Annotated in this window: 39 protein-coding genes and 2 tRNA genes (1 of these 41 only partly in view); 34 read left to right on the forward strand and 7 right to left on the reverse strand. The window is 43.2% G+C overall.

The genetic code is table 11. The annotated features are described in order from the left end of the window. On the reverse strand, positions 1-571 hold the 5' portion of the coding sequence (locus AB5213_RS04365) for an MATE family efflux transporter (protein WP_173685119.1). Its footprint begins 818 nt before the window's first position; the window shows 571 of its 1,389 coding nt (coding positions 1-571); the start codon lies at positions 569-571; its stop codon lies beyond the left edge, outside the window. 180 nt (positions 572-751) lie between these two features. Between AB5213_RS04365 and AB5213_RS04370 the strand changes: the two genes are divergently transcribed. The 3 genes from AB5213_RS04370 (at position 752) to AB5213_RS04380 (ending at position 2,753) form a co-directional block, all read left to right on the forward strand. Further along, positions 752-1,540: an SseB family protein gene (locus AB5213_RS04370; RefSeq protein WP_055158418.1), complete on the forward strand. Its 789-nt coding sequence runs from the start codon at positions 752-754 to the stop codon at positions 1,538-1,540. Between the two features lie 20 nt (positions 1,541-1,560). Further along, on the forward strand, positions 1,561-1,845 hold the full coding sequence (locus AB5213_RS04375) for an RpiB/LacA/LacB family sugar-phosphate isomerase (RefSeq protein WP_082421164.1): 285 nt from the start codon (positions 1,561-1,563) through the stop codon (positions 1,843-1,845). Positions 1,846-2,054: 209 nt separating this feature from the next. Beyond that, positions 2,055-2,753 carry a site-2 protease family protein gene (locus AB5213_RS04380; protein ID WP_243006388.1) on the forward strand — a complete coding sequence of 233 codons (699 nt, stop codon included), beginning with the start codon at positions 2,055-2,057 and terminating at the stop codon, positions 2,751-2,753. A 176-nt stretch (positions 2,754-2,929) separates the two neighbouring features. Here AB5213_RS04380 and AB5213_RS04385 read toward each other — a convergent pair whose 3' ends face one another. Further along, positions 2,930-4,144 (reverse strand): DUF4317 domain-containing protein, encoded by a 1,215-nt coding sequence (locus AB5213_RS04385; RefSeq protein ID WP_368276382.1) that lies wholly within the window; start codon positions 4,142-4,144, stop codon positions 2,930-2,932. Positions 4,145-4,304: 160 nt separating this feature from the next. Between AB5213_RS04385 and AB5213_RS04390 the strand changes: the two genes are divergently transcribed. Both AB5213_RS04390 and AB5213_RS04395 read left to right on the forward strand, forming a co-directional pair. Then, positions 4,305-4,547: an AbrB/MazE/SpoVT family DNA-binding domain-containing protein gene (locus AB5213_RS04390; RefSeq protein ID WP_044998617.1), complete on the forward strand. Its 243-nt coding sequence runs from the start codon at positions 4,305-4,307 to the stop codon at positions 4,545-4,547. 3 nt (positions 4,548-4,550) lie between these two features. After that, complete coding sequence (locus tag AB5213_RS04395; RefSeq protein ID WP_022221087.1) at positions 4,551-4,850, forward strand: type II toxin-antitoxin system PemK/MazF family toxin; 300 nt, start codon at positions 4,551-4,553, stop codon at positions 4,848-4,850. Positions 4,851-4,894: 44 nt separating this feature from the next. Here AB5213_RS04395 and AB5213_RS04400 read toward each other — a convergent pair whose 3' ends face one another. Then, complete coding sequence (locus tag AB5213_RS04400) at positions 4,895-5,341, reverse strand: GatB/YqeY domain-containing protein (RefSeq protein WP_008369771.1); 447 nt, start codon at positions 5,339-5,341, stop codon at positions 4,895-4,897. Between the two features lie 167 nt (positions 5,342-5,508). On the opposite strand from AB5213_RS04400, the gene AB5213_RS04405 reads away from it, so the two are divergent. Next, positions 5,509-6,402 carry a radical SAM protein gene (locus tag AB5213_RS04405; protein ID WP_368276383.1) on the forward strand — a complete coding sequence of 298 codons (894 nt, stop codon included), beginning with the start codon at positions 5,509-5,511 and terminating at the stop codon, positions 6,400-6,402. A gap of 14 nt (positions 6,403-6,416) precedes the next feature. Continuing rightward, on the forward strand, positions 6,417-7,070 hold the full coding sequence (locus AB5213_RS04410) for a YkgJ family cysteine cluster protein (RefSeq protein ID WP_368276384.1): 654 nt from the start codon (positions 6,417-6,419) through the stop codon (positions 7,068-7,070). 207 nt (positions 7,071-7,277) lie between these two features. On the opposite strand, the gene AB5213_RS04415 is transcribed toward AB5213_RS04410, so the two are convergent. The 3 genes from AB5213_RS04415 to AB5213_RS04425 all read right to left on the reverse strand — a co-directional run bounded on the left by AB5213_RS04415 (position 7,278) and on the right by AB5213_RS04425 (position 10,514). Beyond that, positions 7,278-8,348 carry a CdaR family transcriptional regulator gene (locus AB5213_RS04415; RefSeq protein WP_368276385.1) on the reverse strand — a complete coding sequence of 357 codons (1,071 nt, stop codon included), beginning with the start codon at positions 8,346-8,348 and terminating at the stop codon, positions 7,278-7,280. 665 nt (positions 8,349-9,013) lie between these two features. Beyond that, positions 9,014-9,295, reverse strand: a complete 282-nt coding sequence (locus AB5213_RS04420; RefSeq protein ID WP_330609686.1) for a DUF5300 family protein — start codon at positions 9,293-9,295, stop codon at positions 9,014-9,016. Positions 9,296-9,386: 91 nt separating this feature from the next. Continuing rightward, positions 9,387-10,514: a glycerate kinase gene (locus tag AB5213_RS04425; protein ID WP_195412639.1), complete on the reverse strand. Its 1,128-nt coding sequence runs from the start codon at positions 10,512-10,514 to the stop codon at positions 9,387-9,389. A gap of 353 nt (positions 10,515-10,867) precedes the next feature. On the opposite strand from AB5213_RS04425, the gene AB5213_RS04430 reads away from it, so the two are divergent. From AB5213_RS04430 to AB5213_RS04555, 26 genes are all read left to right on the forward strand, one after another. Further along, entirely contained in the window at positions 10,868-11,020 is a 153-nt protein-coding gene (locus AB5213_RS04430) for a hypothetical protein (RefSeq protein ID WP_215634103.1), read from the forward strand. A gap of 167 nt (positions 11,021-11,187) precedes the next feature. Further along, positions 11,188-13,167 (forward strand): sodium-translocating pyrophosphatase, encoded by a 1,980-nt coding sequence (locus AB5213_RS04435; RefSeq protein WP_055247759.1) that lies wholly within the window; start codon positions 11,188-11,190, stop codon positions 13,165-13,167. Positions 13,168-13,452: 285 nt separating this feature from the next. Next, positions 13,453-14,001, forward strand: a complete 549-nt coding sequence (gene spoVT / locus AB5213_RS04440; protein ID WP_022220492.1) for a stage V sporulation protein T — start codon at positions 13,453-13,455, stop codon at positions 13,999-14,001. Between the two features lie 52 nt (positions 14,002-14,053). Then, positions 14,054-14,425, forward strand: coding sequence for a TIGR04086 family membrane protein (locus tag AB5213_RS04445; RefSeq protein WP_008369690.1), 372 nt, complete (start codon positions 14,054-14,056; stop codon positions 14,423-14,425). Positions 14,426-14,547: 122 nt separating this feature from the next. Next, positions 14,548-16,212: a histidine kinase N-terminal 7TM domain-containing protein gene (locus AB5213_RS04450; protein ID WP_252198774.1), complete on the forward strand. Its 1,665-nt coding sequence runs from the start codon at positions 14,548-14,550 to the stop codon at positions 16,210-16,212. Further along, positions 16,205-17,149, forward strand: coding sequence for an ATP-binding protein (locus AB5213_RS04455; RefSeq protein WP_215634104.1), 945 nt, complete (start codon positions 16,205-16,207; stop codon positions 17,147-17,149). The genes AB5213_RS04450 and AB5213_RS04455 overlap by 8 nt, the downstream gene beginning before the upstream one ends. Positions 17,150-17,163: 14 nt before the next feature. Beyond that, positions 17,164-17,805: a response regulator transcription factor gene (locus tag AB5213_RS04460; protein ID WP_055156765.1), complete on the forward strand. Its 642-nt coding sequence runs from the start codon at positions 17,164-17,166 to the stop codon at positions 17,803-17,805. Between the two features lie 193 nt (positions 17,806-17,998). Next, a complete protein-coding gene (locus AB5213_RS04465; RefSeq protein WP_008369677.1) occupies positions 17,999-18,382 on the forward strand; it encodes a hypothetical protein in 384 nt (127 codons plus the stop codon). 66 nt (positions 18,383-18,448) lie between these two features. Continuing rightward, positions 18,449-19,582, forward strand: coding sequence for a hypothetical protein (locus tag AB5213_RS04470; RefSeq protein ID WP_173685111.1), 1,134 nt, complete (start codon positions 18,449-18,451; stop codon positions 19,580-19,582). A 69-nt stretch (positions 19,583-19,651) separates the two neighbouring features. Then, positions 19,652-21,100 (forward strand): SPFH domain-containing protein, encoded by a 1,449-nt coding sequence (locus tag AB5213_RS04475; RefSeq protein ID WP_215634105.1) that lies wholly within the window; start codon positions 19,652-19,654, stop codon positions 21,098-21,100. 23 nt (positions 21,101-21,123) lie between these two features. After that, entirely contained in the window at positions 21,124-21,606 is a 483-nt protein-coding gene (locus AB5213_RS04480) for a DUF3592 domain-containing protein (RefSeq protein ID WP_055156771.1), read from the forward strand. A 20-nt stretch (positions 21,607-21,626) separates the two neighbouring features. Continuing rightward, the gene (locus AB5213_RS04485; RefSeq protein ID WP_055156773.1) at positions 21,627-22,091 is read left to right on the forward strand and encodes a hypothetical protein; all 465 of its coding nucleotides are present in this window, start codon (positions 21,627-21,629) and stop codon (positions 22,089-22,091) included. 37 nt (positions 22,092-22,128) lie between these two features. Next, positions 22,129-23,436, forward strand: coding sequence for a hydrogenase maturation nickel metallochaperone HypA (locus AB5213_RS04490; RefSeq protein ID WP_215634106.1), 1,308 nt, complete (start codon positions 22,129-22,131; stop codon positions 23,434-23,436). A gap of 160 nt (positions 23,437-23,596) precedes the next feature. Beyond that, entirely contained in the window at positions 23,597-24,691 is a 1,095-nt protein-coding gene (locus AB5213_RS04495; RefSeq protein WP_173685106.1) for a hypothetical protein, read from the forward strand. Positions 24,692-24,702: 11 nt separating this feature from the next. Further along, positions 24,703-25,521, forward strand: a complete 819-nt coding sequence (locus AB5213_RS04500; protein ID WP_177999362.1) for a TPM domain-containing protein — start codon at positions 24,703-24,705, stop codon at positions 25,519-25,521. A gap of 107 nt (positions 25,522-25,628) precedes the next feature. Next, a complete protein-coding gene (gene scfA / locus AB5213_RS04505) occupies positions 25,629-25,772 on the forward strand; it encodes a six-cysteine ranthipeptide SCIFF (protein WP_008369659.1) in 144 nt (47 codons plus the stop codon). 115 nt (positions 25,773-25,887) lie between these two features. After that, positions 25,888-27,285 (forward strand): thioether cross-link-forming SCIFF peptide maturase, encoded by a 1,398-nt coding sequence (gene scfB / locus AB5213_RS04510; protein WP_117834288.1) that lies wholly within the window; start codon positions 25,888-25,890, stop codon positions 27,283-27,285. Positions 27,286-27,300: 15 nt separating this feature from the next. Further along, on the forward strand, positions 27,301-29,466 hold the full coding sequence (gene secD / locus AB5213_RS04515; RefSeq protein ID WP_215634107.1) for a protein translocase subunit SecD: 2,166 nt from the start codon (positions 27,301-27,303) through the stop codon (positions 29,464-29,466). Positions 29,467-29,545: 79 nt separating this feature from the next. Beyond that, positions 29,546-31,306, forward strand: coding sequence for a single-stranded-DNA-specific exonuclease RecJ (gene recJ, locus AB5213_RS04520; protein ID WP_215634108.1), 1,761 nt, complete (start codon positions 29,546-29,548; stop codon positions 31,304-31,306). A gap of 71 nt (positions 31,307-31,377) precedes the next feature. Further along, the gene (locus AB5213_RS04525) at positions 31,378-31,902 is read left to right on the forward strand and encodes an adenine phosphoribosyltransferase (RefSeq protein WP_022221132.1); all 525 of its coding nucleotides are present in this window, start codon (positions 31,378-31,380) and stop codon (positions 31,900-31,902) included. A 19-nt stretch (positions 31,903-31,921) separates the two neighbouring features. After that, entirely contained in the window at positions 31,922-34,246 is a 2,325-nt protein-coding gene (locus tag AB5213_RS04530) for a bifunctional (p)ppGpp synthetase/guanosine-3',5'-bis(diphosphate) 3'-pyrophosphohydrolase (RefSeq protein ID WP_173686666.1), read from the forward strand. A 6-nt stretch (positions 34,247-34,252) separates the two neighbouring features. Beyond that, positions 34,253-34,876: an MBL fold metallo-hydrolase gene (locus AB5213_RS04535; RefSeq protein WP_008369645.1), complete on the forward strand. Its 624-nt coding sequence runs from the start codon at positions 34,253-34,255 to the stop codon at positions 34,874-34,876. Positions 34,877-34,888: 12 nt separating this feature from the next. Next, positions 34,889-36,388, forward strand: coding sequence for a coproporphyrinogen dehydrogenase HemZ (gene hemZ, locus AB5213_RS04540; RefSeq protein WP_215634109.1), 1,500 nt, complete (start codon positions 34,889-34,891; stop codon positions 36,386-36,388). Next, positions 36,373-37,644, forward strand: coding sequence for a histidine--tRNA ligase (gene hisS / locus AB5213_RS04545; RefSeq protein WP_055156792.1), 1,272 nt, complete (start codon positions 36,373-36,375; stop codon positions 37,642-37,644). The genes hemZ and hisS overlap by 16 nt, the downstream gene beginning before the upstream one ends. 30 nt (positions 37,645-37,674) lie before the next feature. Continuing rightward, positions 37,675-39,474 (forward strand): aspartate--tRNA ligase, encoded by a 1,800-nt coding sequence (gene aspS, locus AB5213_RS04550; protein ID WP_022221136.1) that lies wholly within the window; start codon positions 37,675-37,677, stop codon positions 39,472-39,474. A gap of 139 nt (positions 39,475-39,613) precedes the next feature. Further along, on the forward strand, positions 39,614-40,783 hold the full coding sequence (locus tag AB5213_RS04555; protein ID WP_044998604.1) for a M20 family metallopeptidase: 1,170 nt from the start codon (positions 39,614-39,616) through the stop codon (positions 40,781-40,783). A gap of 190 nt (positions 40,784-40,973) precedes the next feature. Here the strand turns inward: AB5213_RS04555 and AB5213_RS04560 are convergent. Next, a tRNA-Gly gene (locus AB5213_RS04560) sits at positions 40,974-41,046 on the reverse strand. A 260-nt stretch (positions 41,047-41,306) separates the two neighbouring features. Between AB5213_RS04560 and AB5213_RS04565 the strand changes: the two genes are divergently transcribed. Beyond that, positions 41,307-41,379, forward strand: a tRNA-Gly gene (locus AB5213_RS04565). Positions 41,380-41,679 lie beyond the last annotated feature (300 nt).

The following is a 41,679-nucleotide window of genomic DNA, read 5'->3' on the forward strand; positions in this document are numbered from 1 at the left end:
TTGGATCAAGAATGATGTTAGTGATTGCCCCTGTCAGCTGGGAAGTCATACTGAAGATGGTTCTTCCGGTTGAAGTAAGAAGACGCTCAAAGAAGACCTGTGCAAGCAGCCCGAAAGAAAAAATCATGACGGTGCTTAAGTACTCAATTCCGAGTTCCATGATCTCCTGGTCAGCATTTCCAATCTGACTTGCGTAAAAAGGACGGACAATCGTAAAGCCAAGAATGAAAAATACGAGATAGCTGAAAAAATATAAAACGGCAGCGTTGCTTGCAGTTGCATTTGCTTTTTTGAAATTTTTCTCTCCAAGTGATTTGGAAAGGAGTGCATTCATGCCGACACCGGTTCCGGTTCCAACTGCAATAAGCAGTGTCTGGAGTGGAAAGGCAAGTGAAACGGCGGTCAGTGCATTTTCCGATAATTTAGCGACAAAAATACTGTCTACGATGTTGTACAAAGCCTGTACCAGCATAGAAATCATCATAGGCAGAGACATATTAAATAATAGTTTTCCGATGGGCATGGTACCCATTTTGTTTTCTGCGGGTGCAGATGTATTTTCTTGATTCATTTTCTCATTCCTTTCTGTTCTGGTAAAAGAGTAAAAATATTGCAAAAACAGCCACTAAACACATATGATATAGGAAAATACGAAGATAATCAAGTGGAATAAGGGAGTATAAATTGACTTCTTTCGGACAGACGGGTATAATTCTTGTTATATGGAGAAATAGGAAAGGGATATACTAGAATGAGTAATACAAATCAGAAAATCGAAACTTTAAATAAACTGCGTACTGTAGAGGCAATTTATGTACTGATGTCATCCTGTACAAGAATGCCATATGTGGTCTGCGATCCGGAGACATTTGATGATGAGATCCTTCTTTATTACACAGAAGCGGAAGCGAAAGAAGAGGCTATGAAGCTTCAGAAGGAGGGAAATCCAATGCAGCTTGTCAAGGTGGATGAAAATTCCCGCCTGTCATTTTTTACCGGGTTGTTTCCAATGGGAGTCAACTGTATTCTGGTGGACAAAGGGTTGGACGGACAGATTACTGTGCAGCTTGACGAATTGATCACGAGACCGAAGGATGAAGAACTGCCAGAAGGAAAAATACGTGTAGAGAATCCGGAACTGGTGCTGACTGCAGCGTATTTTATGCAACAGATGAGAAAGCCGGATAAACCGGAGATGACGGATGAGTTAAAAGAACTGAACGAAGAAATGCTTGCCCATTATCAGGAGGGGCGTTATATTGTGACTGTTCAGGAGGACAAAGGAATTCCGATTTTGAAACAGAAAGATGGAAAAGTGTATCAGCCAATCTTTACGGATGTGCAGGAAGTTAAGAAATTCCAGAACCTGAACAAGGGTGTAACATTGAAAACCGCTGTTGTAGAAGGAAGTAAGATTCCGGAAATTCTTTCACCGGAAGCATTTGGCGTTGCAGTCAATCCGTTTGGGGTGAACCTGCAGTTGCAGATAAAGAGAAAACCGGCGAAAACGAAAGAAAACGAAAACAAAACACAAGAATAATCGAAAATAAAAAAGAAAAAATGAAAATTGCAAGAGGAATCCTGATCTGCGGAACAGGTATCGGGGTAAGCATTGCTGCCAACAAAGTTCCGGGAGCTTATGCAGCACTGGTTAACAATGTATATCAGGCTCAGAGAGCACAGCTCAGTAATAATGCCAACATTATCACACTTGGTGCACAGGTTACAGGAATTGAGCTCGCAAAATGCCTCGTAAAAGAGTACTTAAGCGTAACTTTCGATCCGGAATCCCGTTCTATGCCAAAGGTGGCAAGAATTACAGAATACGAAAAAGAAGGTAAATAATCTGAGTTATTCAGGAATAAACAAAAGGCAGTCAAGTGGGGCTGCCTTTTATTTTTGGAGGGGAAAAGCAATTGAAGCATATAACAAGTCTTCATCAGTCTGTCGGTTACATTTCGTGTAGATCTTTAGAAAAAATTTACACAATCTTTCTTGAATCCCATTTCATCAGGTACTATAATGGACGTTATTAAGGAAATTTGGAGGATGTTATGCTGTTTCAGAATATAGGACTGACCAGGGCAATGTATCAGTTTTTCCAGACTTTAATCTACGTTGCGCCTGCTACATTACTTGCAGTTTCGTTGCATGAATTTGCACATGGATATGTGTCATATAAACTCGGGGATATGACACCAAAATATGACGGAAGACTGACCTTGAATCCATTTAAGCATCTGGATGTGTGGGGAACGTTATGTCTGCTTGTCTTTCATGTGGGATGGGCAAAGCCGGTAAGGATCAATACCAGGAATTATAAGAATAAAAAAAGAGATACAATTCTTGTGGCAGCAGCGGGGGTAGTCATGAATTTCCTGCTTGCGTTTGTCTGTATGATTCTGCACGGGCTTTTGTATAAGTACGGATCGAGCGGGTTGATTCTGAATTATCTTTATGTGCTTACTTATTATGGAGCAGTGCTGAATATTGGACTTGGTGTGTTCAATCTGATTCCGATTCCGCCCCTTGACGGATCGAATATTCTTGCTGAGATCTTTCCGAGGGTAGCAGAGTTTTACTGGAAGATCCGACCGTATAGTATGTGGATCCTGCTTCTGTTACTTGGAACAGGAATTCTGGATGTGCCGATCAGTCTGCTGAATTCTGCAGTAATCAATGGAATGTGGAGTTTTGTGAAAGCAATTCTGAGAGTTGGATTTGTGACGACCGGTGGAGGAACTGTGATTTAGGAAAAGATGAAAAACGGGAATTGTAGTAAATGAGAATGAAAAATGCGTATAGAATAATGCAGGTAGTCGAGAGGATTACCTGCATTTTTCGTATACATTGTAAAATTGAAAAGAAATAAGGAAATATTACGAAAGACATTCAATAAAAATGTCTTTCGTAATAATATGTAAGGCATTTAGAATGGAACATCCATTTCATTTTCGGATGTATCGCTTTTGGATTTATCAGACGCATCAGGGGTGGAAGACTTTGGAAGTCCTCCGGATACAGCAGTCTTTGCACTGATTCCGTTGATCTCAACGCGATCGTCAACGACAATGACCAGGCATTTCTGACCATCGATAATACGTGTTTCTACAAGATCTGCGCATTCCGGGTTTACCTGAATGGTGATGTCCGGAGTTTTGATCTCGAATTTTTTGAGGTTTGCAATATTGGAGGCAAGGAGTGTACTGTGCTCTCCGGCAGCGGAATCGTACTGCTCATCGAATGTTTCCAACTTTTCTTCTTCGACACCGCTTTTGGCAAGGAGGTATTTAACTTCTGCTTTGTCAAGGGCAAGTGGTTCCGGATTTTCAGAATTCTGTTCAATCATTTCATTTAAGTTTTCGTGGATATTTTTGACTGTATCGTAGTCGCAGTCATCACCGAGCGTTTCTTCGATCAGTGTACGGAAAGTATCCTTCTGATCTCCGGCGGTGAGTGGCGGAACACATCCAAGAAGCAGATCGGTCAGACCGTTTCCGAGATTCTCTGCATTTTTTGAATAATAAAGTAGATTGTGAATATCGGTGCTGCGGTCATTAAAAGCAGGGAAGAGGAAACCGGCATCCGGCATCTCTACGATCCAGTCACGGATACGCTCATGGAAACTGTTTTCTTCTGCATGATAACTGAGTCCTGGCTTGGAAAGCTTGACCGGACAGAAGGTACACATGATGTAATCATAGACTTCATCGGATGCATCGAACATTTCACTTCCGTCCGTTGATTTTCCCGGAATATCGTAGGCTGCATGGACCAGCAGGATCAGATAGTTCTCTGCATAATCATAGGAATCGATGACACGATTATAGAATTCTTCCAGAAGAGCGTCGTCAGTAAGCCGGCTGTTTCTTAATTTGAGAAGAAATTCCTGTGTACCACCTTCCGATTCGGTCTCCAGAGGAAATTCCATATTCAGAAGATTTTTTCCGATCGTACCGGACAAGGACTTTCTAAAAATGTCAAAATACTTGAACATTTCCTCTTCCGGAAGAGAAAGGAAAGCATCTTTCATCTCCGTTTTTTTCTCTTTTTCACCATCTACATAGCATCCGCAGATGCGGGTGATCGCACAGTTGGATGGGGTGAACTGTTTTTTGATTTCAGTAACTTCTTTTTTATTCATAGTAAGTAAATCCCCTTTTGGTAATTGTGATTTTGTAAAAGACTGATGCTTATGAATTATAACATATTTTGAGGAAGAGTGTGATTAGGAGAGAAAATTATTTGATTATTTTCAGAATAATGTATATACTAAGTATATACATTATATGGAGGTGAATTTTATGCAAACACAGGTAAAAGCATGGGGAAATAGTCAGGGAATCAGACTTCCAAAAGATATTTTACAAGAGGCCAATGTAGAAATAAATGATATGCTGGAAGTAAAAGTATCGGATGGTATGATTATGCTTGTTAAGACCTTCAGGCATCAAAAATTAGAAGAAAGAGCTGAAAAGTTTGGTGGTAAGTTAAATCTTGATGGAGAATATGAATGGGATAAGCCGGAAGGAAGAGAGGTGTGGTAGAAAATGGAGATACAGCAGGGGGCTGTTTTAAAAGTGGAAAAAATTAAGGATCCTGTATTTGTTGCAAGTAAAAATTTTTTTAATCAGTCGGGAGAAATAATTGGCTGTCCAATATTAGGAGAGAGTACAGAAAGCCCACTTCACATTTATGTTGAAATGGATGAAAATAAAGGTTATATCCAATGTGAACAAATGAAAATGTTAGACTTGAGAGTCAGGGGATATAAAATAATAGATCGTGTAAAAATGGCAGATGTAATTAATGTAACAGACGCAATACAGAGTATATTCGACTATATATAAATGCAGGGAACCAATCCGGAACCCTGCATTCATAATATCTGCTATTAAGCCATCATTCCTGTGAGAATATCATTCACAAGCTTTCCGTCAGCTTTTCCTTTTACTTTCGGCATCAGTTCTTTCATGATACGTCCTTTATCCTTTGGTGTCGGAGCATCAATTCCAAGACCGGAAAGGACACCTGCGATCACTTCTTTGATCTCAGCTTCGTCCATCATCTTCGGAGCATACTGCTCAAGAACAGCGATACGTTTCTCGCATTCTTCAATAATGTCTGTACGATCAGCAGGAGTCATCTCCAGAGTTTCTTTTGTCTGTTTGATCTCTTTTAAGATAACTTGAACTTCTTCTTCTTCGGTAAGATCGGCACGTTTGTCGATGGCTTTGTTCTTAAGGGCTGCAAGAAGAGCAGATAATGTCTCTTTTGTGTCCTTATCCTTTGCTTTCATGGCTGCGACCATAGCGCTTCTTACTTCATCAATTTTACTCATTGTATATTCCTCCAAACTTGAGGCAAAATGCCTGTCTGCACTTTATTGTAGCAGATGGGAAAAGAATTTTCAATCTCTGGAAGAGGAAAACTTGGGTGGCTATTTATCAAAAAGTGCGGTATACTGATAGGAATGAATCAGGGATAGATGAGAGGTTAAGCGATAGGATGAGTGGCTGTACATTATGTCCGCGGATGTGTGGGGCGGACAGGGAGAATGGGAAGACAGGTTTTTGCGGAGAGACAGGGGAGATCCGGGCGGCGAGAGCGGCGCTTCATATGTGGGAGGAACCCTGTATTTCCGGAAAGGAAGGATCAGGGACGGTCTTTTTTACGGGATGTACTTTAAGATGTGTGTTCTGTCAGAACCATGAGATTGCGGGAAGCAAGGTTGGCAAAGTGATCTCAGAAGAGCGGCTGGCGGAGATCTTTCTGGAACTGCAGGGGAAAGGTGCGAATAATATCAATCTTGTGACGCCGACGCATTTTGTGCCGCAGATCATCCGGGCGCTTCAGAGTGCAAAGAAGCAGGGGATGTATTTGCCGGTTGTATATAATACGGGCGGTTACGAGAGAGTGGAAACCTTGAAAATGCTGGATGGTCTGGTGGACATTTACCTGCCGGATTTCAAATATTTAAATACAGATCATGCGAAAAAATATTCGATGGCGGAGGATTATCCGGAGGTTGCGAAGGCGGCTCTTGCTGAGATGGTAAGACAGGAAGGGAAGCCGGTATTTGATGAGCGCGGAATGATGAAACGTGGCGTGATCGTGCGTCATCTGCTTTTGCCGGGATGTCTTGCGGATGGAAAAAGAGTGGTGAAATATTTGCATGAGACTTATGGAAATCGGATTTATATGAGCCTGATGAGCCAGTATACGCCACTGGAGAATCTGGATGCGGCAAAATATCCGGAGCTGAACCGGAAAGTGCCGGAGTATGCGTATGAGAAACTGGTGGACTATGCGATCTCGCTTGGCGTGATGCAGGCGTTTATACAGGAAGGGGATACGGCAAAGGAGAGTTTTATTCCACCGTTTACACTGGAAGGAGTATAGGAAAGGAGATTGATATGAAAAGACAGGTGACAATGGAAGAAATTTCAGATGGAAAATTATATACCAGCAATGATCTGGTAAAAGCGGACTGTGGCGATTGTGAGGGATGCCACGCCTGTTGTACGGGGATGGGAAGCTCGATTGTGCTGGATCCGCTGGATATTGTCCGGATCAGCAGGGGAACAGGAGCGGCTTTTGAGACTTTGCTTGCAGGAAAGATTGAACTGAATGTGGTAGACGGAATCATTTTGCCGAATCTGAAGATGGCAGGAGCGGAAGATGGCTGTGGTTTTCTGACTGAGGAAGGAAGATGTGGGATTCATCCATTTCGTCCGGGAATCTGCAGGCTTTTCCCGCTTGGAAGATATTATGAGGAAAATGGTTTCCGCTATTTTCTTCAGGTACATGAATGTCAGAAAGAGAACCGGGCGAAAGTAAAGGTCAAAAAATGGCTTGATACACCGGATCTGAAAAAGTATGAAACGTATATTGCCAGATGGCATGGATTACTGATTCAGTTACAGGAATACATTGCAGCACATCCGGAGAGTGCGAAGGCGGTCAGCATGGATGTATTGCAGAGATTTTACCTTACTCCGTATCAGACGGAAGAATTTTACAGTGAATTTTTCCAGAGAATGGACGAGGCAAAAAAGGCATATTGTTAAATACAATTGAAATAATCGGCAGCCAGGGAGATGAATTCTTTGGCTGCTTTTTAATACCCGTTGTGAGGGTGAAGGAAAGGCTGTCCTGTTTTTTGACGAAAATCTGTAAGTAAACTTATCTGTCAAGAATATTTTCTTATATAGGCAAACCTGTACACGGATATGGAAGATGTGTGCACAGGAATCCGTGTCTGGGATTTAAAAATATCACAACTGCAAGGCAAGATATAAAAGCACCGCATTCTTGAAAACACGCGGATTCAGCCCGCATTTCTGGTAAATATGATTCAACTTGTACTGCACTGTGTTTTTGTGAAGAAACAACTTCTGGCTGGTTCCGAGAAGAGACATATTTGCTTCAAAGTAAGTCTGAAGCAGATTTCTTTCTTCATCAGAAAGTGCAGAGATCGTTTTTTGCAGATAAGCATTTTTTTCCTGCTCCGAGATGGAAGAGAGCAGAATTTCCAGTGTCATATCATCGAAAAAAGCAATCCCGTTTTCCGAACTCCGGCAGTATTTCAGCGCAGTGAGTGCAGACTGGTAAGAAAGAGAAAGCTGGAAAAGCTGACATTTCTTTCCGACTGCAATGGAGAGCAAAGCTCCACAGTCTGCGGTAAAATCAGCCAGTATCTGATAGAGAGCGGCTTTGCCGGAGTTTTCCAGCACGGCAAGATATTCATTTGGATAATAAAAGGTATAAAGAGTAATACCAAGCGTGCCGAAAAGTCCGATGATCTTCTGTTCAAGGGAAGAAGAGTTGTTGTGTCCATCCGGTGATGACTGGATGATCAGAAGCCGTTTCTTTGTCCCTGGATTTACCTGAAGATCTGAAAGGCAGGTGTCCAGATAATCCGGATCAGCAATCTCATTCCGGATCAGGGCATCGATAACAAAGTGTTTTTTATCTTCCAGAGAGCGGCTCAGTCGGTTCAGCTCTTTTTCACGGATCAGCAGATGGGTAATCCGGTCGGCAAGATGGACGTACTGGCGGACCTGGTCCGGTTCTCCGGTAATTCCGATCACTGCAAGAAAACTGCCGTGATAATAGAGTGGCATATTGATCCCTTTTTGTGTTCCGGGAAAATCATCATCTGAAAAAACTTCGATTGTCTGTTCTGTCTGGGCGGCTTTGTGACCGATGGCATGAAACGTACCAATCCGGTCGGCGTTGGTACTTGCAAAAATCATTCCCTGCTTATCGATAAAATTGATATCCTGTCCGCAGGTGTCTTTGATCGTGTTTACTACCTGAAAGGCAAGTGATTTGTCTAACTTCATTTTAAACATCCTCCGATTTTGGAAAAGAAGTTGTGGGAATGATGCAGATGCTTATCCAGCATTTAACAGGATAAAGAGAACGGTATCATTACCACTTATTTAAGAATTGTAGCATTATTTGGAGAGAGGAACAAGGTGGAAAGGTACAAGGGGAAAATTGCATAAAAGAAGAAGTGGAAAATGTATATGATTCACAAAAATGCAATATATGAATGAAAGATTTCAAAATATGAAATAAAACAATTGCTGAAAAAGTATAGATTGACAGAAAAATATCATGTTGAAATCAAAATGAAATGATTTTGAAAACTTCATTACTATATATGAAAAATTGTAAAGAATACATAAAAAAGTACATAGGTATTGATGAAAGCGTCAATAGAATTTATGCTTTTTTTCGTACAATAGCATTGTCAGATAAATGACAGCGCGCTGACATAATGAACGAGTAGAGGAAAGATTAGTAAAGAGGTAACCAAATATGAGCGAATCAACTAGAATAATGCTGGGACTGGCAATCGGTAAAAAGAAAGAAGAATGGGCACTTGCAATTCGGTTTGGAAAGTGTCCCTTTATGGATAATATGTAGGCAATTTGCGTTATGGAAGTTGCCTGTATATTTGTCATTACTTAAAACTACATAGGCGGATTGTTTACGGCAAAACTTAATCTGCAATATTTGCGATCACTGAGAGGTTTGCAGAGTCATCCAGAGAAATGGTAACAGAAGAACTGTTATCAATGGTTCCGGAGAATGTGTTAGAAAAGGATGTCCCATTTGCAGCTTTTCCGGAAACATGGATAGAATAAACACTGGATCGAGGAAGTTCTACAGTTTCGGAAGAACCTGCCTTCACAAGTGAAAGCTCTTCATTTGATGAAGAATCATTGTTACAGATGAAATGAAGATCTGTCAGGTCGTAGATCGTTGTGTTGTTGATGGTCAGTGTAGGAAAAGAAGAAAATCATAAAGAAAAGAGAGTATTTCTGTAAAAACTATACAAAAACACTCTCTGAAATTTGTAAATAATATTAAAACTATAACAGACGGAATACCTGTTCTACAGCTGCTGTCATATTTGATTTTGCATTTTCGGGATCCATTGCTTCGGCTAGTGTTGTGATCCCACGAACGATCGGGAAGAATGCATCGATTCCGGCCGCATTGCAGGCTGTTGCTTCCGGGGTGACGCTTCCGGCAAAAGCAACGACTTTGGAGCCGTATTTTTTTGCAAGTCTTGCCACACCGACAGGAGCTTTTCCCATAGCGGTCTGGTGATCGAGGCGTCCCTCGCCGGTAACAGTGATATCTGTATCTTCTAATTCTTTTTCCAGTTCGACAGCGTTAAGAATCAGATCGATTCCAGGAGTCAGCGTAGCATTTAAATAACTGAGAAATGCAAAGCCAAGACCACCTGCAGCACCAGCACCTTCTGCAGATGCATAATCATTATGAAGAAATTTGGAGGTAATAGAAGCATAATGATTCATTGCCTGATCCAGTTCTTCTGCTATTTCCGGTGTGACACCTTTTTGCGGACCATAAATATAGGTAGCTCCGTTCTTTCCGCAAAGTGGATTAGTTACATCACAGGCAATATGAAAATTGCATTCTTTGAGAATTGGGTTAGCTTTTTCTATTATAATAGAAGATACCCGTTCAAGCGCCTGTCCGCCTTCGCCGACATCCTGTCCATTTTCATCGGAAAATTGATAGCCAAGTGCCTTAAGCATTCCAATTCCACCATCATTTGTTGCGCTTCCTCCAATTCCAATAATGAAATTGCGGATACCGCGTTCCATGGCATCTGCGATCATTTCACCGACACCGTAAGTGGTTGCAGTAAGTGGATTTTTTTCAGATTCTCTTACCAGGATAATTCCGGCAGCGGCAGCCATTTCGAGGATGGCAGTATTTTTTTCTGCCAAATATCCGTAATGTGCATTTACCGGAGTACCAAGAGGACCAGTCACTGTAAGATCAATACGCTCACCACCAAGTCCTGCAATCAGGGCATCTGTGGTGCCTTCACCACCATCTGCAAGTGGTTTTACGACAACATTCGCATCCGGGTGTGCTCTTAAGATTCCTTCTTTTGCAGCCATTCCGGCTTCAATCGAAGTGAGACTTCCTTTAAATGAATCAATTGCAACTACAACTTTCATAATTTCTAATCTCCTTATCATTGAATTCATTTTATGATAAATCCAGTGTATCATGGATTGAAGAAAAAAAGAATGTTATAAGAAATAATAAAAAGAATAAATAAACATAAAAATATGTCCCTTATAACATTTGCAAAAAGTGGGATTTTTCCTATAATATGATGTAAGTGTCAAAAGTATCAATTGCGTTTGTGCTCGCACGAATAAGCAATGGAGCAATCCGGTTACATCAGTGAGTGGAAAAATTTACTTTTGACACTCATATCATAAGATAGTAAAAACAGACAGTAAGGAACAGAAAAACAAAATGCAGGGAGTGGAAATCATGAATAAAAAGGAGATAAAACTGAGTAATGGATGTGATTGCCATTCCAAGAAGTGGAAAGGCAGAACATGTACTGCAGAACTTGGAGGCGGGAAAGGTTCATTTGACAGTGGAGGAATATGCCAGATTAGATGCTGCTTTTCCGGCACCTCAGAAAAAAATATATCTTGATATTGTGTAAATCCCAATGGAATGTGGACGGTGAGATACAAATTAAAAAAATAGAGAAAGACCACACTTATAGATAAACAAAATAAAACTTATTGAAAATTTAAAAAATTGTTTTGCATTCTTGTTCTTTTTATGATATTGTCTTTAGAGGTACAATAATTCAGGGAGGAACAAGAAATGAATAATTACATGTATCTGGTCCCGATTGCAGCTGTTATTGCTTTATTATTTGCAGCATATCTTGCTGGTAAAGTAGGAAAACAGGATGCAGGTACGGACCGCATGAAAGAGATTGCAGGCGCAATCGCGGAGGGCGCAAGAGCTTTCCTCATGGCTGAATACAAGATTCTGGTCATTTTTGTAGTAGTGCTTTTTGTACTGATCGGATTTGGTATCAGCTGGGTAACAGCAGTATGCTTTGTAATTGGAGCACTTTTCTCAACAGTTGCAGGATACTGTGGTATGACAGTCGCTACAAAAGCGAACGTAAGAACTGCTAACGCAGCAAAAGAAAGCGGAATGAATAAAGCATTATCAATTGCTTTTTCTGGCGGGGCCGTTATGGGAATGTGCGTAGCAGGTCTTGGAGCACTTGGCGTAAGCCTTGTGTACATTGTTACAAAGAACGTAGATGTGCTTTCAGGATTCAGCCTTGGTGCATCTTCAATCGCACTTTTCGCCCGTGTTGGTGGTGGTATCTACACCAAAGCAGCAGACGTTGGTGCAGACCTTGTTGGTAAAGTAGAAGCAGGTATCCCGGAAGATGATCCGCGTAACCCGGCTGTTATCGCTGACAATGTAGGTGATAACGTAGGTGACGTTGCAGGTATGGGAGCTGACCTTTTTGAATCTTATGTTGGTTCACTTGTATCAGCACTGACTCTTGGAGCAGCAGCAGGAGCTGTATCCGGAGTTCTTTATCCGCTTGCGATCGCAGGATGTGGTCTGATCGCTTCTATCATCGGAACCTTCTTTGTAAAAGGTGATGAGAATTCGAATCCACAGAAAGCTCTCACAAAGGGAAGCTATGCAGCTTCTATCGTAGTTATTGTTGTAGCACTTGTACTGAGTAATGTACTCTTCGGAAAGATGAGTGCGGCAATTGCCGTTATCGCAGGTCTGGTTGTTGGTGTGATCATCGGTAACATCACAGAGTACTACACATCAGCAGACTACAAACCGGTTCAGGGAATCGGAGAACAGTCAGAGACTGGTGCAGCTACTACAATCATCAGTGGTATTGCGGTAGGAATGAAATCTACAGCAATCCCGCTTCTCCTGATCTGTGTAGGTATCTTTGTATCTTACTCAGTTGCAGGACTTTACGGAATCGCACTTGCAGCAGTAGGTATGCTTTCTACAACAGGTATCACAGTTGCCGTTGATGCATACGGACCGATCGCAGACAATGCAGGTGGTATCGCAGAAATGTCAGGATTGGATGAATCTGTTCGTGAAATCACAGATAAGCTTGACTCAGTAGGAAATACAACTGCAGCTATGGGTAAGGGATTCGCGATCGGATCAGCAGCCCTTACCGCACTTGCACTTTTCGTATCTTATGCACAGGCAGTTGGTCTTGAAGCGATCAATCTTCTTGACTACAGAGTAATCATCGGTATCTTTATCGGTGGTATGCTTACATTCCTCTTCTCAGCATTTACTATGGAGTCTGTATCAAAGGCTGCATACAAGATGATCGAAGAAGTAAGACGCCAGTTCCGTGAAAAACCGGGCATTATGAAAGGTGAAGAAAAACCGGATTATACGTCATGCGTTGCAATCTCTACCACAGCAGCTCTTCACGAAATGCTGCTTCCGGGTGTGATGGCAGTCGTAGTACCGTTGATCGTTGGTATCGTTCTTGGTGTGGAATCCCTCGGTGGATTACTTTCCGGAGCACTTGTTACAGGTGTACTTATGGCAATCTTCATGTCCAACGCTGGTGGAGCATGGGATAATGCTAAGAAATACATTGAAACAGGACATCATGGCGGAAAAGGAAGCGAAGCTCATAAAGCAGCAGTTGTTGGTGATACAGTAGGTGATCCGTTCAAGGATACATCAGGACCGTCTATCAACATCCTGATCAAACTTATGACAATTGTTTCACTTGTATTTGCACCGTTATTCTTATCAATCGGTGGATTACTGTAAAAATTGAATAAAGTAAAAGAAATCCTTCATTTGCGGGAAACCGCAGATGAGGGATTTTTATATATAATGTGAAATTCTTACTGTTAAAAAATAAAATGATATGAGTGTCAAAAGTATCAATTGCTTATTTGTGCGAGCACAAACACAATTGATACTTTTGACACTTACATCATAAAATTTCAGGTAAAAAAAACCCTGTAGGAATAAAAATGTTGTATTTCCACATACTACCCATATCGAATAAAATATGGAAAATATGTGGAACACAGGAGGAATAGAATCAATATGAAAGCTACAGGAATTGTCCGCCGGATCGATGATCTTGGCAGAATTGTCGTTCCGAAGGAAATCAGGCGCACGCTACGTATCCGTGAGGGTGATGCACTTGAAATTTTCACCGACCGGGAAGGAGAAATCATTCTCAAAAAATACTCACCGCTTGGGGAAATGGGAAATTTTGCAGACCAATATGCGGAAAGTCTGGCACAGACGCTTGGATATCTGGTGTGTATCACAGATACAGATCAGGTGATTGCAGCAGCAGGACCGGGAAAGAAAGAATTTCAGGAACAGCTGATCACAAGACAGCTTGCGGAAGTGATCGCAAGAAGGGAGCAGTTTCTGGCATCTTCTATGGATCGGAAGTTCACGGTCATCGTGTCGGGACAGAATGCAGAACTGAAATGGCAGGTGGTAAGTCCGATCATCTGCGCCGGAGATGCGATCGGTTCTGTCGTGATCCTGGCAAAGGATGGCAGGAAAAAACCCGGTGAGTTGGAACAGAAGATGATACTCTGCGCAGCAGGATTTCTGGGACGACAGATGGAACAGTAAAGGAATATTTCATAAGAATCTCTCATAGTATAAAAGGACAGGAGGGGTTCTTATGGAAAAAAAGCTGTTTGGAAATATCTGTTTTACAAGACTTGTGAAAGCACTGATGCTTTCTTACTTTCTTACGATGCTGATGCTGCTCGGGCTGTCCTTTGGGCTGTATAAGTTTGACTTAAGCGAGAAAACAGTCCGGATCGGGATCCTTGCGGTTTACATAATTTCCACATTTGCCGGTGGATTTGCCATGGGAAAAATGGGGAAGACAAGGAAATTCCTGAGGGGATTTATGCTTGGAATGCTCTATTTTCTGCTACTGCTTGCAATTTCAGCAGGGATCTACCGGAGCGTGCAGGGTGGAATGCAGATGATGATCGCCTGGATCCTCTGTGGGGCAGGCGGAATGCTCGGTGGTATGGTGTCCTGAAGGGGAGGAGATGTAATTTTTGCATTGACGGTATCAAGGGATATGGGCGATACTTTTATTTTTTAATCCGGGGGAAGCAGTTGCGCCAAAAGGAAGCTTATACTATACTATAGGTGATAAAAATGCCCGGAGGTGATGAGCCGGGCAAGAGGGAGGAACTCGTGAAAAGGAACACCAGACAGCTTTATTTGATGTTTTTGGTTTTTGCGATAATCATAGCAGCATATTCCTGCCGGCTGCTGGCATGGTTTGATATAGGAGGGAACTATCCAAGCTATGTGCGTGCCGCATTGTATTTATTATTATTTGTCTTGTGGGGGTATTCTCTGGATCAGCGGATTATTCAGAAACCGGTGCTGCACTGTCTTCGCTTGATGGATGTTCTGATGCTTATCTGGTTGACTTTGCGTACTTTGAAATATGAGGTGGTTACAGATCTGACCGTGGCACGTTATTTGTGGTATCTTTATTACCTGTCGATTCTTTTTATTCCGCTGCTTGGTGCATATACTGCAATTTTTCTGGGAAAATCCGAAAATTATCAGCTTTCCAGAAAAAGCTGGTTGTTATCGCTGATTCCGACAGCATTGTTTCTGGCTGTTATCACAAATGATTTCCACCAGCAAGTATTTTCGTTTGCGAGCGGAATTCCGGGGGTGCCGGATAACAAAGTCTTTTTCCATCGTCCGCTTTATTTTGTGAGTGTTGGATGGATGATAGGCTGTGTATTCTTTTCAGTATTTCAGCTGCTGAAAAAAACAAGGCTTCCAAGTATTGGAAAGCGGAGAATGATGCCTTTTGTTTTGAGCTGCGTGATGCTCTTGTATGGAGCACTTTATCTTTTGGGATTTCAGGTCATCCGTGATGTTTTTGGAGATATGAATGTAATGTTTTGTCTCTTTTATGCTGCAATATACGAAAGCTGTATCCATTGCCGTATGATACAGTCAAACACAGGGTATGTCGAGTTATATGAGGCGACAACGCTTGCCTCCTGCATTGCAGATCAAAATGGGCGGATTTTGCTTCGTTCCCGCACAGCAGGAGAGGATATGGTATGTCCAAAAGATGGGGAGAGTATCGTTTATCCGGATGGAATGCGCATCTCTTCGGCACCGATTAAAGATGGTTTTGTCATCTGGGGAGATAACTTGCAGCACCTTACCAAGCTTCGCAAGCAGCTTGATGAGAATAAAAGAAAAAGAGAGAATAACAAAAAGAAATTAAAGGATGCTTATCTTGTGCAGAAGGAGCTATACGAACTAACGGAAAAGAACCGTATTTATGATGAACTGGAAGAAAAACACAAAACCCAGACGAGGAGGATAAAGGAACTTCTTGAACAGTGTAAGAATGCAAAGCCTGAGGTAATGCAGGCGTGTATGAAAGAGATTTTGTTGCTCGGTACTTATATCAAGCGAAGTGCGAATCTGTATTTTCTTTCTCAGGAATACGAAAAGCTTCCACAGCAGGAACTCAGGCTGACGATCGATGAACTGGTACGTGCAATGAATTCCTGCAAAATTGAATGTGGTGCGGTCTATTTAACCACAAAACCGATAGCATCAAAAGAGGTTGTGCGTTTGTTCGAACTGCTAAAAACGGTAACGGAAATGACGATAAATGAGCTGCATTCGCTGTTTATTTCTGTGTCCGATCAGGAGATGAATCTGTCTGTAGAATGTGCGGCTGATTTGTCCCCAATTATTTCTTCTGAGGTAACGGCCGACAAGGAGGATGGATTGTGGCTGATACGTACAGCAATAGGAGGAGAGGATAATGCGTAGGTTGAGGCGCTTTGGGTTTAATCGTATCAAAGAAGGATTTGACCAGCTTCCTACGGCGATCTGCTTTTTTGACAGCAGAGGAAGTATTGTTCTTTGCAACAGGCAGATGTATCGTCTGAGTCATTATTTATTTGAAAGTGATATGCAGTATCTCGGTGAAGTTGAGCGGGCACTTGCGACCCCCCCGGAAGGAATTCTGCAGCTTTCGAATATGGAGGGTACCTATCGTTTTCCGGATAATACCATATGGCAGTTTGAGAAAACAGAAGTAACGGATCGATATGGAGAAACCTATATCCAGCTTACAGCTGCGGATGTTACGGAATTGTGCCATGTGCTCGGACTGCTTTTTGAGGAAAATAAGAGGCTTGCCGAGGATGAAGAACATCTGCAAAGGTTATCTGAAAATGTGGAGAAGATTGCCCGGGAGAAAGAACTTTTGACGGCAAAATCTGCTATGCATGATAATCTTGCAGCCAGTATTATTGTAATGAAGCAGTATCTTTCTGGAGATTTCGGCGGGATCGATGTGGAAACAGTTCTGTGGGAATGGGAGAAGAATATTGTTTTTCGGGAGGTCGAACATTTATCAGAAAAAGAGAAATTGTTTGCCAGTGCAAGAAGCAGTGGTGTCCTTGTGCAGATAGAAGGAAAGGAACCACCGGGAAAAGCAGCAGAGATGATGTATGCTGCTATGCAGGTATGTCTGAATAATGCCCTTCAATATGCGAGAGCGACAGAACTGGAGGCAAATGTTTTTGAAAATGAAACCGGCTATACCGTGATGATCTATAACAACGGACAGCCTCCGGAAAGAGAAATCCGGGAAGGTGGAGGACTTACCAATCTGCGGCACCGGATTGAAACGGAAGGCGGAAGGATGCTCGTACAGAGTTTTCCGGAGTTTGCTCTGGTAATAGAAATTCCTAAGATTTAACACGTTAGGGAGGAATGAAAGTGAAAAAAATACTAATTGTTGAAGATCAGATGCTTGCCCGTAAGTATTTGTGCTCTTGCATAGAAAAAAGCACAGAATGTGAAGTGGCATCTGCCCTGACCCGGGCAGATGCAGCATTGCAGAGATGTGGTGAGGGGCATATTGACCTGGTGGTGATGGATATTTGTACAGAAAATGATTCGGATGGATTAGATGCGGCTGAAGCAATCAAAAAATACTATCCACGGATCAAGATCGTAATGGTGACCTCCATGTTAGAAGGACGATTTCTGGATCGTGCAAGGAAAATAGGAGCGGACAGCTTCTGGTATAAGGATTCTCCTTCCGGTGATCTTATTAGCGTGATCGAAGGGACACTTGCAGGTAAAAATTTCTGGCCGGACAAGGTGCCGGCTGTGCAGCTTGGAAAAGCACTTTCCTGTGACCTTTCCGATCAGGAAATGGAAACCTTACGTTTGTTGTGTGAAGGGAAGACGAATGCCGAGATTGCGGCTAAGCTTCATGTGGCAGAATCATCGGTTCGTACCTATATCAACCGGATGTTAGAGAAAACAGGATACACAAACCGCAATCGCCTGATGGTTGCGGCGGTAAGCAAACGCCTGGTCGTACCGAGCAGTCAGCTCGACGTATAAGAAGAAAATAAAATAGGATTTAGATGTGAAAATTGCTCTGCTTTTTATTAGGTAGAGCGATTTTTTTGTGTAAAATGCTTATTTGTCCACATTTATGAGGACAGACAGAGCTATTTTTCTCTGTTAGACTAAAGAAAAAAAGAAATATAGCAGACACATCGGATATATCGCTGAAAGAAAGGAGGATGGTTCGATGCGAAAAATAGTGGTTGATATGCAGAATTTTCTGTTTGCGGATTCCGTAGCGACTGCCTTCAAAAAATCGGATTATGAGATTGATGTAGTCCGTACGGAGTCTCCAAAAGATACGGTTGAACTTTGTAAGCTTTATAAACCGTTTGTTCTTATCATGGAGGTGACGGGCTATACTCCGTGGAAGCTTTGTGAAAGAATGAAGCTTCGGGATGAAGTAAAGAGGGTGTGTCCTGACTGTAAAATTGCTTTCATCGTGGATTCCAATACAGAAAAACAGGCGGCAAAAGACATTCGGGATGCGAAGAAAAACGGTCTTATCGACCAGTTCTTCTATGGATCCATGACTGCTGAATATCTGATGGATCAGATTTATGCGATGTAAGGAAATGGAAGAACCACCGAGAAGAAACTGCGTATATATCCGACTGACAGAAAGAAGAAAAGAGAGGTGAAAAAAGCTGTTTTCACAAACAGTTATAATGCGAAGAAAGCAGTAGCTCCGGTACAGAAGAAGGCTCCGGACGATAAAATGAAATCTCCTAAGACCGGTAACGACAGCCTGATGGTTATCTGGACTACAATGATTCTTGCCGTTTTGGAGAAAGAAAAAAGGTTCAGTCTTTACAAGGAGAAATGTAATATGAAGAAAATATCATTACTGTTTTGTTTGATAATCCTGCAGGCCGGCTTATTATGCGGATGCAGACTGCCTCATAAGAGCAGTCCGCAAAAGCCTGTGGAAGGCGAGAATAAAAGCGGTCTTGTGAAAGTGCAGGATGATAAAAAAGAAGAGAAGAAGGAAGAAAAAGAGAAGGAAAAAGAAGAGCCGGGGAAGACAGAAATCGTCGAGACGGAAGATATGGAACTGTCACTTCTCAAAAAACAGATCAATCAAAACAGCTGCGGTGCAGGGGTTGCACTTTTCGGGTATGTGGACAGTGAATTTACAAGGACAGATCTTTCATTTTACCTGGAATTTCATCATTTAACAAAAGAGTATCCGTTTTTGTCAGAAGCAGCCTGTTACATGGCGGATGGGCAGGAGCTGTATGCCATCGTTCCGCCAAATGAAAAAGGCAGAGTGACCGTTTATCCTTCTGATATCACGGAAAATGGTGAATATGCAGATGATAAGAGTCATCCGTTATTTGAAGGAAAACCGGGAGAGGCGCTTGTGCTACGTTGTAATTTCAGTGAGATCTATTCCAATGTACTGGTTTCGGTGACAGATGGCGGCGATGCCATAGATTTCCACCCGTCGATTTCATTAATGGACGGCCATCTGGCAGAACTTGCCGGAGTATATGATTTCTCAGTCTATGAGGAAACACCGGATGAACGTTCGGTTGAAATCGCAACAGAGATCCTGCTGGAGTATGGAGAGGTCAGGCAGGGACTGGAAAATGGAATGAAGCTTATGTATACAGGAGAATCAGAGATCATAAACGGAGGCAGCTGTATGCTTTTTGTATTAGGAACTGATAATGGAGAACAGTTTGTGCAGGAACAGCTTTACGGCGTTTGTGATAATCTCATTTATATTTATGATGTTTTTACAGACACATGGAATGCCGCATATTAAACCGTGTTCTTCCGGTGTAACCGGATAACATAGAGGAAGATCATTTCAAAAAGGAAAGGAGAAAATATTATGGGACTTATTAAAGCAGGTATGGGTGCTCTTGGAGGTACTTTTGCAGATCAATGGAAGGAATTTTTCTACTGTGAATCGATGCCAAAGGAGGTACTCGTTACAAAAGGACAAAAACGTGTCACCGGACGTTCAGCGAACACCAAAGGAAATGACAATATTATCTCGAACGGCTCTGGAATTGCTGTAGCAGACGGACAGTGTATGATCATCGTAGAACAGGGCAAGGTCGTAGAAGTCTGTGCAGAACCGGGAGAATTTACTTATGATACTTCTTCCGAACCGTCTATTTTTGCAGGCAGCCTTGGAGAGAGTATCAAAGAAACCTTTAAAACCGTAGGAAAACGTTTTACTTACGGAGGAGATACCGGAAAGGATCAGAGAATCTATTATTTTAATACCAAGGAGATTCTGGAAAATCGCTTCGGAACGCCGAATCCGGTTCCGTTCCGTGTTGTGGATTCCAAGATCGGACTTGATATCGACGTATCGATCCGCTGTTCAGGTGTCTATTCTTACAAGATTGCCGATCCGCTTTTGTTCTACTCTAATGTTTGCGGAAATGTGGAGCAGGAATACTCCAGAGAGGAACTGGATGCTACTCTTAAGACAGAGTTTATCTCTGCTCTTCAGCCGGCATTCGGACATTTGTCTGAACTGGAGCTTCGTCCGAATCAGATCGTGACACATAATACAGATCTTGAAAATGCGATGAATACGGCACTCTCAGAAAAATGGGGCGCACTTCGCGGACTGAAGGTTGTAAGTATTGCCCTTGGATCTGTGACACTTCCGGATGAAGATGCAGAACTTATAAAACAGGCTCAGCGTACAGCGATCATGCGCGATCCTACAATGGCAGCAGCAACGCTGGTCGGAGCACAGGCTGATGCAATGAAGACTGCAGCCGGTAATCAGGCCGGTGCAATGACAGGCTTCATGGGCATGGGCATGGCAATGAATCAGGGCGGCGGTATGAACGCACAGAATTTATTTGCAATGGGTCAGCAACAGCAGGAGCAACAGGCACAGCAGATGACGGCGCAACAGGCTGCACAACAGGCCGTTCAGCAGCCGGCACCGCAGGCAGACGGATGGAAGTGCAGCTGCGGAAACTTTGTTACCGGCAAGTTCTGTCCGGAATGCGGAAGCAAGAAACCGGAACCACAGCCGGCACCGGGTGCATGGAAATGTAAATGCGGAGCCACAGCAACCGGTAAGTTCTGTCCGGAATGCGGATCACCAAAACCGGTAGAGGAAGAAGGATGGACCTGTTCTTGCGGTTCAGTGAATAAAGGAAAATTCTGCCAGAACTGTGGAGCAAAGAAACCGGAAGGCGCACCGCTTTACCGTTGTGATAAATGTGGATGGGAACCGGAAGACCCGACACACCCACCGAAATTCTGCCCAGAATGTGGCGACATCTTTGACGAGAACGACAGACAGTAATTCGCGGGAGAGGAGGGAATTCTATGTTTAGACTCCCATCAGAAAAAGAGGAACATAAGACCACAATCGGTGCTTTGATTTTAAGTATCTTCATTATTATCGCAGGAATCGGCGGCATGATATATACGAAGCATGAAAGCAGTGAGTTTAAGAATTCCACGGATGTTCGAACGCTTCATGCAACCGTTTACAGTTGTGAACAAACGAAAGAAAAAGATGATAAGGGAGACCGAAAAGAAAAATATAAAGTAAGGTTTACTTATGAAATCGATGGAACGACATATGATGATTTTGATACTTACTATAAAGAAATCAGGAAAGGGGATACTGTACTGATCACTGTTTACCGGAACTCTAAAGGAAAATACAAATTGGAACCGGGACCAACTCCGATTTACTTTTTTGCATTTGCTGCAATGATTCCGCTAGGTCTCATTGGTTTCATTGGATTAAGTAAAGATCTTATCAAGTATCACCGGGAAGAAAAAGAGGGTAGAAGACTGTAAGTATGGAAGGAGGGAGTTGCGTGAAGGTACTTTCAGATAAAGCACAAAATAAGGTGATATGTGTATTCTTACTGATTGGTTCGATTGGGCTCGTTGTATATGGAGTTACTCATATTTTTTCCAGTATAGAATATAAACTATCTTCCGATGTTCGTCAGGTAACCGCCGTTGTAAAAGATTATCAGATAAGTGTTAAGACCGATGAAAATGGCGATGAAGATGTAAAGTATCACGCAATTCTGTCCTTTGAAGTGGATGGAAAAACTTATACAGGAAAAGATGTATTTTCCAGAGATATATCCCGGGGGGATGAAGTGACAGAGAAGGCTTACCGGGCTTTGAATGGAGAATACAAGCTTTACACAGGCGATATAGGTGATAACATTACCTCCGTTATGATGATCCCGGCGGGAATCATTATCTCCATATTCCTGATCTATGAAATATTTGGTAAGAGCAAAGAGAAGGAACAAGAGGAACAATAGGTCAACCAGATAGAATGATAGATGAGGAGGGATAAATATGGGATTGTCAGAGGCGATGCTGTTTGCGTTTGCAGCCACCATAATCTGTGCGTTTGCCATTGCTGAGAAAATCATTGACATAGACTTTGAACAGTTTATGCCAAAGAATTTGAAAAAAGCAAAAATGAAAAGAATTCTTGCAAAGCGTGAAACACCGTTGCAAGGGGCAAGGCTTCAGAAGGACATCAAGGATTCCTTTGAAAATGTATTACTTCCACTTGGAAAAGCAGATAAGGGTTATCTTCCAAAGAGAATGGATCTTACATTTCGCAGAAAGATGGTTCATCAGGTGGAACTGCTGGGAAAGCGTAAGCTTTGCCGAGATATCCAGGTGACGGACGTTGTACCACTTCCAAAAAATAATTTCAAAAGATGGAATGATGACGGACGGGAGTGGAGGGAGTCTATCCTGCAATGTAGTTCTTTGGAACGTCTTATTTCTCCTCAATCTGGTAAGACAGTGCATCAGATCTATCGGAAAAACAGTTACCTTCGGATTCTTCAGTCAAGGCATATCCGTCATTCTGACCGTCAGGGTAAGAACAAGGAATTTTATTCCGATAAAGGGACGATCATCTGTCCATCCTGTGGAGCTGAGGTGGAACTGAGCAGTCAGCAAGTCATCTGTCCATATTGTGGCGGTGTGATACAAAGTGAATTCTACGACTGGCAGACAGAGGTATTCGAAATTTATGAGAAAATGGGTGCGAACATGCAATACGGACTATTATTGCTTGCTTACTCGGGCATCATGTTCCTGTGTCTGACCTTGTGCCTTTACCTGATTAAAGACACGGATATTTCTCTTACTATAGGTGTAATTGCTACACTGCTTATACTTCTGGGAATTGCGAAAATTTTTCAATCCAAGGAAGAGAAACAGGAAAAGCTGCCGAAGGAGATCGTCAGATACTCGGAAAATTATTTGAGATCCTGCATCAATGATGCACTTTATAAGGATGTAAACAAGCCGGATCTGATGGATTATGGAATCGGATCGATCATACTTAAAAATGTTATAAATACAGACAAAACAACAGAAATCACCGCTACGGCATATGGAAGTGAAACCTACCTGCCTGAGAGTGGAAAACCGTATATAAAGAAAACAAAAACGACACTCGTTTTGCAGAGGGCGAGATATCCAGAAAGAAGGAAGACGGACGGAGCATTTTTCAAGGAAAAAGATTGCCCATCTTGTGGAGCCAATTTCATACCGGATGAACACAATTGTTGTTCCTTCTGTGGTTATAGCTTCCAGGTAGACAATGCCAAATGGGTCGTAAAAGCAACAGGAGAATCATAAACAAGAAAAGAAAATGTCCGGAAATCCGGTATTGGCTGAAAGGAGGATGAATTATGCAAACAAATGTGCAATCTATGGCGACCGTACAGAGTGGATCCGGAGAGCGGACGAAGCACTTGCGGAATTTGATCGACAGGCGCATTAAGAGAGGAGGATTTTTATGGCAGGCTTGCAGGAATATAAATGTCCCTGCTGTGGCGGTGCGATAGCCTTTGACAGTACGATCCAGAAGATGAAGTGTCCGTATTGCGACACAGAGTTCGAAATGGACGCATTGAAGGGATATGATGCCGAACTGCAGGACGAAGAAACAGACAGCATGGAATGGGAAACCGCAGCAGGCGGTGAATGGGGAGAAGGAGAAACGGATGGTCTGCGTACTTATGTGTGTAAATCCTGTGGAGGAGAAATTGTAGGTGACGCAAATACAGCGGCAACATCCTGCCCATTCTGTGATAATCCAATCGTTATGATGGGACAATTCTCCGGCTCCCTGAAACCGGATCTGGTCATTCCGTTTAAACTGGATAAAAAAGCAGCAAAAGAAGGGCTCATGAAGCATCTTACAGGAAAACGTCTTCTGCCGAAGATTTTTAAGGATCAGAACCATATTGACGAGATCAAAGGAGTCTATGTACCGTTCTGGCTATTTGATACCGATGTAGACGCTAAGGTCCGTTATAAGGCAACCAAGATCCGTACTTGGAGTGACAGTGATTACAATTATACCCAGACCAGTTATTATATGGTGCACAGAGGCGGAAGTGTTGGATTTGAATACGTTCCGGTAGATGGCTCTACAAAAATGGCGGATGATCTGATGGAATCCATCGAACCGTTTAACTGTGGGGAGGCAGTGGATTTCCAGACGGCTTATCTTGCCGGTTACCTGGCAGATAAGTATGATGTGACTGCAGAAGAAAGCATTGACCGGGCGAATGAGCGTGTGAAAAAATCTACGGAGCAGGCATTTGCCGAAACAGTCATTGGTTACGATACTGTAGTAGCTGAAAATACCAGTGTGCAGTTCCATGGCGGAAAAGCCAAGTATGCTTTATATCCGGTGTGGCTTTTAAATACCACATGGAATGGTAACAAATATACATTTGCAATGAACGGACAGACCGGAAAATTCGTCGGCGACCTGCCGGTAGATAAGGCGGCAGCAACTCGTTGGACACTGATGCTGGCAACCACGTTCACGGCAGTAACCTACGGTGCAGCAACACTTCTGCACTTTCTCGGACTGTTTTAGGGGGTGACGGAATGAAAAAGAAAATAATATCACTTCTGCTTGTTCTGGCCCTTTGCCTGGGGATGACGTTTTCGGTTTCAGCCGAAGATGCAGAAGGATTTGCAAATGATTATTGTCGTGTGCAGGACATGGCGGGACTTATGACGGATAGTGAGGAAGCAAAATTAAATGACATACTTGATGAACTGAGTATCCGACAGAAAATGGATGTTGTCGTTGTGACAACAAATACGCTGGATGAAAAAACGGTGCAAGAATACGCCGATGATATTTATGATTACGGAAACTTCGGATATGGACAGGATAAGGATGGAATCCTTCTTCTCATTAGTCTGGGAGAAGAGAATGACTGTTATATTTCAACCTGTGGTTACGGAATCACAGCTTTTACCGATGCAGGGATCAAATACATTTCAAAAGAAATGACGAGTGATCTGAAGGATGGAAATTATTTTTCGGCATTTCAGACTTTTTCAGAGCTGTGTGACGAATTCATTACACAGGCAAGAAACGGAAAGCCGTATGACAGGAAAAGTCTTCCAAAGGAGCCATTATCCCCAATCTGGATTCTGATCTCCCTTGGGGTAGGAGTTGTTCTGTCACTTGTCATTGTCGGTAGGATGAAGGCACAGCTTAAAACGGTTCGTTTTCAGGCGGCAGCAGGCAGCTATGTAAAAGACGATAGTCTGGATATTACAGAAAGCAGAGATATGTTCCTTTATGAAACGACTTCGAAAACGGCGAAAGAAAAGAAGAGCTCTTCCGGCGGCAGCAGTACACATACTTCTTCATCAGGAAGAACCCACGGTGGCGGAGGCAGCAAATTTTAGGGAAAATACCTCCTGTCATTTGTTTTAGATTGGATTTTTGCGTTGACGGTAAGTTGGAAAATGTGCTATACTGTATCACATAATGAGCAAAGAAGGAGGATATTACAATGAAACACATTAAAACATTGAATACACAGACTCTGAACAATACAGTAAAGAAGGGCGGATGCGGAGAATGCCAGACATCCTGTCAGTCAGCATGCAAGACTTCTTGTACAGTAGGAAATCAGACTTGCGAACACAGCAAATAAGAGATATTTGTAAGTGTAGTGAATAAGTATGACAAGCAGGCAGCGGCTTTAAAGCCGCTGTCATTTGACGTATGAGGAAAAATTTGAAAAATAAGGATAGAAAGGGGTACCGGTTGTGATTCATCAGTACCAGAACAATGGATATAATATTGTACTTGATGTCAACAGCGGATGCGTTCATGTAGTGGACGAGCCGGGGTACGAAGTTATTGCATGTCTGAACCGTATGAACGAGAATCAGACAGTGCAGACGCTGAAAGAAGAAAGTACATGGAACCAGCTGAAAGATGAGCTGGAAGGGAAATATTCCGAAGAAGAACTCAGAGATATATTGGATGATGTGACAGAGCTGACTGCAAACGGACAGCTTTTTGTTGTTGATACATATGAACCTTTTATCGGGGAGGTTATCAAGCGTAAGACGGTTGTGAAGGCACTCTGCCTGCATATCGCACACGACTGCAATCTTGCCTGCAAATACTGTTTTGCAGAAGAAGGAGAGTATCACGGAAGAAGAGCGCTTATGACTTATGAAGTTGGTAAGAAAGCCCTGGATTTTCTGATCGCCAATTCCGGAACAAGAAGGAATCTGGAAGTTGATTTCTTTGGTGGAGAACCACTTATGAACTGGCAGGTTGTCAAAGACCTGGTCGCATACGGAAGAGAGCAGGAAAAGCTTCATGATAAGCACTTCCGTTTTACTGTAACTACGAACGGAGTGCTTCTGAATGATGAGATTCAGGAGTTTATCAATAAAGAGATGGATAACGTGGTCATCAGCCTTGACGGACGTAAGGAAGTAAATGACAGAATGCGTCCTTTCAGAAACGGAAAAGGAAGCTATGATCTGATCGTTCCAAAGTTCCAGAAGCTTGCTGATTCACGTAATCAGGAGCGCTACTATATCCGCGGAACATTTACCAGAAACAATCTGGATTTTTCAGAGGATGTAAAGCATTTTGCAGAGCTTGGCTTCAAGCAGATGTCGATCGAACCGGTTGTCGGGGATGAATCTGATCCGTATGCAATTCGTGAAGAAGATCTTCCACAGATCTTTGATGAGTATGATAAGCTTGCAAGATATATCATCGAGAAAGACAAAAAGGGAGAAGGATTCAATTTCTTCCACTTCATGATCGACCTGGAAGGAGGACCTTGTCTGTACAAACGTCTGTCCGGATGTGGTTCGGGAACAGAATACCTTGCTGTTACACCATGGGGAGATTTCTATCCGTGTCATCAGTTTGTAGGTGATGAAAATTTCCTGATGGGAAATGTAAACGAAGGAATTACAAGACCGGAGATCGCAGATGAGTTCCGTTGCTGCAATGTATATACCAAAGAAAAATGCAAGAAATGTTTTGCAAGATTCTACTGCAGTGGCGGGTGTATGGCAAACGCATACAAGTATGCAGACGGATTAAATGATTCTTATGATCTGGGCTGTGAGATGGAACGTAAGCGCGTAGAATGCGCGATTATGATAAAGGCTGCAATGGCAGACGAAAACTAAGAAAGGGACTTGGACATGAAGAAGAGTAAAGGAATAGTAAGCCTTGTTCTGATTGCTGCACTTTTAGGACTTCTTGGATTTACCTGCTGGCAGGGATTTGGTTCCTCCCACACAGGTTCCACAAGAAATATTAATCTTGGTCTTGACCTTGCCGGTGGTGTCAGCATCACTTATCAGGCAAAAGACAAGAATCCTTCCGCAGAAGATATGAAGGATACCATCTACAAGCTGCAGAAGCGTGTAGAGCAGTACAGCACAGAGGCGAGTGTATATCAGGAAGGGGACGACCGGATCAATATTGAGATCCCGGGCGTATCAGATGCGAATAAGGTACTGGAAGAACTTGGAAAACCTGGATCACTGGTGTTCCAGGATGCAGATGGCAACACCGTTCTTGAAGGAACAGATGTTAAAAATGCAGAGGCCCAGACGCAGGAAAACTCTACGACTAAGAATAAAGAATATGTAGTTGCCCTGCAGCTTACCAAAGAAGGAACAACCAAATTTGCAGAAGCAACAGCAGCAAATGTAGGAAAACAGATTTCCATTATTTATGATGGACAGACAATCAGTTCACCAAGAGTTAATCAGGCGATCGAAGGCGGAGAAGCCGTTATCACAGGGATGTCAAGCTATGAAGAAGCAGACAATCTTGCAGCTACCATCCGAATCGGTGGACTTTCTCTGGAACTGGAAGAACTTCGCTCTAATGTAGTAGCTGCACAGCTCGGAGAAGAAGCAATCAGCACAAGCTTAATGGCTGGTGCCATCGGACTTGCCATCATCTTCGTATTTATGTGCTTCGTATATCTGCTTCCGGGACTTGCAGCAGGTCTTGCACTTCTGATCTATACAGGACTGATCCTGGTGCTTTTAAATGCATTCAATATCACTCTTACCCTTCCGGGTATTGCAGGTATTATTCTTGGAATCGGTATGGCGGTGGATGCCAACGTTATCATTTTCGCCCGTGTGCGTGAAGAAGTGACAACAGGTATCAGTGTTAAGACTTCCCTGAAGAATGGTTTCCACAAAGCAATGTCTGCGATCGTTGACGGTAACGTAACAACTCTGATCGCTGCAGCTATTCTCTGGTTCAAGGGTTCAGGTTCTGTAAAAGGATTTGCACAGACACTGGCACTTGGTATTGTTGTGTCAATGTTTACGGCACTTGTTATTACCAGGATCATCATTTTCTCGCTGTATGCGATTGGTCTTCGTGATGTGAAATTTTATGCGAAGAAATTCAAAAAAGAAAGAAAAATTATCGACTTCCTCGGAAAGAAAGCCATTTTCTTTGCAATATCAATTGCTGTGATCGCAGCAGGTTTTGTGACAATGGGAGTCCAGTCGGGAAAAGGTGAAGGTGCGCTGAACTACAGCCTGGAATTCAAGGGTGGTACGGCTACAACCGTAACATTTGATAAAGATTACTCGATCAAAGAGATTGATTCAAAGATCGTTCCGGTTGTAGAAGATGTGACCGGAGATCACAATGTACAGGCACAGAAAGTAAAAGACAGCAATCAGATTATCATCAAGACACAGACGCTGAATCTTGACGAAAGAGAAGCACTTAACAATGCGCTTGCTGATAAATTTGGTGTAGACACATCGACAATTACAGCAGAAAATATCAGTTCTACGGTAAGCTCCGAGATGAGACAGGATGCGATCATTGCAGTTATCATTTCAGCGATCTGTATGCTGATCTATATCTGGTTCCGGTTCAAAGATGTACGTTTCGCATCAAGTGCGGTTCTTGCTCTTTTACACGATTTGTTATTTGTGCTTACATTCTATGCACTTGCAAGAACATCTGTCGGTAATACATTTATCGCATGTATGCTGACAATCCTTGGATATTCTATCAATGCGACGATCGTTATTTTCGACCGTATCCGTGAAGAGCTTCGGGTCATGAAGAGAAGCGATGATCTGAAAGCGCTTGTAAACAGAAGTATCACTTATACACTGACAAGAAGTATTTACACAACATTTACTACATTTGTCATGGTAGCGGTTCTTTATATCATGGGTGTAAGCTCTATTAAAGAATTTGCAGCACCTCTTATGGTTGGTATTGCAGGTGGCGGATATTCATCTGTATGTATCACCGGTGCATTATGGTATGTAATGAAAACAAAAATCGGCGGCAAAAAAGCAGCGAAAAAGAAATAACTGACAGAAAATGAGGTGTCGGAGGAGAATCCTCCGGCATCTTTGTATTATCTGACTACCAAAGAAAGGAAAAGAGAAAATGGAGAACTGGGTACTTCTGAGAAAAGGAGCGGATTTTCAGCATATCAGTGAGAAATTCCATATCAGTCCGCGAGTGGCTTCCCTGATAAGAAACCGGGATGTGATCGGGGATGATGCGATCGAGAAATATTTAAACGGTACGATCGCCGATCTGTACGATGGAATGCTGATGAAGGATATGGACAAGGCAGTAGCGGTTCTTGGAGAAAAGATAAAAGAAAATGCAAAAATCAGAATCATCGGAGACTATGATATTGATGGAATCCAGTCGACCTATATTCTTCTGGAGGGATTCCGGATGCTCGGAGCTGATGTGGACAGTGACATTCCGGATCGTATGAAGGACGGGTATGGTCTGAACCGGAACCTGATCGACCGGGCGCTGGAGGCCGACGTGGATACGATCATTACCTGTGATAACGGGATTGCGGCGGCAGAGGAGATCGCCTATGCAAAAAGTATGGGAATGACGATTGTGGTGACGGATCATCATGAGGTCCCGTATACGGAAATTGGCACGGGACGAAGATATATTCTGCCGGAGGCAGATGCGGTTGTGGATCCGAAGCAGGAGGACTGTACTTATCCGTTCAAAGGGCTGTGCGGGGCTGCGGTTGCTTACAAGCTGGTGGAGGCTCTGATGGAAGCCATGGGAAAAGATGCGGAAGATGCAGATTATCTGATGGAAAATGTGGCAATCGCAACGATCGGTGATGTTATGGATCTGGTGGACGAAAACCGTATTTTCGTTAAACAGGGACTGGATATGCTGAAACGGACGGAGAATCTGGGACTGAAGGCGCTGATGGAATGTACTGGTGTGAATGTAGATAAGCTGTCTCCGTATCACATTGGATTTGTGATCGGTCCGTGTATGAATGCCAGTGGAAGATTGGATACAGCAAAGCGTGCCCTGGAGCTTCTGGAGGCAAAGAAAGTGGCGGAGGCGGATCTGCTGGCAGGTGATCTGAAAGCACTCAATGACAGCCGGAAGGATATGACGGCGCAGGCGGTAGAAGAGGCGTTTATCCAGGTGGAGAACAGTGAACTTAAGGATGCAGACGTGCTGGTGGTCTACCTGCCGGAATGTCATGAAAGCCTTGCCGGGATCGTGGCAGGAAGGATCCGGGAAAAATATTACCGTCCGGTCTTTGTGCTGACGAAGGGCGCGGAAGATTTAAAGGGCTCAGGAAGATCGATCGAGACCTGGCACATGTATGAAGGACTGAACCGGGTAAAGCATCTGTTGTCAAAATTTGGCGGGCATAAGATGGCGGCAGGTCTCTCCATGCCGGAGGAGAATCTGGAACAGTTCCGTAAGGAGATTAACGAAAAATCCGGGATCACACCAGAGGATCTGAATGAAAAGATTGCCATAGATATGCAGCTCCCGTTTGAATGTGTCAATGAAAAATTTATCGGAGAGCTTGCGGTTCTGGAACCATTTGGCAAAGGAAATGCACGTCCGGTCTTTGCAGAAAGACAGGTACAGGTGGAAAGTGCGAGAATCCTTGGCAAGAATAAAAATGTGCTGAAGTTGCAGGTGAAGGATCTTCACGGTACAAGGATGGATGCCATGTATTTTGGAGATGTGAATACCTTTGTGGAATATGTGCGTGAAAAGTTTGGAGATATTGCCTGTGAGTGTCTGCTGCGCGGACATGGGCATGGAATTGTTATGGCATTTACCTATTATCCTGATATCAATGAGTATCAGGGAGTCCGTAAGCCACAGATTGTGATCCAAAATTATAAATAATTTGAAAAACAGCAATTTTATGCTATACTAATAGATATTGCATATATTTGTAGGTAAGGTGGAGAAGAAAGATGAAAAAACTTGAAGAATATGTTGTCAGCATTCCGGATTATCCGGAAAAAGGAATTATTTTCAGAGATGTAACCAGCATTCTTGAAGATCCGGAAGGGCTTCAGCTTTCCATTCGGGAACTGCAGGATAAGCTTGAAGGCATGGATTTCAACATCGTGATCGGACCGGAGTCCAGAGGATTTATTTTTGGAATGCCGATTGCATATAATCTGCAAAAAGCATTTGTGCCGATCCGTAAAAAAGGAAAGCTTCCTTGTGAGACAGCATCAATCAAGTATGATCTGGAATATGGAAGTGCAGAGATCGAGATCCACAAGCGTTCGATCAAACCGGGAGACAAGGTTGTGATCGTAGATGACCTGATGGCAACAGGCGGTACGGCAGAAGCAATGATCAAACTGATCGAAGGACTTGGCGGTGAGGTTGTAGAAGTTCTCTGCCTGATCGAACTGATGGGATTAAAAGGACGGGAAAAACTGAAAGGATACAAAGTAGATTCCGTAATCCAGTATCCGGGAAACTAATGAGAAAGAAGGGAAGGCTATGGCAGACGATATCGGAATCCAGCAGGAGATGCTGATCGAACCAACACATAAAAAACTGGAGATCGTAGATGGTCATGCGGTAAAGGATGTGGAAGATTATCAGAATCCGGAACTGCTCTATAAAAGTCTGATCGAGCGAGTCAGAAAGTACCATCCTTCGGCGGACGTCTCTATGATCGAAAAAGCATATCATATTGCAAGAGATGCGCATAAAGGGCAGACACGGAAATCCGGAGAAGAGTATATTATCCATCCTCTGTGGGTAGGAATCATTCTGGCACAACTGGAGATGGACAAAGAGACGATCGTTGCCGGCATCCTTCATGATGTGGTAGAAGACACGGTGATGACGGACGAAGAAATCCGTCAGGAATTCGGAGATGAGGTGGCTCTTCTGGTAGACGGTGTCACAAAGCTGGGACAGCTTTCCTATTCAGCGGATAAGCTGGAGGTCCAGGCTGAGAATCTTCGTAAGATGTTCCTTGCGATGGCAAAAGATATCCGTGTTATCATCATCAAGCTTGCCGACCGTCTGCACAATATGCGTACCCTGCAGTATATGCGACCGGAGAAGCAGTTGGAAAAAGCAAAAGAAACCATGGATATCTATGCTCCGATCGCACAACGGCTTGGTATTTCCAAGATCAAGACAGAGCTTGATGACCTGGCACTCAAATATTCCCAACCGGAGGTTTTTAACGATCTGGTAAAGCAGATCAATGCAAGAAAAACGGAAAGGGAAGAATTTGTCCAGCAGATCGTGGATGAGGTTTCCACGCATATGAAGAATGCGAACATTGATGCAGAAGTGAACGGACGTGTGAAGCATTTCTTCAGCATTTATAAGAAGATGGTGAACCAGGATAAGACGGTGGATCAGATCTATGATTTGTTTGCAGTCCGTATTATCGTAGATTCTGTAAAAGACTGTTATGCGGCGCTTGGAGTTATCCATGAGATGTATACACCGGTACCGGGACGTTTTAAAGATTATATTGCAATGCCGAAGGCAAATATGTACCAGTCTCTGCATACGACTCTGATGAGTTCGATCGGTCAGCCGTTTGAGATCCAGATCCGTACAAAAGAGATGCATAAAACTGCTGAATACGGTATTGCGGCACACTGGAAATATAAAGAGTCTGAAGATGGAAAGAAGAGCGTTGAAGCGAAGGAAGAAGAGAAACTGAGCTGGCTTCGTCAGATTCTGGAATGGCAGCGAGACATGTCAGACAACCGGGAATTTCTGAATCTTCTGAAAGGAGACCTGGATCTATTTGCAGAGGATGTATACTGCTTTACACCGAATGGAGATGTCAAGAACCTGCCGAACGGTTCTACGCCGGTTGACTTTGCCTATGCGATCCATACTGCGGTTGGCAACAAGATGGTAGGTGCCAGAGTCAATGGCAAGCTGGTCAATATCGATTACAAGATCCAGAACGGGGACCGAATCGAGATCCTGACTTCGCAGAACTCCAAAGGACCGAGCCGTGACTGGCTGAGTATCGTCAAGAGTACCCAGGCGAAGAACAAGATCAACCAGTGGTTTAAGAAAGAATTCAAAGAAGAAAATATTGTACGTGGTAAGGAAATGCTCGCCACGTACTGTAAGGCAAAAGGATTTGTACTCTCGGATCTGATGAAACCGAAATATATGCAGATCGTGCAGGAAAAGTACGGCTTTAAGGACTGGGATTCGATCCTTGCAGCACTTGGACATGGCGGATTGAAGGAAGGGCAGATCGTCAACCGTCTTGCAGAAGAATACAGTAAGGATCACCGAAAAGAACTGACCGACGAAAGTGTTCTGGAAAAGGTTGCGGAAGCGGCAAAGAACAAGGTGCATATCACCAGATCCAAGAGTGGTATCGTGGTCAAGGGAATCGACGATATGGCAGTGCGTTTTTCCAGATGCTGCAATCCGGTGCCGGGAGATGAGATCGTTGGCTTTATCACCCGCGGACGCGGAATGTCAATCCACCGGACGGACTGTGTCAATATCATTCATCTGTCAGAAGCGGAAAGGGTGCGTCTGATCCCGGCAGAATGGGAAAAACCGGAGGAAGGTACAGATACCGGAAGCTATCTGGCTGAGATCAAGATGTATGCAAATGACAGGCAGGGACTTCTGATGGATATGTCTAAGGTGTTCACGGAGATGAATATTGATGTGAAGTCTATGAATGTAAGAACCAGCAAACAGGGAACAGCAACAATCGAAGCCGGATTTATTGTCCGGGGAAGAGAGGAGCTTGGAAAAGTGATTGGAAAGCTCCGGCAGATCGTCGGCGTGCTGGATATAGAACGAGCAGTGGGGTAAAAAGAAATGAAAATCGAAAAATTTGTAACAGGAATTATCAGTACCAATTGTTACATTGTTACTAATGAAGAAACAAAAGAGACCGTGATCGTTGATCCGGCAAACCTGTCAAAAGCGATGATCGGTTATATCGAAGAGGAAGAGCTTGTAATTAAGGCAATTCTTCTGACTCATGCGCATTTTGATCATATCATGGGAATCGATAAAGTGATCGACCGGTATGGAGAAATGCCGGTTTACGTAGAAGAATCTGATCTGGAGCTTCTTCACACACCGTCTATGAATGAGTCAACGGTATATACAAATGGCTACAGCTACCCGGGTGGAGACGTGATCCATGATGGAGATGTGCTTCATCTGATCGGAGAAGATTTCCGGGTGATCCATACACCGGGACATACACAGGGCGGCGTATGCTACTATGTAGAAAAAGAGGGAGTACTTTTCAGTGGAGATACATTGTTCTGTTGTTCAGTCGGAAGAAGTGATTTTGCAACCAGTAGCACTTCTGCACTGATTCGTTCGATCAAGGAAAAGCTGTTCCTGCTTCCGGATGAAACAAAGGTATTCCCGGGACATATGGGCGCAACAACGATTGGCAACGAAAAAGTGAACAACCCGTATGTATAGAGGAGCAGAGAAATGATTCGGATCAGCTGTAAGAATGAACGTTTCACCTACGACATGTATCATATCGTAAAGTCATTTCTTCCTGATGCCGAGATCAGCCAGAAGGTAGATCCAGAACAGGAACTTCTGATCGAGATGACCGCAGAAGAGGAACCAGATCTGGAAGAGCAGGCATGTGATAAAAAGGTCCGGTGGACCTTTTTTCATTGCAGGGAGGCTGAAATCGCAGACATCAGCGAAAAAAGAGAACAAAAGCGTTATATCAATAAAAAATTATATCAGACCCTGGTCAAAAAGACCGGAGAAGAACATGCATGGGGGAATATGACAGGTGTCCGCCCCACAAAGATGATCATGGAAAGACTGGAAGAAGGTTCTTCTGAGGAAGAAATCATCCGGTATATGCATGATACCTATGTGGTAAGCGAGAAAAAAGCAATGCTTGGTATCGAGATTGCAAAGCGGGAAAAAGCCCAGCTTGACAAGCTGGATTATGAAAATGGATACAGTCTTTATATCGGAATTCCGTTCTGCCCGACAACCTGCAGTTACTGCTCCTTTACTTCTTATCCGGTTGCAAAATGGCAGGACCGGATGGATGAATATGTAGATGCACTTTTAAAAGAGCTTGCATTTATTGTAGAGGTTTCAAAAGAAAAGCATCTTAATGCGATTTATATGGGAGGCGGTACGCCGACAACCCTGAGTGCACAGCAGATGGACCGGGTTTTGAGTTTCCTGGAAGAACATTTTTCCTTTGAACATCTGAAAGAATATACGATCGAAGCCGGAAGACCGGACAGTATTACTGAGGACAAGCTGCGAGTGATCCGAAAGCATGGAGTTGGCAGAATTTCCATCAATCCACAGACCATGCAGCAGAAGACACTGGATGTGATCGGAAGACGTCACACAGTGGAGGATGTAGTCCGCATTTTCCATCTGGCAAGAGAACTGGGATTCGACAATATCAATATGGATCTGATCGCAGGTCTTCCGGGAGAACATCCGGAGGAAATGGAAGATACTCTTCGTCAGATCAAAGAGCTTGCACCGGATAGTTTGACGGTCCATGCACTTGCAATGAAACATGGTTCGAGACTGACACGCGAACGGGCTGCAAGCACAGAAAAACAAAATTACAAACAGATGGCAAGAGAGCTGGAAGAGATGATCGATATGGCACGTAAGGCGGCCGGTGAGATGGGACTTTATCCGTATTATCTCTACAGACAAAAAAATATTGCAGGAAATTTTGAAAATGTAGGTTACGCAAAGGTTGACAAAGCGGGAATTTACAATATACTGATTATGGAGGAAAAGCAGTCCATCGTTGCTGCCGGTGCAGGCGCATCGACTAAGGTGATGCTTCCGTATGAGATTCCGGCGCCCGGAAGTAAAAACGGGCGGATGACGAATCTGATAAGAATAGAAAATGTCAGAGATGTGGGAGAATATATTTCCCGTATCGATGAGATGATAGAGCGAAAAGGAGAATGGTTATGGCATTAAAGAAAAAACCGGTTACCGGCATGAAAGACATGCTCCCGAAAGAAATGGAAATCAGAGATTATGTGATCCAGATGATCAAGGATACCTATAAGACATTTGGATTTACTTCCATAGAGACACCGTGTGTGGAACACATTGAGAACCTGTGCAGCAAACAGGGTGGCGACAATGAAAAACTGATCTTCAAGATTCTGAAGAGAGGGGAAAAACTGAAAATTGCTGAGGCAAAAGAAGAAATCGATCTGGTAGACGGAGGACTTCGTTATGACTTGACAGTTCCACTTGCAAGATACTATGCAAATCATGCAAATGAACTGCCGTCACCGTTTAAGGCACTTCAGATTGGCAATGTATGGAGAGCAGACCGTCCACAGAGAGGACGTTTCCGTCAGTTCATGCAGTGCGATATCGATATTTTAGGTGAGCCGGGTAATCTTGCAGAGATCGAACTGATCCTTGCAACTACGACCATGCTTGGAAAGATGGATTTCCACAATTTTACGGTATGTATCAATGACCGTAATATCTTAAAGGCGATGGCTGCATTCAGTGGATTTAAGGAAGAAGATTTCGACGAAGTATTTATCATCCTTGATAAGATGGATAAGATCGGCAAAGAAGGCGTAGGTGAAGAACTGGTTGAGATGGGTTATACAAAAGAAAATGTAGATACTTATCTTGGACTCTTTGATGAGATCAACCCGGATGTTGATGGAATCCGTTTCTGCAAAGAAAAGCTGGCAGGATTCCTTGATGAGAAGACAGCTGACAGCATGGAAATGATCATTTCCAGCGTAGAAAGTGCAAAAGAGGCAGATTTCAAAGTAAAATTTGATCCGACGCTGGTACGTGGACAATCTTACTATACAGGAACCATTTTTGAAGTAACGATGGATGAATTTGGCGGCTCTGTTGCAGGTGGCGGACGTTACGATAAGATGATCGGTAAATTCACAGGGCAGGACACACCGGCATGTGGATTCTCAATCGGATTTGAGCGTATTGTCATGCTGCTTCTGGAAAATGGATATGAGATTCCTTCCAAGCGCCAGAAAAAAGCATATCTTCTTGAAAAGAATATGCACAAGGAAGGCATCCTCAAAGTACTTGAGATGGCAAAAGCTGACCGCGCAGCCGGGAAACAGGTTCTGGTGGTCAATATGAAGAAGAACAAGAAATTCCAGAAGGATCAGCTGATCGCAGAAGGATATGAAGATATCACAGACTGCTACAAAGATTCCGTTATGGATTTATAAGGAAAGAGAAACGCAGGAGGATAAATTAGAATGGCAGAGTCAATGACAGGACTGAAAAGAACACATCGGTGTGCAGAGCTTTCAGAGGCAAACATCGGTGAAAAAGTAACCATCATGGGATGGGTACAGAAGAACAGAAATAAAGGTGGACTGGTTTTTGTAGATGTACGTGACCGTTCCGGACTGATCCAGGTTGTTTTTGAAGAGGGAAGTACAGATAAAGCGCTTCTTGAGAAGGCAGCAAAGCTTAGAAGTGAGTTTGTTGTAGCAATCGTGGGAACTGTTGAAAAACGTTCCGGTGCAGTTAATGAAAATCTTGCAACAGGTGCGATTGAGATCAAACCGGAAGAACTCAGAATTTTATCTGAATCTGAGACACCTCCGTTCCCGATCGAAGAGAATTCCAAGACAAAAGAGGAAGTACGTCTGAAATACCGTTTCCTTGATCTTAGAAGACCGGACATCCAGAGAAACCTGATGATGAGAAGCCGTGTGGCTACCCTCGCACGTCAGTTCATGGCAAAAGAAGGATTCCTTGAGATCGAGACACCGTTCCTGATCAAGAGTACACCGGAAGGTGCAAGAGATTACCTGGTACCGAGCCGTATTCATCCGGGAAGCTTCTATGCACTTCCGCAGTCACCGCAGATCTTCAAACAGCTGCTGATGTGCTCCGGATATGACCGCTATTTCCAGATCGTAAAATGTTTCCGTGATGAAGACCTTCGTGCAGACCGTCAGCCGGAATTTACACAGATGGATATGGAACTTTCTTTTGTAGATGTTGATGATGTCATTGATATCAATGAGAGACTGCTTGCACATCTGTTCAAAGATGTACTGGATATCGATGTACAGCTCCCGATTCAGAGAATGACCTGGCAGGAAGCAATGGACAGATTCGGTTCTGATAAACCGGATATCCGTTTCGGCATGGAGCTGGTTAATGTGACAGAGACTGTCAAAGACAGCGAATTTGTTGTATTTAAGAATGCGATTGAAGCAGGCGGAACTGTCCGTGGTATCAACGCAAAAGGCCAGGGTGGCATGGCCAGAAAGAAGATCGACAAGCTGGTTGATTTTGCAAAAGGTTATGGAGCAAAGGGACTTGCTTATATTGCAATCCATGAAGACGGAACTGTCAAATCTTCTTTCTCAAAATTCATGACGGAAGAAGAGACAGCAGCGCTGATTAAAGCGATGGCTGGAGAGAATGGAGACCTTCTTCTCTTTGCGGCAGATAAGAATAAAGTTGTATGGGATGTTCTTGGTGCACTCAGACTGGAACTGGCACGCCAGATGGAACTCCTTGATAAGAATGAATACAAATTCCTGTGGATCACAGAATTCCCGCTTCTTGAGTGGAGTGATGAACAGAACCGTTTCACAGCAATGCATCATCCGTTTACCATGCCGATGGAAGAAGATCTTCAGTACATCGACAGTGATCCGGGAAGAGTCCGTGCAAAAGCATATGACATCGTTCTGAATGGTAACGAGATCGGAGGCGGAAGTGTCCGTATCTTCAACCAGGAGATCCAGAGTAAAATGTTTGAAGTACTTGGATTCACACCGGAACAGGCACAGGAGCAGTTCGGATTCCTTCTGAATGCATTTAAATACGGTGTGCCGCCACACGCAGGACTTGCTTACGGTCTTGACCGTCTGGTTATGCTGATGGCAAAACAGGATAGCATCCGCGACGTGATCGCGTTCCCGAAGGTAAAAGATGCATCTGACCTGATGACAGAAGCACCGGAGAGAGTCGATCCGAAGCAGCTGGAAGAGCTTGGACTGGAGCTGGAAGAGCATACAGCGGACGCTGAATAAATTTTATAATTCAATTTTTAAAAATGAACATTTTTTCACAGAGAGCAAGATTGGCTGTCAAAGTGAAGAAATGTTCATTTCTTTTTTTATAGCGAAATTCTATAATAATGATAGTTGAAATAAAAGGAGGATGGGATATATGGCACATAAAATTTTAGAAGAAGCGCAGGAAATAAATGATCTACTTATAAAATGGAGAAGAGATCTTCATCAAATTCCTGAGACGGATCTGGAGCTTCCAAAGACTGTGGAATATATCAGTAAACGTCTGGATGAGATGAATGTAGAATACAAGGTATTTCCTGAGGTTTCAGTGATTATCGCTCAGATTGGAAAAGGGGATAAATGTTTTCTTCTGAGAAGTGATATGGATGCGCTTCCGGTAGAAGAGGAAACGGGACTTGAATTTGCATCAAAGAATGGCTGTATGCATGGATGCGGACATGATCTGCACGCTACGATCCTTCTTGGAGCGGCAAAAATTTTAAAGGCGCATGAAGAAGAACTGCCGGGCGTGGTCAAATTATTGTTCCAGCCAGGTGAGGAGACCTTCCGCGGAGCGAAAGCAGCAGTGGAAGCAGGAGTCCTGGAGAATCCGCATGTAGATGCTGCCTTTGCAGCGCATGTATTTGCGGCAATTCCATGTGGAACGATTGGATATGGTGTGGAAGCCATGGCATCTGTATATGGCTTTAAAATCACCCTTACAGGACGTGGCGGACACGGTTCTGCACCGGAGGGCTGTATTGACCCGATCAATGCTGGTGTAGAAGTTTATCATGCTCTTCAGGCACTGATCGCCAGGGAATGTCCACCATCAGCAGAGGCAGCACTTACAATTGGACAGTTTACAGCTGGTAATGCAGCAAATGTAATTCCGGAGCGCTGCGTGCTTCAGGGAACACTAAGGACATTTAATGAAGAAGTAAGGACGATGCTGATCCGGAGGATCAATGAAATTGTTCCGGCTGTTGCAGCAGCTTATCGTACTACATGTGAAATCGAAGAACTCAGCAATGTTCCGAGTGTAACTTGCAATGAAGAACTGAATGCAGAGTATATTAAAAGTGTTGAGTCTCTTGAGAATCCGGGAACAACGATTAACGGTGGATTTCATGTCATGGGATCCGAAGACTTTGCCGTGATTTCGGCAAAAATACCGGCAAGTTATTTTGTAGTCGGAGCCGGAGTGGAAGATCAGAGTAAATGGAAAGGACAGCATAATCCAAAGATTCTGTTTAATGAAAAAGCATTACCGCTTGGCGCAGCCATGTATGCGAAGATTGCAATGGACTGGCTGGCAAAATAGAAGAGTAGATCTATAAGATTAGAATAAATAAAAAGAAGGGATCAGACTTTTACAAAAAAGTGAAAGCGGATCCCTTTTTGTGTATCTGGCACAACTCTGACAAAAGGGGTCTTTTGATTTAATTAAAAGTTTAATCAGAAATTTACATGAATGAAAAAAGAGACTTATGAAAATCATAAGTCTCACAAAGAGCGACAGACGGGACTCGAACCCGCGACCTCCACCTTGGCAAGGTGGCGTACTACCAACTGTACTACTATCGCATCTATTAAATTGTGTTCATCAGAACAATATCTACTATACAGTACAAAGAAGGAATTGTCAACGAAAAAATGAAGAAATTCTGTTCTACTTTTTGCGGAGATTCAATAAGTTTTCTGTTAATCAGACAAAAAATGATTTTAACAGAATAATAGGTGAAGACAAGTAGAAAAGTCCGACATATAAAATTGAAAATATACTTGACCAATTGATAGATATATTGTATAGTATTTATTGTTCTGATGAACAACAAATAATGAATGCGATAGTAGTACAGTTGGTAGTACGCCACCTTGCCAAGGTGGAGGTCGCGGGTTCGAGTCCCGTCTGTCGCTCTTGAATTAAGAACTACATGTTGCGTGTGGTTCTTTTTTTGTGCATACAATGAGCCAAATACAGATTTTTACACCCATGCAGATTTGTGCTTGCACAAGGATCTGCATGGGTGTAAAAATCTGTATTTGGCGAATGTACATCATCGAGCTGCTAAGCGAGATGGTGTACGTTCGCCGGGGGTTCGTGTTCACACGAAACCCTGGCTCATTACTAACGTAAAAAAGGGCGTGTGAAAAAACGAAAGTTTTTCATGCGTCCTTTGCTTATGAATACAACAGTAGTTATAGTTCATAAAAAAG

It is taken from the genome of Coprococcus sp. RTP21204st1_G4_RTP21204_210225, assembly GCF_040915385.1.
Lineage (GTDB): Bacteria > Bacillota > Clostridia > Lachnospirales > Lachnospiraceae > Allocoprococcus > Allocoprococcus comes.

What these genes read in the sequence shown, in the direction of transcription:
- hemZ (WP_215634109.1), top strand. Translation starts at nt 34,889, where the DNA reads ATGATTCGGATCAGCTGTAAGAATGAACGTTTCACCTACGACATGTAT.
- AB5213_RS04435 (WP_055247759.1), top strand. Translation starts at nt 11,188, where the DNA reads ATGAATAATTACATGTATCTGGTCCCGATTGCAGCTGTTATTGCTTTA.
- AB5213_RS04555 (WP_044998604.1), top strand. Translation starts at nt 39,614, where the DNA reads ATGGCACATAAAATTTTAGAAGAAGCGCAGGAAATAAATGATCTACTT.
- AB5213_RS04390 (WP_044998617.1), top strand. Translation starts at nt 4,305, where the DNA reads ATGCAAACACAGGTAAAAGCATGGGGAAATAGTCAGGGAATCAGACTT.
- AB5213_RS04495 (WP_173685106.1), top strand. Translation starts at nt 23,597, where the DNA reads ATGGCAGGCTTGCAGGAATATAAATGTCCCTGCTGTGGCGGTGCGATA.
- AB5213_RS04500 (WP_177999362.1), top strand. Translation starts at nt 24,703, where the DNA reads ATGAAAAAGAAAATAATATCACTTCTGCTTGTTCTGGCCCTTTGCCTG.
- recJ (WP_215634108.1), top strand. Translation starts at nt 29,546, where the DNA reads ATGGAGAACTGGGTACTTCTGAGAAAAGGAGCGGATTTTCAGCATATC.
- AB5213_RS04425 (WP_195412639.1), bottom strand. Translation starts at nt 10,514, where the DNA reads ATGAAAGTTGTAGTTGCAATTGATTCATTTAAAGGAAGTCTCACTTCG.
- AB5213_RS04465 (WP_008369677.1), top strand. Translation starts at nt 17,999, where the DNA reads ATGCGAAAAATAGTGGTTGATATGCAGAATTTTCTGTTTGCGGATTCC.
- AB5213_RS04415 (WP_368276385.1), bottom strand. Translation starts at nt 8,348, where the DNA reads ATGAAGTTAGACAAATCACTTGCCTTTCAGGTAGTAAACACGATCAAA.
- AB5213_RS04370 (WP_055158418.1), top strand. Translation starts at nt 752, where the DNA reads ATGAGTAATACAAATCAGAAAATCGAAACTTTAAATAAACTGCGTACT.
- AB5213_RS04460 (WP_055156765.1), top strand. Translation starts at nt 17,164, where the DNA reads ATGAAAGTGAAAAAAATACTAATTGTTGAAGATCAGATGCTTGCCCGT.
- secD (WP_215634107.1), top strand. Translation starts at nt 27,301, where the DNA reads ATGAAGAAGAGTAAAGGAATAGTAAGCCTTGTTCTGATTGCTGCACTT.
- scfA (WP_008369659.1), top strand. Translation starts at nt 25,629, where the DNA reads ATGAAACACATTAAAACATTGAATACACAGACTCTGAACAATACAGTA.
- aspS (WP_022221136.1), top strand. Translation starts at nt 37,675, where the DNA reads ATGGCAGAGTCAATGACAGGACTGAAAAGAACACATCGGTGTGCAGAG.
- AB5213_RS04430 (WP_215634103.1), top strand. Translation starts at nt 10,868, where the DNA reads ATGGATGTGATTGCCATTCCAAGAAGTGGAAAGGCAGAACATGTACTG.
- AB5213_RS04400 (WP_008369771.1), bottom strand. Translation starts at nt 5,341, where the DNA reads ATGAGTAAAATTGATGAAGTAAGAAGCGCTATGGTCGCAGCCATGAAA.
- spoVT (WP_022220492.1), top strand. Translation starts at nt 13,453, where the DNA reads ATGAAAGCTACAGGAATTGTCCGCCGGATCGATGATCTTGGCAGAATT.
- AB5213_RS04525 (WP_022221132.1), top strand. Translation starts at nt 31,378, where the DNA reads ATGAAAAAACTTGAAGAATATGTTGTCAGCATTCCGGATTATCCGGAA.
- AB5213_RS04395 (WP_022221087.1), top strand. Translation starts at nt 4,551, where the DNA reads ATGGAGATACAGCAGGGGGCTGTTTTAAAAGTGGAAAAAATTAAGGAT.
- AB5213_RS04385 (WP_368276382.1), bottom strand. Translation starts at nt 4,144, where the DNA reads ATGAATAAAAAAGAAGTTACTGAAATCAAAAAACAGTTCACCCCATCC.
- AB5213_RS04445 (WP_008369690.1), top strand. Translation starts at nt 14,054, where the DNA reads ATGGAAAAAAAGCTGTTTGGAAATATCTGTTTTACAAGACTTGTGAAA.
- AB5213_RS04490 (WP_215634106.1), top strand. Translation starts at nt 22,129, where the DNA reads ATGGGATTGTCAGAGGCGATGCTGTTTGCGTTTGCAGCCACCATAATC.
- AB5213_RS04475 (WP_215634105.1), top strand. Translation starts at nt 19,652, where the DNA reads ATGGGACTTATTAAAGCAGGTATGGGTGCTCTTGGAGGTACTTTTGCA.
- AB5213_RS04410 (WP_368276384.1), top strand. Translation starts at nt 6,417, where the DNA reads ATGAAAAGACAGGTGACAATGGAAGAAATTTCAGATGGAAAATTATAT.
- AB5213_RS04530 (WP_173686666.1), top strand. Translation starts at nt 31,922, where the DNA reads ATGGCAGACGATATCGGAATCCAGCAGGAGATGCTGATCGAACCAACA.
- AB5213_RS04380 (WP_243006388.1), top strand. Translation starts at nt 2,055, where the DNA reads ATGCTGTTTCAGAATATAGGACTGACCAGGGCAATGTATCAGTTTTTC.
- AB5213_RS04450 (WP_252198774.1), top strand. Translation starts at nt 14,548, where the DNA reads ATGCCCGGAGGTGATGAGCCGGGCAAGAGGGAGGAACTCGTGAAAAGG.
- hisS (WP_055156792.1), top strand. Translation starts at nt 36,373, where the DNA reads ATGGTTATGGCATTAAAGAAAAAACCGGTTACCGGCATGAAAGACATG.
- AB5213_RS04480 (WP_055156771.1), top strand. Translation starts at nt 21,124, where the DNA reads ATGTTTAGACTCCCATCAGAAAAAGAGGAACATAAGACCACAATCGGT.
- AB5213_RS04375 (WP_082421164.1), top strand. Translation starts at nt 1,561, where the DNA reads ATGAAAATTGCAAGAGGAATCCTGATCTGCGGAACAGGTATCGGGGTA.
- AB5213_RS04405 (WP_368276383.1), top strand. Translation starts at nt 5,509, where the DNA reads ATGAGTGGCTGTACATTATGTCCGCGGATGTGTGGGGCGGACAGGGAG.
- AB5213_RS04455 (WP_215634104.1), top strand. Translation starts at nt 16,205, where the DNA reads ATGCGTAGGTTGAGGCGCTTTGGGTTTAATCGTATCAAAGAAGGATTT.
- AB5213_RS04535 (WP_008369645.1), top strand. Translation starts at nt 34,253, where the DNA reads ATGAAAATCGAAAAATTTGTAACAGGAATTATCAGTACCAATTGTTAC.